This window comes from Stappia sp. MMSF_3263, from assembly GCF_030733745.1.
In the GTDB taxonomy this organism is placed as follows: Bacteria; Pseudomonadota; Alphaproteobacteria; order Rhizobiales; family Stappiaceae; genus Stappia.
In genome coordinates, this window is the sequence record NZ_JASHIK010000004.1 from 1 (window position 1) to 55,816 (window position 55,816).

The window sequence follows — 55,816 nt, forward strand, 5'->3', positions numbered from 1 at the left end:
AGGCGTCCGTCGACGGGGAGGACTGTGGACAGGTCGGGGAGGGAACCTCGATGTCCGCGCAAGACAACTTCAAGAGAGCGTGGAGCGGGAGACGCCGCGACGGTGGCGACCACGTGCAAAAAGACGGTTTGGGAGGACAAATGGCCAATCATTCGGCAAAAGCGGAGATCGTCGACACCGGCAGCCTGATACGGCGCTGGATCGTCTATATTCTGGGTATCTATGTGCTCACCCTGGGCATCAGCCTGGCCATCCGGGCAGGAATCGGCGTCTCGCCGCAAAGCAGCCTGACCAGGACGATGACGTTGATCTACACCCCGCTCAGCCAGGGTGCCTACAGTTTCATCTTCGACCTCATCATGCTGTTCCTGGCCTATCTGGTGTTGCCCAGGAAGTTCAAGATGATCAGTTTTCTGGGGTTGGTGCCGGCGGCGGTGCTGGGAATCTTCCTCGACCTGAACCTGTTCCTGACGGAGTTCGTGAGGCCGGGTGAGTACTATGCCAGGGTCGCATTGCTCGTCTTTGCCGACGCGGCCCTGGCTTTCGGATTGTTCCTGATGATCCGCGCCAATCTCATCCTGATGCCGACCGACCTGTTCGTGAACACGGTCTTCGAGCGGACGGGCTGGAAGTGGGGCAACGTGAAGACCGGTTTCGATTGCGCGCTCCTGGTAACGTCGGTGGCCGTCGGTCTCAGCTTTCTCGGGGATGTCCACTTCATTCGCGAAGGCACGATCATCAACGCGATCCTGGTAGGACAGTATATCAAGCTCTACTTCTTCCTGTTCAAGAAGCTCGACGGGCGAAAACGGGCGGCCGCGCCGGCCGCGTAGTCGACGCTATCGGGAATGCGCATGCCGCATTCCGCCACGGGATCCCGAAACACGGGATCCCGTTTGCGTTTCCGGATCACGGGCACGGGCAGGGCAAACCAAGGGAAGGACGGAGCGCCGGAACCCGGTTCAGCCAAGCTCCAGCGTGGTGATGCCGAAGATCCCGCCGCTGTGAAGCAGGGGCGCCGGACCACGATACATGCGCGCGGTTTCAAAGCCCCTCGCCATGCCGTGTCGCAGGAGGGTGTCGGCGAAACTGCCGCTCGTCTCCGGAACGTCGATATGGATCTCGCAGTTGCACCGGCGGGAGAGTTCCTCCAGCAATGCCTCCGCGCTCTCCTGGTCGGCGGCGAAAAGCGGGCCGATCTTTGCGCCCTCGCGGCATCTGCGAGCAACGCCATAGCCAAGCACCGTTTCGCCGTCCATGTAGACGAGCGCAACGTGAGGCGCGGCCGACCACCCTTGCAGGAAGGCGCGTCTCGATGCCGGAAAGAAACGCCGGTCGAAAGCCTCCAGCGACGGCAGCATGTCGGGAGAGACCGGTTGAATATTCGCGGATCCGTTCGCCGGCGCCGCGATGGTTCCGCTGTAGCGGAACGTCCGGTAGGCGGGCACGAACCCCATGGCACGATAGTTGGCTTGCTGCTCGGGCACGCCGTCGAGACCAAGGGTCCGCCCCGCGAGCCGGGCCATGCCCGCATCCCAGACAGTCTTGCCGAAGCCCTTGCCGCGCATGTCGGGACGACAGATGTACAGACCGATGAAACCGAATGCGCTTCCGTAGGAGACCGCCGAGATGCCGGCAACCATCTCGCCGTCGACGAAGGCACCGAGGAAGCCGTCGGGATCGGCAAGCCGAAAAGCGGTGGCATCCCGCTCTCCGGGATTCCAGCCTTCATCCGCGGCCCAGTCGATGAGCGTCTCGACCTCGGAGGGGGCGAGTGTCCGGATCCGGGCATTCGTCATCACGCGGGAACCTGCGTCACGGGGGCGAAGCCGGCCAGAAGACCGGAATAGCCCTTGCCGGCGGGCAGGGCGTAGGCGCCCCGCTTGCTGGTGGAAAGGCCGAGGGAAACAAGCGCCTCGGCCTGCTTGACGGCCGCGCTTACGCCGTCGATGACAGGCACTCCAAACTCGGACTGGAGCCGGGCTGCAAGGTCTGCCAGGCCCGCGCATCCAAGGATGATCGCCTCCGCCCGATCGGCCTTGAGCGCGCGCGCGATTTCCTCGCGCAGCCTGCTGCCGGCGCCGGATTCGGGCTCCTCGAGGGACAGCACCGGAACACCGACGGCACGCACGCATGCGCGCGAACCCATGCCATAGCGACGCACCAGATCTTCAAGCGGCACGCGCGAGCGCTCCGACAGTGTCACCACGCAGAATCGCTGGGCGACGAAGGAGGCAAGCGCCAGCGCCGCCTCGCAGGGGCCGATGACCGGGATGCCGGCCTGGGCGCGCGCGGCGTCAAGGCCTGTATCGTCGAAACAGCCGATCACGGCAGCATCCGCGCCGTTCGCTTCGCCCTTCCGGATCTCGGCAAGCAACCCCGGGATTGCCAGCGCCTCGTCGTAATATCCTTCGATGGAGGCTGGCCCCATCGTCGAGGTGACGGCTTCGATCGACGTGCCGGGAGCCGCGGCGGCGCGCGCGGCGCCGGCAATCGTCTCCGTCATCGAGGCGGTGGTGTTCGGATTGACGACAAGAACGCGCATTCTCATGTCGTGCCCTGTCCGCGCAGCCGACGACGGCCGATCCAGACAATGGCGCCCAGTGTGAGCAGGATCACGAGAAACGAGAACAGCGTGGTCACGGTTCCCAGGGCGTAGAGCACGGGAGTGGTGACGTTCGTCGTCATGCCGTAGATCTCGAGCGGCAGCGTGTTGTAGGTGCCGGCCGTCATGAGTGTGCGGGCGAACTCGTCGTAGGAGAGCGTGAAGCCGAACAGGCCGACGCCGATCAGCATCGGCGCAATCATCGGCAGAACCACATGACGGAAAGTTTGCCAGGACGTTGCTCCGAGATCTCTGGCGGCTTCCTCGTAGGACGGGGAGAACCGGTTGAACACCGCGAACATGATCAGCACGCCGAAGGGCAATGTCCAGGTCAGATGTGCGCCGAAGGCGGACGTGTACCAGGATGGCCGCAGGCCGATCTGCTGAAACATGACGCCAATCCCGAGCGAAATGATGATCGAGGGAACCACCAGACTGGCGATCGAAAGATAGAACAGCGGTGTTGCGCCGAGAAACTTGCGGCGGAAGGCCAGCCCGGCGAGCAGCGAGACAACGACGGTCACCAGCATCACCATGATGCCGAGCAGGAAAGAGCGACGGAAGGAACTGCCGAAGTCCCCGACCGCCTGTTGTTGCGTCAGATTGTGGAACCAGTGCAGCGAGACGCCGTTGAGCGGAAAGGTCAAACCGCCGCCAGGGCCCTGGAACGAGAGGATCAGGATGGCCGAGAGAGGGCCGTAGAGAAACAGCACGAACAGCGCGAAGAACAACGCCAGGATCCAGAACTCGGCAGTCCGCCTTTCACCGCTCATGTCAAAGCTCCTTGCGGATGTCGACGATGCGCAGGATGCCCGCCACCATCACGAGAACGAGAACAAGCAGCACCACCGCGTTGGCCGCCGCGGCCGGATATTGCAGCAGGGACATCTGGTTGCGCATCATCAGGGCGACCGAGGCGCTCTGGCCGCCGGACATGACCTGCACGGTGATGAAGTCGGCCATCACCAGCGTGACGACGAAGATGGTGCCGATTGCCATGCCCGGTTTCGCCAGGGGCAGGATGACATTCCACAGAACCTGTCGGCCATTGGCACCGGCGTCCCGCGCGGCCTCGATCAGGGACCGGTCGATCCGCATCAGCGTGTTGAAGATCGGCGTCACCATGAACAGCGTGTAGAGATGCACCATCGCCAGCACCACGGCGAAATCGGAATAGAGCAGCCATTCGATCGGTGCGGGTATCAGTCCCGCATCGATCAGTGCCGTGTTGACCAGACCGTTGCGGCCGAGAACCGGTATCCAGGAGATCATCCGGATGATGTTGGAGGTCAGGAATGGCACCGTGCAAACAAGGAAGAGCACCATCTGCATCGTTGTGGTGCGGACGTGGAAGGCCAGGAAATAGGCGACCCAGAAGCCGATGAAGAGGGTCAGCGCCCAAACGATGGCGGCATAGCGCAGCGTGTTGAAATAGGTTCGCCAAGTTACCCGTGACCCCAGCGTCTCGGCGTAATTGGTCAGGACGAGGTCCGGGTAAAGCCGGGCAAAGTCATAGTCCCAGAAACTCACGACCGCGATCATCATGACGGGGGCGAGCAGGAACGCGCCGAGAATGACGGCCAGCGGAACGGCTTGCAGGTGAGCCGACAATCCGGTGACGAGATCGAGCGCGGCCCTTGCCGGCGACCTGCGGCGCCCGCTTGCGGTGATGGTGGCCCCGTCCTGGGCGGTGGCGGTCATCGAAGGCCTCGCTGGATCGTGGATGAAACTGCGGAAACGCCGCCCCGTCCTCTCGGGAAGGGGCGGCGTTGGTGTCAGGCGGCGATGAATTCGTTCCAGCGCCGAACCATGTAGCGGTCCTCGTCCATCACGGAATTCCAGCAGGCGACCTTGCCCATGCGTTCCTCGAACGAGCCGCCGTCGCGCACCGCGCCCGCCTTCTCCATGACCGAGCCGTCCGGCGACAGGATGTCGCCCTGTGCCGGCTTGCCTTCGACCCAGAAGCCCCACTCGTCCTCGGACATGTACTCCTTCGCCGTTTCCATGGCGGCGGAGTAGTAGCCCTGACGGTTGAGATAGGCGCCCACCCAGCCGGACAGGTACCAGTCGATATACTCATAGGCCGCGTCGAGCTTCGCGCCCGACAGGTGCCTGGCCAGGCCGATGCCTCCGCCCCAGGAGCGATAGCCTTCCTTGAGCGGCTGATAGACGCAAGGGATCCCCCGCGCGCGCACGGCGGCGACGGCCGGCGACCACATCGACTGAATGACCACTTCGCCGGAGGCCATCAGGTTGACGCTCTCGTCGAAGCTCTTCCAGAATGCCCGGAACTGACCGTCCTGTTTGGCCTTGATAAGGAAGTCGATCGTCTTGTCGATCTCCTCCTTGGTCATGTTTCCCTTGTCGGCATACGTCACCTCGCCCATCGCCTCCATGATCATGGCGGCATCCATGATGCCGATCGACGGGATGTTGAGGATGGATGCCTTGCCCTTGAAGGCGGGGTCCATGATATCGGCCCAACTGGAGATCTCTCGGCCGACCAGATCCGGGCGAATGCCCAGCGTGTCGGCGTTGTAGATCGTCGGCACCATCGTCATCCATTCGGTCGGCTCGCTGGCGAAGCTCGTGGCCTCCTGCGATTCCACGAAGCCGACCGTATGCGGCGCCGTGCCCTGGGCGATGACGCTGTCCGGGGTCAGCTTGCCGTTGATGAAGAGCGGGACGATCTTGTCGTAGTATTTCAGCCGGCCGGTTTGCATCGGCTGCATCACGCCGGCCGGATAGACCTTCTTGGCGATCCAGTACTCGATGTCGGCAATGTCGTAGGAATCAGGCTGCGTCACCGCGCGCTGGGCCGCGGCATCGGAGTCGGTTGCCGTCATCTCCAGGGTGATGCCGAGGTCTTCCTTGCACTTCTGGGCGATGGCATTGAGGTTCGAAACGCCCGTGCCGAACTGGCGCAGGGTGATCGGGTTCTGTGCCCAGATGGTGGGAAAGCCGGTGATGGCGCCGGCGCCGGCGGCAAGGCCCGCCGTGGCCGCGCCGCTCTTCAAGAGCGTGCGGCGTGAAATGCCGGCACCGGTTCCTGTCGGTTTTGTCATGACGTGTTCCCCTGTCTTATTGATGTGGATGGTTCATGAAGCAAGCCGGCCGAGGACGATGGCGTCCTCGGCTTTCCATGCCAGAGGCACGGCATCGCCAACCGAAAGCGGGTTGGTGAAGTAGGCGGCGTCGTCGATGATCGCCGAGAAGTCCTCGATCCCGGCGGCGTCGACCGACAATCTGACGGACGACCCCCGGTACTCGACATTGCCGACCGTGCCTTTGAAGCCGAGATCGGGATCGGGGCTTTCGACGATCCGCACGCGGTCCGTTCGGATGGCTATATCGACCTCCTCGCCCGGCCGGAAATTGCCGCCCGTGGCGGTGAACGTGCCGCCGTTCCCGACCTGTACCGAGAGCGAACCGTCGTCGGTCTGGCCCACTACCCGGCCCGAGATGACGTTGTGATCCCCCATGAAGCGCGCAACGAAAGCGGTGGCAGGCCGCTCGAACACGGTTCGCGGGGAGGCGGCCTGTTCGATACGGCCGTCATTCATCACCACGATCATGTCGGCCAACGCCATCGCCTCTTCCTGGCTGTGGGTGACATGGACGAAGGTGATGCCGAGGGATGTCTGGAGCTTCTTCAACTCCGCCCGCATCCTGATCTTCAGGAACGGGTCGAGTGCCGACAGCGGCTCGTCGAGAAGCAGGGCTTCGGGGTCGGTGATCAGGGCCCGGGCAAGGGCCACGCGCTGTTGCTGGCCGCCGGAAAGCTGTGCGGGGCGGCGGCCCGCGTAGTCCTCCATCTGCACAAGCGCCAGAAGATCCAGCGCCCTCTTGTGCCGCTGCTCCCTGGAGACGCCCTTCATCTTGAGACTGAAGGCGACATTGTCGAGCACGTCGAGGTGGGGAAACAGCGCGTAGGACTGGAACATCATCGCCGTGCCACGCCGGGCGGGCGGCAGGTCGGTGACGACCGTATTCCCGAGCCGGATGTCTCCGGAGGAGATGCTTTCGTGGCCGGCGATCATGCGCAGCGTCGATGTCTTGCCGCAACCGGACGGACCGAGCAGGCAGCAATAGCTGCCCGCCGGGATCTTCAGGCTGACGGCATGAACGGCCGTCGTCGCGCCGTAGACCTTTGAAACCGAGGCGATGTCGATCGCGGCAGCCTTGCTCATTCAACTTCCCCCAATGCTGAACTTGGGAAAAGCATCATGCGTGCCAGTTTTCGGTACTCCAGATAGAGGTTTGATATCAAACGTCTAAACGACCTGGATCGCTGGTTCTGCCGTGCGAGGGTGCATAAATGATGGGCGATTGCTTCCGATTTAACGCGATGATTGTATGCAATCTTCAGCGTGATTGCGTTTGAAAACCATCTTCCCTGTTGGCGATTTCGGGACTAAACGAACCACATGGAACCGGCTGGGATGAACATTGCACGCGTCGGAAACGACAGGATGGACGGCGCGGAGGATCGCGCGCAGGCGATACACGACCATCTGCGCGATGCCATCGTCGACCGTCGCCTCGCGCCGGGGGCCAAGCTCTCCGAGAGCGAGGTGGGGGCCCTGTTCGACGTCAGCCGCACGGTGGCTCGCTCGGCCCTGCAGATGCTGGCCTTCGAGGGGCTGGTGCGCAGCGAGCGCAATCGAGGCGCCTTTGTCGCCAATCCGTCCCCGGAAGAGGCGCGGCAGGTCTTCGCCTCGCGGCGCCTGATCGAGCCGGCCATCGCGACGGAAGCATGTGCAAGGGTCACGCAAGCCGACATCGAGGCGTTTGCCGAACACCTGCGCGAGGAGGCCCGCCTCCTGTCGGAACGCGGGCCGAATGCGCGCCGCGCCGAGATCAAGGCGTCGGGCGATTTCCATCTTCTGCTGGCCTCGGTCGGCGGCAACGCCATTCTCAAGCGCTTCATGGAAGAGCTGATTGCCCGCTCCTCACTGGTCATCGCGCTTTATGGAAAGTCCGGGGCTTCAAGCTGCGGCCACGGCGAGCACGAGGGCATTCTGGCGGCGTTGAGGGATCGGGATGTCCAACGCCTGAGTGGCCTCGTGCTGCACCATATCGATCATCTGGAGGCCGATCTCGACCTGCGGCCGAAGGACGGGCTGGCGCTCAGGGACGCGTTGCAGATGCCTGGCTGACTGCCGACAGGCAATCTTCAAGGACCGCCTTCGCGGCTTGAACCCTGCCGACCGGGGTCGACAGGGTCCAGCGTTTCATTCCCCGGGATTCAGGCGGTCGCTTCGGCCGTCTTGCCGGCGCGGGCCGCGTTCGCCTCGCCGATGTCCCAGAACAGGCCGGCCATCATCGCCAGCGCTTCGCGGGTCATGGAATGAAGCGCGTGCTCGTTCGGCGCGTGCTGGGAGCAGCCGGGGTAGGAATGCGGCACCCAGACGGTCGGCAGGCCGAGAATGTCGGCGAAGGTCTCGTTCGGCAGCGAGCCGGCGAGGTTCGGCAGGATCGCCGGCTTCTTGCCCGTGGTCGCCTCGATGGAGGTCTTGACGCGCGTGACCCAGGGATGGTCGGGGTCGAGTCGCGTTGCTTGGAAGAAACCCCGGTCGGCGGGAATGATCTCTACCATCCCGAAGCCATGGGTATCGAGGTGACGGCGCAGCGCCGGCAGGATGTCGTCCGGATCGGTGCCGACCACATAGCGCAGCTGGCAATGGGCATGGGCGCGGCCCGAGATGGCGTTGACCGGAGCGGACGGCACGCCGCTGGTCTGGGCGAGAATGGCGAAGCTGTTCCAACCGAAGACGCGCTCGGACGGGGTCAGGCTCTCCTCGCCCCAGTCGGTGTCGACGGAAGGACCGTCGAACCCGCCCACCGGGCAGTCCTTCAGCGCCTCGCGCACGGCCGGCGTCAGGCTTGTCGGGCGCCATTCGGGCACCTGGATCTGGCCGCGGCGGTCGGTGATCGAGGCGAGCGCATGGGCCAGCACCATGGCCGGGTCGCGCAGCAGCCCACCCCAGTTGCCCGAGTGGTGGGCGCCCTCGCGCAGCTCGACGCGCAGGTCGAAATTGACCGCGCCGCGCGAGCCCATGAACAGGGTCGGCCGGTCGGGATGCAGGCGCGGGCCGTCGGAGGCGATCAGCACGTCGGCGGCGAAGGTCTCGCGGTTCTGCGAGAACAGCTCGGCAAGGCCGGGCGAGCCGCATTCCTCACCCATCTCGATGATGATCTTGCAGTTGAAGCCGAGCGAGCCGCGCTCCTCAAGGATCGTCCGCAGCGCCGCGATGTTGATGCAGTGCTGGCCCTTGTTGTCGGCTGTGCCGCGCCCGTAGAGCTTGTCGCCCTCGCGCACCAGGCGGAAGGGATGCAGCCCCTCGCGCCACTGGTCGGTCTGGGCGCGGATGACATCGCCATGGCCGTAGGTGAGCACGGTCTCGAAGGCCGGGTCCTCGATGCGCTCGGCAAAGAGGAAGGGCACGGACGGGTCGACCGGGTTGGTCATGATGCGGCAGGTGAAGCCGAGCCCGGTGAGCTTGGGCTCCATCTCCTCGACGAGGTAGCGCATCAACTCCGCCCGGCGGGACGGGTCCTGGCTCTCGGTCTCAAAGGCGAGCATGCGGGCCAGCTCGGTCTCGTAGCCGCCGTTCGAAAGGAAATTGTCGATGCGCGCGATGGCGCTCTCACGGTTTGCCAAGTCAGGCTCCCTCGGTTTCGGGCACGGCGTCGCCCCATGGCGACATGATCTCCGTGCACCCCATGTTGATGCCGTCCTGCCGCAGGACGCCGGCCGGGCAGGCGAAGGCATACGGGAAGACAGTGCGGCGGGTGGCCGTCACCGGATGGACGGCTGAAAGCGCGGACACGACGGACGGCGGCAGCGTCTCGTCGGCGAGGATCGCCCCGCCGCCGCTGTTGTCGATGCGCGGCTGGTGGAAGGCCCCTTCCAGGGACATGTCGAAGTCCATCAGGAAGGAGGTGAGGTTGAGCACGGCCGGAAGGATCTTGCGGCCGCCGGACGCGCCGATGGCGAAGCGCCGGCCGTCCTTCTCGCCGATGGCCGGGCACACGTTCATCAGACAGGCCTTGTCGGGCGCCAGCGAGTTCGGCTTGCCGGGCTCGGGGTCGAACCACATGATGCCGTTGTTCATCAAGAGGCCGGTCGACGGCGAGACGACGCGCGAGCCGAACACCGCCAGCAGCGTCTGGGTGACGGCGCACATGTTGCCGTGCCGGTCGACGACGCTGAAATGGGTGGTGCAGGACGGCGTGCCGGAGCCTTCCGCCTCGCCCGTGTCGCCCATTTCGCGCAGGCGCCGCTCGTAGCTCGCCGTCAGCGCGCGGGCCATCTCGGAATAGCTGGCGCCGTCCGGCGCGGAGGTCGGCGTGAAGGCGGCCTCCATCATCGCCAGGCATTCGACGAGATTGGCGCCCGCCGTCAACCCGCGCGCCGCATGCACCGTGCCGCCGCGATAGGAAGTCTCCAGTGCCGGGGCGAGCGCCGCCCGGTAGGCGGCAAGGTCGCCCTGCGACAGCGAACCGCCCTTGGCCTGGACATCGGCGGCCATCGCCGCAGCGATGTCGCCCTCGTAGAAGTCGCGCGCGCCGGCCTCGGCGATGCGCCGCAGCGTGCCGGCAAGCCGGCCCTGGTCGAGGCGGATGTTGGGAACCGCGGTCCAGCCGGCGGATTTCGGCCAGATCCCGTCGTCGAGGAACATGGCCGCCGCATCCGGATCCTTGGCGAGCTCGCGCGCCACCGAGGAGATGATCAGCGAGGCGTACCAGTCGACCAGCATGCCTTCGGCCGCAAGGTCGGCCGCCGGCATGACGAGGTCCTTCCACCCCATCCGGCCCCAGGTCGCGTGCGCCAGTTCCATGCCGGCAACGGTGCCGGGAACGGCAATCGCCGTGGCGCCCTGGACGTTGCGGTCCTCGACCACGGACGGCCAGGGGAAGAGGTCGTTCGACTTGCCTTCGCCCGACAGCGGGTAGTCGGCCGGATCGAGGGCGGCGGGCGACCGCATGCCGAAATTGATGCTGTGCGCCTTCTGCTCGTCCTCGCGCCACAGGACCATGGCGCCGCCGCCGGCCGGGCCACTCATCCACGGTTCCAGAACGCCGACGGCGAAGGAGACGGCAACCGCCGCATCCACCGCATCGCCTCCGGCGGCCAAAACGGCCGCGCCGGTCTCTGCGGCCACCCGGTGCTGCGAGGCGACGACGCCGCCGCGGGTCTCGATGACGTGTTTGCGCACGGACTGGGTGCGCGAAAGATTGCTCATGAACGGTTCCTCACCACAGGCGGGACGGCGGGGCGGCGATGGTCAGCGGGCGGGTGCCGCGTGGAGATGGCAGTCGACATGGCCCTGCGGCCCGGCGACATGCGGAGGCGGGGTGGTCTTGCAGATATCCCGGACCTGCGCGCAACGGGGATGGAAATGGCATCCCGGCGGCGGAGCGATCGGGTTGGGATAGCTGGCTCCCAGATGCGTGTCGGGCACCGAAAGGTTCGGGTCGGGCGTGAGCACGGATTCCAGCAGGGCTTGCGTGTAGGGATGGCGGGGTCCGGCGAACAGCTCGGCCGCCGGCGCCTCCTCGACGACGCGGCCCAGATACATGACCGCCACACGCGTTGCCAGGTGCTCGACCACCGCCAGGTTGTGGCTGATGAAGAGATAGGTCAGTCCGAGCTCCTCGCGCAGGTCGCCCAGAAGGTTGAGGATCTGCGATTGCACGGAGACGTCGAGCGCCGATGTCGGTTCGTCGCAGATGACGATCTCCGGGTTCATGACCAGCGCGCGGGCGATGGCCACCCGCTGGCGCTGTCCGCCGGAAAGCTGGTTGGGATAGCCCTTCAGCACCCGTTGCGGCAGGCCGACAAGATCGAGCATGCGCCGCACCGAACCGGCGCGGGACGCGGCATCCCCGATCCGGTGTGCAACGAGCGGCAGGGCGATGATGTCCTCGATGCTTTTGCGCGGGTTGAGGGAGGAATACGGGTCCTGGAAGATGGGCTGGATGCGCCGCGCCTGAAGCTTGCGCTCCCGGGGCGTGATTTCCTTGCCGTCGACCAGAACCTTCCCGGACGTGGGGACCTCGAGGCCGAGTAGGACTTTCGCCAGCGTGGACTTGCCGCAACCGGATTCGCCCACCAGGCCGAGCACATCCTTCTTGTGGATGCGCAGGCTGACACCGCCGAGGGCATGAAGCGGCCGGGGCGCGGAAAAGAGCCCCTGCTTCACCTGATAAGTCTTGGTGACGTTGGCGAGTTCTAGGACGGGGGGAGTTGTCTTGTCGCTCATGCCGATGCGCCCTCCGGGATGTCGTGTATGCATCGATAGGCATGATCCGTTCCCGGACGTCGGACGGGCACGGGAGAGGAACAGGCGTCCTCCGCCACTTCGCAGCGCGAGCGGAAGGCGCAGCCCTCGACCTTGCCGATCAGGGACGGCACGATGCCGGGAATGGACCCCAGATGCTCGCCGGGTTTCGTCTTTCCGGGCACCGGAATGCATCGGAGCAGGCCCCTGGTATAGGGATGGCGCGGGTTCTCGAAGATCTCCCGCGCGCTGCCGTTCTCGACGACCTCGCCCGCATACATGACGACGACCTTGTCGGCGATCCGTGCGACGACGCCCAGATCATGGGTGACCAGGATCATCGCCATGTTCATCTCGCGCTGAAGGTCGGCGAGCAGGCGCAGGATCTGCGCCTGGATCGTCACGTCGAGCGCCGTGGTCGGCTCGTCGGCGATGATCAGTTCGGGTTCGCACATCAGCGCCATGGCGATCATGACGCGCTGGCGCAGGCCTCCCGAAAGCTGATGCGGGTATTGCCCGAGCCGGCTTTCGGCCGCCGTGATGCCGACCTTGCCAAGCAGCTCGATGGCCCGCGCGCGCGCTTCCGCCTTGCTGACGGGCCGGTGCAGCAGGAGCGCCTCCATCAGCTGGTCGCCGATCGTGTAGGCCGGGTTCAGGGACGTCATCGGCTCCTGGAAGATCATCGCCATGCGGTCGCCGCGCAGGGCGCGCATCGCCTTCGGCGTCTGGCGTTGCAGGTCGATGCCGGAGAAGTCGAGCCCGGCCGCCTTGCAGCGCATCTTCTTGGGCAGGAGCCCCATCAGGGCGAGAGAGGTGAGCGATTTGCCGCTGCCGCTCTCGCCGACGATGCAGAGCGTTTCTCCGCGCCGCAGCTCGAAATCGATGCCGCGCACGGCATGCAGCGTGCCCTGCGCCATGGGGACGTCTATGGTCAGGTTCTCGACCTTGAGGATCGGTTCCGTGGTCATGGTCATCCCCTGTTTTCCGGTGCGGTCACGTCGCGCAGGCCGTCGCCGAGAAGGTTGATGGCAAGCACCAGGACGAAGAGCGCGACGCCGGGAATGGCGATCAGCCAGGGCTCGAAGAGCATCATCTGCTTGCCTTCCGAGATCATCAGGCCCCAGGACGGCGTCGGAGGCTGGACGCCAAGTCCCAGGAAGGAGAGGGCGGCCTCCAGAAGGATCGCGTGCGCCATTTCGAGGGTCACCACGACGATCAGGTTGTTGACCACGTTGGGCATGATCTCAAGCAGGATGATGCGCCGTGTCGAACACCCGATCGCCTTGGCGGCATTGACGTATTCCAGGTCGCGCACCTGCAGGACGGAGGAGCGCATGACCACCGCGAAACGGTCCCACAAGAGCAGGCCGAGCACGCAGACGACCACCTGCAGCGAGCCGCCGAGAATCGCAACGACCGCCAGCGCCACCAGCACCACCGGCATGGCCAACCGCACATTGATGAGAAAGGTGACGACCAGGTCGACGCGTCCGCCGAAATAGCCGGCGGCAACCCCCATCGCCGTGCCGATGAGGCCGGAGATCAGGGCCGCGAACAGGCCGATCGACAGCGAGATGCGGGCGCCGTAGAGAAGCCGGGCCAGATAGTCGCGGCCCAGGTGATCGGTGCCCAGCAGGTGTTCGGGATCGCTGCCCTCCATCCAGAAGGGCGGTTTCATTCGCGCCACCAAGTCCTGGGCATAGGGGTCGTGACCGGCGAGCAGCGGTGCGAGAAGCGCGATCAGCACGATCACCGCCAGCACGGCGATGCCGAAGACCAGGCCGTAATGGCCGAAGACGCGCTTGCGCAGGATGGCGGCCGGGCTCGGCGCGCGCAGCTCCTCGGCAACCGTTTCGATTGTACGTGCCATGTCAGCCCACCCGGATGCGCGGATCGAGCCAGGCATTGGCGAGATCCGACAGGAACGTGAACACGATGTAGAAGCAGGAGAAGATCAGGATCAGCGCCTGGACGGTCGGCAGGTCGTTGCGGGAGATGGACTCCCAGGCAAGATATCCCGCGCCGTGCAGGGCGAAGATCGACTCCACGACAATGGAACCGCCGAGCATGAACCCCATCTGCACCGCGGCAAGGCTGACCACCGGCACGACCGCGTTGCGCAGCGCGTGCTTGAACATCACCCGCGTCTCGCTGGCGCCCTTGGCGCGGGCTGTGCGGATATAGTCCGCGTTGAGCACTTCCAGCATGCCGGCGCGCGTCAGGCGCATGATGGCCGGCATGGCGTAATAGCCAAGCACGATCGTCGGCATGATGAAATGTTTCCAGCTGCTGGAACCGGACGGCGGCAGCCAGCCGAGCTGGATCGAGAAGATGACGATCAGCACCAGGCCGAACCAGAAGCTCGGCATCGCCTGCCCCATCACGGACAGGAACAGCGCGCCCCGGTCGATCAGCGAATTGGGACGCATGGCGGCCAGAACGCCGAGCGGGATGGCGGTCACAAGGGCGAAGGAAATGCCGCAAACGCCCAGCAGCATGGTCGTCGACAACCGGTCGGCGATCAGCGTGGAGACCGGCAGCTTGAAATAGTAGCTCTGGCCGAAGTCTCCGGCCAGGGCACCTGTCAGCCAGTCGACATACTGGACCATGAAGGGACGGTCGAACCCGTAGAGCACGCGAATGGCCTCGATGTCGGTGGCGTTCGCGTTTTCGCCCGCGATAGCGGAGGCGGGGTCGCCGGACATGAACAGCAGGCTGAAGCTGAGCAGTGACACCGTCAGCGTCACCAGGACGGCAAGTCCCAGCCGTTTCAAAGTGAAGATAAGCATGTGTGGTTCCGATCGTCAGGCTGCCGGCTTCCTCGTGAAGGAAGGCGCGGCCATCCCCTGGCTGCCTGCCGCGCCCGTGTTTCGGGAGCGGTTAAGCGGTGGCGGACCGGAGACATCCCGCGCCGGTAGCGGCGCGGGATGCTCGCAAGCGGGCTAGTTCCAGCGCACGTGGAAGAAGCGCACCACCTCGTCGGGCGTCGGCGTGTAGGCCGCGTCCTTGGTGAAGACGTAGTTCGCATTGTAGGAGAACAGCGGCACCCAGTAGGCCTCGTCGGCGATCTTCTTGAGCGCCTTCGAGTAGTTCTCCTTGCGCACCGCCGGATCGACGGCGGTGTCGGCGACATCGAGCCAGGCCTTCACCTCGTCATCGCGCGCGAAATCCTCCTTGCCATGCTTGAAGAACTGGCTGGTGATCGCGGACGCGTCATTCACCGAGTAGGAGCCCCAGGTCTGGAAGCTCATGCTGGTCTCGCCCTTGTGGCGCAGGTCGCGCAGGGCCGAGTACTGGAGGTACTTGAGGTTGGCGGTGATGCCGACTTCCGCAAGATAGGCCAGCATCGCCTCGGCATAGCCCCGGTCGCGATAGGCGTAGAGGTCGATGGAGAACCCGTCCGGGTAGCCGGCCTCGGCCAGAAGTGCTTTCGCCTTCTCCGGGTCGTACTCGTAGGTGGTGACGTCCTGCTCGCAGCCGAACTGGCTCGGGAAGCAGGCCGAGTGGACGACCTTCGACTTGCCCTTGAGCAGATTGTCGACGATGGCCTTGCGGTCGATCGCGTGCATGAGGGCCTGGCGAACGGCGCGTTTGGTGATCGGATGGTCGGCGCCGCTGCGGCCGGCGGCGTCCAGTTCGAGATAGCCGATGCGCATCGTGCTTTCGTTGACGACATTCAGCCGGCCCATCGCGGCGAGCTTTTCGGCCTGATCGGCCGGCACGCCCCAGATGAAGTCGAGGCCGCCGCTGAACATCTCGGCCAGCTGCGTGTTGACGTCGGGAATGGTGCGGATGTCGACCGTGCCGATCGTCGCCTTGCCCTTCGGGCCGCCGTGGTAGCCCTCGTATTTCTTCAGGACGAAATGCTTGCCGGGATCGACGCTCTCGACCATGTAGGGGCCGGTGCCCACGGGCTTCAGCGCCATGCCGGCGGGGCCCGCCTCGGCGTAATACTCGTTCGGATAGATCGACACCGGACCGGCGAGGAACTCCAGGGCGGCGGGGAACGGACCGTTCGTCGTGATGCGGACGGTGTACTTGTCGACCTTCTCCGCGTCTTTCATCCAGTTGACGTTGCGCTGGACGACAACGCCGTTCTCCGGGTTTGCAACGAATTTCACCGTGTAGACGACGTCGTCGGCGTCGAATTCCTCGCCATTGTGAAACTTGACGCCTTCGCGGAGCTTCATCTCCAGCGTCGTGTCGTCCACCCATTGCCACGACGTGGCGAGGTTGCCTTCGTACTCGCCGGTTTCCTGGTTGAGATAGAGCAGGCCATCCCAGATCGAACGCTGCAGGATGACGCCCTCGCGGGCCGAGTTGAAGTAGCTGTCGACCGATTCCAGTTCCTTGGTGAAAGCGGCATTGAGCGTGTCACTTGCCTTGTCGGCCAGGGCACTGCTGCCAACCATGGCCAAGGTCAATGCGACGGAACTCATCAGGAGACGTGGGTTCATCTGCTTTTTCAACCGGCGCGGGGACCGGTCCCTCTGGTTGGGTTTTATTATATAATAATACGTCAAACCGTATTATAGTTGAGCGTATGAAGCGCTTTTGCGCGTGTCAAGAATCCAGAATGCCCGTTCGATGGCGCCCTTGCGCAAATCTTCGGCGGAACCGACAGGGAGAGCTCGGGTGGGGAAGGACAAGCAGGACACGTTGTTCGTCGGGTCCCTGGAGAAGGGCATGCGCGTTCTCAATGCGTTCGGCGAGCGCTACACCGTTCTGGGGCTTACCGAAATTGCGGAGTTGACCGGCCTCGACAAGAGCGCTGCCCAGCGGCTGACGAACACGCTCCACAAGATCGGCTACCTGCACAAGGATCCGGATTCGCGCCGCTACAGTCCTTCGGTGAAATTGCTTGAACTCGGCAATGCCTATCAGTGGGCGGACCCTCTGGTTCAGCTGGCCATGCCCAAGATGATCGAACTCGGCAAGCAGCTCGGAGAGCGCGTTAATGTCGCCCGGCTTGCCGGGACCGAGATCGTCTATGTGATCCGCATTCCCACGCAGCTGACGGCATTCGGCGCGATGATCGCGGGTCGGCGCTTGTCCGCTCTCACCACCTCGAGCGGCCGGGCCATGATCGCCCGGCTTGGCGAGGCCGAGCGCAAGGAGGCGATCGCGACCTGGCCGATCACCGCGCTGACGCCGAAGACCACGCTCGATCGGGCGAAGATCGCCGAGGAAATCGAGAAGGCGGTTGCTTGCGGCTACGGCCTGACCCAGAGCGAGAACATCATGAACGAAATCGGCATCGCGGCGCCGATCACGACCGCTGACGGGCGCCCGGTGGCAACGGTCCAATGCTCGATCTCGAGCCTGAAATGGTCGCTGGAAAGAGTGCGCGAGGAAATCGCGCCGCACCTGATCGAAGTGGCGAACTCCATCCATCTTCCGGCACAGGGCAAGGCCTGACATCGCGCCGCTGGCCGCTCGGCCGTCAGGCCGGTTCGATGCCGTAGAGGTTGCGCGCCGCGAGCGTGTCGGAGAATTCTGGCCATGTGCCGCGTTCGGCCACGGTCCGGTCGTAGTCGATGCGGTCTTCATGCTGGGTATGCGGCCAGTCGCTGCCCCAAACCACATGATCGGCGGGCAGCACGTCAAGCAGGGCCTTGGCGTGAGGCGCGATCTCGACGAGACTGCGATAGGCGCCTGAAAACTTGACATAGAGCCGATCGACTGCGGTCGCGGCAGAGCGCGTGCGCAGCCAGGAAGGCGGGGCGGGCTCCTGCTTGTCCGGCAGGCCGAAGTGGTCGACCACGACCGTCAGTCCGCGATCGAGCAGCGGGGCGACGACCAGGGGCAGCCTGGGGCTTTCCAGCTGGATCTCGACATGCAGCCCGCGCCTGCGCAGATGCTCCAGATGCCGGTCGACAATTGTCGCCCCGAAGTCGGGAAGGGCCGCGCCTCGTACGAGGTTCCAGCGAATGCCGCGCACGCCCAGGGCGGCGAGCCGGTCCAATTCCGCCTCCGATACGTCGAAGGGCACGACGGCAACGCCGGCGAACCGGCGCCTGTCCAGTTTCGAAAGCGCGGCACACAGCTCGGCATTGTCGAAACCCAGAAAGCTGACCTGGACAAGCACCCCGCCCTCAATGCCGTGGCGGGCCCCGTGCGCCAGCCAGTCCGAAAGCGGCGCCGTACCGGCGGGAGCGTAACGCGCGCCACTGGCCGCGGTCAGCGTCTCATAGACATGGGCATGGCAGTCGAATCGGATCATGTGATGTCCTCGTGATAATTCATATATATGACTGGTTGACTGAATGGGTCAATATCGCTAATGAAGAATGCAGGGAGGATGAAACGATGACTGCCAGAATTCCGAGCGCGGACGAGCGGCTGCCGGCCTATGCAAGGCTGCGCGACGCGCTTGCCTCGCGCATTGCCAGCGGAGAGTGGGGTGGCAGTGATCCCATCCCGTCCGAGGCGCGGCTGGCGCACGAATACGGCATTTCTGTCGGCACGGTACGCAAGGCGGTCGACGGGTTGGTGGCGGAAGGCCTGCTTGAACGGCGCCAGGGATCGGGCACTTATCTGCGCCGGCCTTCCTTCGACGCGACGCTCTTTCGCTTCTTCCAGGTCCGAGGTGCCGACGGGGCGCCGGCCTCCATCCCGACCAGCGAGTTGATCCTGCGCGCCCGCACCGAGGCGCCGAAGGAAGCGGCGCTGGCGTTGGGCACGAGCGATGTCATCGGCATCATTCGTCTGCGCAGCCTGTCGGACCAGCCGGTTCTTTTCGAGGAACTTTATATCCGCGCCGACCGCTTTTCCGGCTTCGAAAGCCTGCCGGACAGCGTCTTCGGACCGTTGCTTTATCCGCTCTATTTCGAGCGCTTCGGCGTGCTGGTGAAGCGAGCGACCGATGACCTTTCCTTCGGGCGTGCCGACGTGCAGGTCGCCGCCCGCCTGAAGCTGAAACCCGGCGACCCGCTGGCGATCATCAAGCGCACTGCCTTCGACGTCGACGGCACGCCGGTCGAGTGGCGTGTCGCCCGTGGCAGTGCCGCGCAATTCCACTACCGCAGCGAAATCGGCTGACGAAAAACTGCCCAGGGAGAGAAGCAGATGAAAATCACGAAGATCATTGTCGCAACCGCCATGCTTGCAGGCGTCGCCATGCCGGCGCTGGCCGACTACCCCGAACGTCCCATCGAGCTGACCATCCCGGCCGGCGCGGGCGGGGGAACCGACACCAGTGCCCGCAAGCTGGCGCTGCTGCTGGAGGAAAAGCTCGGCACCTCCATCGCCGTCCTGAATGTCGGCGGCGGCGGCGGGTCGGTCGGCGCCTCGCAGTTCATGCAGGTCAGGCCCGACGGTTATTCGTTGTTCGCCACGTGGAACAGCCCGCTGACCACAGTTCCCCAAGTGCAGGACGTCGCCTATGGGCTGGACAGTTTCACCCCGATCGCCTCGACCTCCGAGACGGCCTACACGCTCTGCGTCCACCCGGACTTCCCGGCGGCAACGGGCGAGGAGTTTCTGGCCGAACTGGCGGCCAATCCCGACAAGTACACCTACGGCAATGACGGCATCGGCGGCACCATGCAGCTGGCGGCCGAGCGCATCTTCCAGGCGCGCGGCATCAAGGCCATTGCGATTCCATTCGGCGGCGCCGGTGAGACCTTGCAGAACTTCCTCGGCAAGCATGTCGATATCTATGGCGGTTCGATTTCTCCGGTCCTGCCATATGTCGAGGCGAAGGAGGCAAAATGCCTTCTGGTAACGTCTGCCGCCGCCGTGCCGGCGCTGCCGCAGGCCGCGGGGCTGGAAAGCCTCGGCCTGGGAGACAAGGAAACCCTCCTGTGGCGCGCCATCCTCGGCCCGAAGGGGCTCGACCAGGCGATTGTCGACAAGCTGGCCGACGTGATCGAGGAAGCCGTCAACGATCCTTCCTATGTGGAGTTCCTCGCCTCCAAGGGAGAGGTGCCCAATGTTGTGAAGGGATCGGATCTGGGTGCGCGCCTCCAGGCTGAATTCGATGCGCTCGCCATCGTCTCCAGGAATCTGGGCCTGGGCAAATAGGATGGAGCGGGGTCAGGACATGGCCCTTGGCCTGCTGTTTGCCGTCCTTGGGCTGGGAGCCGCCTGGCAGGCGGCTTCCTACTCCGGCGCCGGGGGGCACTACCCCATGGTATTGGGGCTGTTCCTGACCCTGTGCGGCTCCCTCGTCATCTTGCGGGCGGCACGCGCACCGGTGGGCGCCGCCCGTCGCCTCGTCGATGCGCCGGCAAACATGGCGAGGGCACTTGCGGCGAGTATCGCCTATGTCGGCCTCATCGTGCCGCTCGGCTTCTACACGGCATCCGCCCTGCTTATGCTGTGTCTGCCGCTTCTGCTCGGCTTCCGGCGACCGCTTTACACGCTGGTCGTCGGCGCGAGCTTCATTGTCCTTGTCTGGCTGGTCTTCTCGGTGGTGCTTGAAAAACCGCTGCCTGCGGAGCTGTGGTCGGCGTCGCGGTTTGGGGGAGACTGATGGATTTCTTCACCAACGCGGTGCTGGCCGTGATGACTGCCGGTCCGCTCGCGGCAATGCTTGGCTCGACCCTGCTCGGCGTGTTGATCGGCGCCCTGCCCGGGCTCAATCCGGTCATGGCCATCGCGCTGCTGCTGCCGCTCACCTACTCCATGGATCCACTGGTGGCGTTGGCGATGGTCGCCGGCATCTACAACGGGTCGATGTATGGCGGCGCGATTCCGGCGATCCTGCTGCGCATTCCCGGCACGCCCGCCTCCATCGCGACCACGTTCGACGGCTTTCCCATGGCCGACAGGGGCGAGGCGTCCAAGGCGCTGAAGATCGCCTGCTGGTCGTCGGCCATAGGTGGCATCGCGAGTGCCCTGGCGCTTATGACCATCGGTCCCGTACTGGCGCGCGTCACCCTGTTCTTCGGCCCGGCCGAGTATTTCTGGATCGCGATGTTCGGCATGGCCTCCGTCGGCGTCATGGTCGGCAGCGATCCGGTCAAGGGTGTCATGGCGGCCGCTCTCGGTCTCCTGATAGGCACCATGGGCATCGATTCGCTGTCCGGCCAGGCCCGTTTCACCTTCGGCCAGACCTGGCTGCTTGGCGGACTGGACCTGATTGTTGTTCTGGTCGGGCTCTACGCCTTGCCGCCGGTGCTGCAGCTTGCCGAGAAATGCGACCTGAAGGGTCTGTCGGCATCCGAGCTGAAGCTTGCCGGCGTTCCGTTTGCCCCGGGTGAGATCAGGCGGCTTGTCCCGACCTGGCTTCGCTCGTCGCTGGTCGGAATTGCCGTCGGCATCCTGCCGGGGGCGGGCGGCAACATCGCCGCGTTCCTCAGCTACAACGCCGCGAAGAACGCTTCGGACGATCCGGACAGTTTCGGCAAGGGCAACCCGCAAGGAGTCGCCGCCGCCGAATGCGGAAACAATGCGGACAACGCCGCCTCCATGATACCGGCGCTGACGCTGGGCATCCCGGGCAATGTCGTGGCCGCTCTGGTCTTGAGTGCGCTGATGATCCACGGGCTGCAGCCCGGGCCGCAGCTCTTCCATCAGAACCCGGTGCTGGTTGGCGGCTTCATGATCGAGATGCTGCTGACGTCGGTGTTGATCTTCCTGGTCGGCGGCGCGGCGGCAACCCGCGTCTTCGCCCAGATCCAGCGGCTTCCCGGCGTGCTTCTGGTGCCCGCGATCCTGGTCCTGATGTGCGTCGGCGTCTATGTCATCAACGGCCGGCCGGTCGATCTGTGGGTGATGCTGGCGGCGGGAACGGCCGGTTACTTCCTCGAAAAGCTCAATGTGCCGCTGGCGCCGATCATTCTCGGGATGATCCTCGGCCCGATGGCCGAGCAAAGCGTTCGCCGCGCCCTTCTGCTCAGCCGCGGAGATCCCCTGGAGCTCCTGACACGCCCGATCTCGGCGACCCTCGCCATCGCGACGCTCGGCATGATCCTCTGGCCGCTGGTCAAGGCGTTCCGGCGACGGCGCGGCTGAAGCCCGTCGCGACTGGCCGCACGATGTTCACAAGGCGGTTCAGTCGCCCGTCAGCCTGCCGTCTCGCAGGCGCGGAAAATAGTCGTCCTTGCCGATCTGCCCGCCTTTCAGGATGAGCTCGACAGGTGCGGCGTCCGGCGCCGTGCCATGACCAAGGCAGACCGGTGAGCCGGGGCTGTCCGGGATCGGGTGGCGCAGTGTCAGGGCCTGGATGTCGAGCGCGGCGAGCGCGTGGCTCGACGTGTCTCCGCCGGCGATCGCGATGCGCCCGAGCCGGTGGCGCGACATCAGTTCCCCGAGCATTGCGCCGAGCGCATGCCCCGCCGCGTCGTCATTGCCGGTCCCGCCCGGGTCTCCTTCGCCGGGCATCCGCTCGGGCGGGCCGAGCGCGGTATGGATGATGGGGCTCAGTCCGGCCTCAAGCACATGCGATGCCTCCTCTACAGCCGTGTCGCAGGCGGCTTCGCGACCCTGACCCGTGACCAGCGCGGCATGATCGACGGGGATGCTGCGAAACCCGTTGGCGCAGGCGGTCTCGATCTGCCTTGCGGTGGTGGGAGAGCAACTCCCCGAGACGACGGCCATGCGCCCGCACGGGGTGAGCGGATCGAAGGTCCGCCGGCCGACATCCAGTCCCTCTGCGCGCCATGCCTCGACAAGCGCGTATTCAACACCCGAAGAGCCGAAAACCAGTGGGCCGCTTTCCGGTTGCCGGCGTGTCAGCGCGGCGCCCGCGCGGCGCTGGCTGGCCTCGTCGTGGACATCGATCAGCACGATGTGCGCTTCCTCGCCTTCCTTCGGCGAAAGGACCGGGCCGACCGGGCTGTCGAGACGCGAGGACAAACCCGTCTGCGCGGCGAGGTGAACCAGCAGGTCGGCTTCCAGCATCGGCGTTGCTGGATGGCATGACATGACCGGATGGCGGTCGATGCGATGGACCTCGTCGCGGTAGCCGGCGAAAAGCTGGCCGAGGAATGTGTAGCGGCGCAGCTGGGGGGCGCCGACGACGAGGGGAACCTGCGCTTGTGCGAACGTCCGCAGTCCGATCTCGATCGCCCGGCCGATGGATCCGCGTTGCGGCGCGCTGTCGAAGGTTGAGCAGACCTTGTAGTGGCAAACGCGGGCGCCGAGCGACTTCAGCCAGGCGAATGCGGCGGGCAGTTCTCTGTCCATCCAGTCCGGCGAGCGGCTGCGGCTGGTGCCGGCAAGGCCGACGGCCCGGCAGTGGGCGAAGCGCGCCAGCAGTTCCGCGTCGGGCAGGCGGGTGAAAAGAACCGTCTCGATGCCGTGCGAGGACAGGGCTTCCATGACGTCCGTCGAGCCGGTGAAATCGTCGCCATAGTAGGAGAGGAGCGGTGCGGCCGGCATCAGCGCTTGTCCTTGAAAAGGGCGAGCGCCGCGGCGAGTTCCGGATGGCTCCTGGCATGCTCGTCGATGGCGATGCCGGCCATGGCGGCCTCGGCCGCCTGTCGCAGGCTGGCGACGCCGCCCGCAACGCCGAGCGGATGGCCCATGATGCCGCCGCCGGCGCAATAGAGAAAATCGGGGGTCCCGAGGGTCCGGTAGGTCGGCTCCACCTGCGCGGCCGTCTGGCCGGAGGAAAAGACGGGGAGGCAGGAAAACGGGGCCTGCGGTCCGAACAGTGGCGCGCCCACGGAACGGGCCGAGGCCATGACCGAGGCATCGCTTTCGGAGAACTTGTTGGCCAGCCCGTTCACATGCAGGTGGTCGGCGCCCGCAATGCGCCAGAACTTCTGCCAGGCCTCATAGGAGATGCCGATGTCGGGGGAGCGGGAGAACAGTCCCCAGCCATTGCGATGGCAATGCAGCGGCAGGCTGGCGTGCCGCCGGATCGCGCCCAGTCCCGCAAGGCCGACCGAATGCAGGCTCACCATGACGCATGTACCGCCCGCGGCGACGACATGATCGGCGCGGCGTTTCATCTCGTCGATCTCGCCGGTGATGTTGAAGGCGACCATGGCCTTGCGTCCGGTGCGCTGGGCATGGCCGTTGACCACGCGCATCACCGCATCGACCCTGGCCTCGAACGGGCAGTTGGGTCCGTCGGCCTGCAACTCGTCATCCTTGATGAAGTCGATGCCGTCTGCCACCAGTTCGTCGACGACCGCGGCCGTCTCGTTCGGCGACAGTCCGACGCTCGGCTTGATGATGGTGCCGATCATCGGCCGGTCATGGACGCCGGCGAGGCGCCGTGTGCCCGCGACGCCGAAGGCCGGGCCGGCATAGGCGCGGGCGAAGCTTTCGGGAAAGGTCACGTCCAGCAGCCGGAGGGCGGAAACCTCCGCCAGTTCGAAGAGGTTTCCGGCAACGGTGGCGAGCGCGTTGGTCAGCGAGGTTCCGAAATTGTCGACCGGCCAGGACAGCAGCAGCTCGCCGCGCCGGAAGACGGAGCCGGGGATGCGGCAGGGTAGGGAAGGCGCCGGCGAACTGCCGGTCTCCACGATCTCCTCGACCCGTGCGCCGGCGCGTTCGCGCAAGGTATCGGTCTCTCCGGGAAGACGCATGAACGTCCCGCAGGACTGCTCGCCGGCGATTGTCTCGGCCACCTGGGCAAGCGGCACGGGACTTTCGACATCGTAGCGGGCGTAAAGGCGTTCCATCGGGGTCTCGCTTTGCAGGCGGGTGTCGGTCATCCGCAGGCGCATCCTTGCGCGCGGCGGCGGATGCTTCCAGTGCGGATAGTGTTATCATCTCATCATACCAGTTGACAACATGACGGTGGACCGGTTTGATCGCCCCGAACAGGAGAGCGACAATGAAGATTGCACTGCTTGGAGCCGGTGGGAAAATGGGCGTCCGCCTTGCCACCAACCTGAAGGGGTCCCCCTACGAGGTTGCGCATGTGGAGATTGGCGAGGTCGGCCGCGCGCGCCTGCACGCGGCGCTCGGGGTGGAGTGTGTGGAGACCGACGAGGCGCTTGCCGGCGCGGGCGCCGTGATCCTTGCCGTGCCCGACACGGCGATCCAGGTGGTCGCGGCCTCGGTGGTGCCGAAGCTTGCTCCCGGCACCATCGTCATGGCGCTCGACGCGGCCGCGCCCTTTGCCGGTCATTTCCCCGAGCGCGCGGATGTCACCTATTTCGTTTCCCATCCCTGCCACCCGCCGATCTTCAACGACGAGACCGAGCTTGCCGGCCGCCGCGACCATTTCGGCGGCGTCGCGGCGCGGCAGTCCATCGTCAGCGCCCTGATGCAGGGGCCGGAAGAGCATTTCGGGATCGGCGAGGCGATTGCCCGCACGATCTACGGACCGATCCTGCGCTCGCACCGCGTCACGGTCGAGCAGATGGCCCTGCTTGAGCCCGGCCTGTCGGAAACGGTCTGCGCGACCCTGCTCGTCGTCATGAAGGACGCGATGGACGAGGTCGTGCGCCGCGGCGTCGATCCGGTCGCCGCCCGGGATTTCCTGCTCGGCCATCTCAACATTCTGGGCGCGGTGGTGATGGGCGAGATCGACGGGGCCTTCTCGGATGCCTGCAACAAGGCGATCGTCAACGGCAAACCCCGTTTGATGCGCGACGACTGGCTCGGCGTGTTCGAGCCGCAGGAGATCGCCGAAAGCATCCGGGCCATCACCTGAGGCGCCGGGTTCCGCATGCCGCGTGGATATGGCAGGGGCTTGATGCCGTTGCTATAGGTGGTGCGGGATCCGGGCAAAGGAAGGCGCCATGCGCAAGCTGAACACAATCGACGGCGAGGGAGACAGGATCGTCCGGCGCAAGCTCTCGGAGCAGGTCCTGGAGCGGTTGCTCGACATGATCACGCGCCGCGAGATCGCACCTGGCGAACTGATGCCTTCCGAACGGGACCTGATGGATCGTTTCGGCGTTGGCCGCCCGGCGGTGCGCGAGGCGCTGCAGTCTCTCGACACGATGGGCTTGATCAGCATTTCCCATGGCGAGCGGGCCCGCGTCAGCGCGCTCACGGCCGATACGGTGATCCGCCAGATTGACGGCGTTGCCCAGTTGCTGCTTTCCGCCTCGCCAGACAACCTGGAGCACCTGAAACAGGCGCGGCGGTTCTTCGAGACGGGCATGGTGCGGCTCGCCGCCGCCAATGCGACGTCCGGCGACATCGCGGAACTGCGCGCTCTGGTCGACCGTCAGCGCGAAAGCCTGGGCGACGCCGACGCGTTCATCGCCGCCGACATCGCCTTCCATCGGCGCATCGCCGCGCTTTCGGGAAATCCGATCTTTGCCGCCATCAGCGGCGCGATGCTGAACTGGCTGTTCAACTATCACGCGGAGATGCTGCTGTGGTCGGGCGCCGAGCACAAGACGCTGGCCGAACACGCCACCATCGTCGACCGGCTTGCGACGGGCGATGGCTTGGGGGCGGCGGCCGCGATGGAGGACCATCTGGACCGGACCGACACGCTCTATCGGCACAGGGACTGATACGCGGCGCGCAAAACTTGTAAACAGAATTGACTCATTCAGGCGCGTCGCACATTCTCTCGCCATATGGCGGTGCCTGTCGGCATCGCCCCAGGCTCCCCATACGAGAGTATCCGCCATGCTTGACAGGACTTCCGTCACCGCCTTCGGTCATGTGATCGACGGCCAGGTCACCGATCGCGCCACGACGGAGGGGATCGATGTTCTCGATCCTTCCACCGGTCGCGTCTTCGCCCGTCTGCCGCGCGGCCGCGCGGCCGATGTCGACAGGGCTGTCGCCGCCGCGCGTGCGGCCTTCGAGGGGGCCTGGGGCGCCATGTCGGCGCTGGAGCGCGGCCGCATCCTGATGCGCCTGTCGGCCCTGATCCTCGAACATGCGGCCGAACTTGCCGAACTTGAGTGCCTCGACACCGGCAAGCCGATGACCCAGGCGCGCAACGACATCGCCGCCACGGCCCGCTATTTCGAATATTACGGCTCCGCCGCCGACAAGCATCACGGCGAGACGATCCCTTACACCAAGGGCATGACGGTGATGGCGCTGCGGGTGCCCCATGGTGTCACCGGCCACATCATCCCGTGGAACTACCCAGCTCAGATCTTCGGCCGCTCGGTCGGCGGCGCACTGGCGGCCGGGAATGCCTGCGTGGTCAAGCCGGCGGAGGATGCCTGCCTGACACCGCTGCGGATGGCCGAACTGGCGCTTGAGGCAGGCCTTCCCGCCGGTGCGCTCAACGTCGTCTGCGGCTTCGGCATGGAGGCGGGCGCCGCGCTCGCCGGGCACACGGGCATCAACCACATCTCCTTCACCGGCTCGCCGCAGACCGGCACGGCCGTGGCGCAGGCGGCCGCCGGCAACCATGTTCCCGTGACGCTGGAGCTCGGCGGAAAATCGCCGCAGATCCTCTTTGCCGATGCCGATCTGGACGAGGCGCTGCCGGTCGTCGTCAATGCCATCGTCCAGAATGCCGGCCAGACCTGTGCTGCTGGCAGCCGCGTCCTGATCGAGCGATCGATCTATGGCGAGGTGATGAAACGCCTTGCCGAACGCTTCGCCGCGCTGAAGGTCGGCCCGGGCATCGACGATCCGGACTGCGGTCCCATCGTCAGCGCCCGCCAGCTGCGCCGGGTCACCGAGCTGGTCGATGCGGCTCTTGCCGATGGTGCGAAGGTGGTGGCGCGCGCCCGGATGGATGCGGCCGCCCCCGAAGGCGGTTTCTACTACCCGCCAATGCTGCTCGACGGCGCCGCGCCGGAGAGCAGGCTGGCGCAGGACGAGATCTTCGGTCCCGTCCTTGCCGCTTTCCCGTTCGAGGACGAGGCCGAGGCGGTCCGTCTTGCCAATGCAACGCCTTACGGACTGACGGCGTCGGTCTGGACACGGGACGGCGGCCGGCAGATGCGCTGCGCGAACGCGATCGAGGCCGGTCAGGTCTTCATCAACAATTACGGCGCGGGCGGGGGGATCGAACTGCCCTTCGGCGGCATGAAGCGCTCTGGCTACGGGCGCGAAAAGGCCTTCGAGGGCATGGTCAGCTTCACCACCATCAAGACGGTTGTGCTGAAGCACGGCTGACGGTGCCGGACGACCTGGGGGGCGGCCGTCAGGGCCGTCTTCCCCGGGGGCGGCAAGGCCCGGGTGTCAGAAGTCCGGCTGGCTGGTCAGCATGCGCGTGCGGGCATGCTCGATATGGTTGCGCATCGCCCGTTTTGCCTTGTTGGCGGCGCCGGCCTCGATGTGGCGGAAGATCTCTTCATGCTCCGCCTGCACCGCCTCGGCCCGCACGAGCGGCTGGAACTTCACCAGGAAGCGCATCAGGGTCACCGAGCGGGTGACGTCGTATTCCAGCGATTTCAGGGTGCTGACGATGCGCGGGTTGCAGGTGGCGATCGCCACCGCCTCATGAAACGCATAGTCGTGATAGTGCATGATGGCGTTCTTGTGCAGCGCCTCGGAGAACCGGTCGAGAGCTCCGCGCAGGCGCTCGATATCGGCCGGCCCGCGCCGCCTGGCGGCGAGATAGGCGGCTTCCGGCTCGATCAGCAGCCGCAGTTCGATGCCGTTGAGCAGGTCGCCGATGCGTTGCAGCGCCTCGCGGTCGCTGTCTCCCGCGACATCCGCTCCCTGGGCGCCCATGGCGTTCTGGACGAAGTTTCCCGACCCGCGCACGGAGGTGATCAGCCCGTCCTCGCGCAGTTTGTCGAGCGCCTCGCGCAGCACCGGGCGTGATACGTCGAACTCGCCCGCGAGCGTGTTTTCCGACGGCAGCTTGGTGCCGGCGGTGATCATCCCCGTCACGATCGCATGAAACAGGTTCTCGTAGACCCGGTCGGCGAGCCGCTCGGCCTTGCTCTGCTGGAGGTCGGCGAAGGCGAAGTCCGTCGACCGCGGTGATGGCGCGATCTTGTCCATGCCTCGTTTTATTGGCGAAAGCTCTCGCTGGGTCAATATCGCCACCTGCCTTGCGGTTCGCCGGGGTGCCGCCGCGCCTGTCCGGGCGAGCGGTCATCGGGAGGATTATATTATAATCATCATACCAGTTAGGTAGAAGTTGTAAAACGTATTGACTGGATGGCCGTTCGCATACACACTCCGCGGCCGGTGCAGGAGACACCAGGGAGGATATCGCTATGTTTCGTTTCCGCAGTTTTGCAGCCGTCTCGGCCGTCGCCGCCTCGTTCGCGCTCGGTGGCGCCGCCTCGGCCCAGACCGTTTTGAACTTCGCGCATTCCACTGCGCAGAACTCCCACTACAGCATGGGCGTGCAGGCCTTCGCCAAGACGCTCTCCGAGCTCAGCAATGGCAAGTTCGAGATCCGCGAGCAGGCCGCCGGCGCGCTTGGCGGCGAGCGTGACGTGATCGAGGGACTGCAGATCGGCTCCGTCGAGCTCACCATTTCCTCGACCGGTCCGCTCGGCAACTTCGTCCCCGAGGCTCTGGTTCTCGACCTGCCGTTCCTGTTCAAGGACTATGACGCGGCCCGCTCGATCCTTGATGGCGAGATCGGCCAGGAGCTTCTCGCCAAGGTCAGCGAGAACAATCTCGTCGCCCTTGCGTGGTCCGAGAACGGCTTCCGCCATGTCACCAACTCCAGGGGGCCGATCAACACGCCCGCCGATCTCGAGGGCCTGAAGATCCGCACGATGGAAAACCAGGTGCACATGGAAGCCTTCCGCGCGGCCGGCGCCTCGCCGACGCCGATGGCGTTCCCGGAGGTCTTCGCGGCCCTCCAGCAGCACGTGATCGACGGCCAGGAAAACCCCATCCCGGTCATCACCGCGTCGAAGTTCTGGGAAGTGCAGGACAACCTGACGCTGACCGGCCATGTCTACTCGCCGGCGATCATCCTTGCCGCGCCGAGCCTCTGGGATGGTCTCTCCGACGAGGAGAAGGGCTGGTTCCGTGAGGCCGCCACCGCCGCCGTCGCTGCCACCCGCGCCAAGGTCGAGGCGGACGAGGCCAATGGTGTCGCGCTCCTGCGCGAGAACGGCATGAAGGTGATCGAGAAGGTCGACCAGGCCGCGTTTCAGAAGGCGGTCAGCCCGGCCTACGAGACGTTTGTCTCCAAGTATGGCGACGAGATGCTGAAGCGCATTCAGGCCGCCCAGTAACGAGGCCGCCTCACGGCATCCCCGGGGTGGCCGCGTGCGGCCGCCCCGGCAGGAGTTCGATCAATGCAGTGGTTCCTTGCCCTCGAGCGCCGGGTCACCCGTGTCGCTCTCGAATTGTCCATTGTCGCGCTGGCGGCGATCGTCGTCCTCACCTTCTACCAGGTCGTGACCCGTTTCGTTTTCGGGCATCCCAGCGCCTGGTCCGAGGTCGCCGCCCGGTCGGTGATGATGTGGATGGTGTTCATGGGGCTCGCGGCCGCCTTCCGGCAAGGCGCGATGATCGCCGTCGACTTCCTGATCGATGTCGGGCCGAAACCGCTGCGGCGTGTCCTTCTGGTCGTCATCGCCATTGCCTCGCTCGCCTTCCTCGCCCTGCTCGTCTGGTACGGCACCGCCATGGCCATGCGCGTGCAGCGGCAGAACCTTGCAGGCCTCGAGATCAGCATCGCCTGGGTCTACGCGGCCCTGCCCGTGGGCGCGGCCTTCGCCGTTCCCGGCGTGATCGCGCGGTTGTTCGCCAGTCTTGCCGAGGAGGCGAATGCCCGGCCCGGCGAGATCAAGGATGTGGAGGGCCAGGTATGAACGCGGCCCTTGCCTTTTCGCTCCTGATCCTGTTTGCGGCGGCGATCCCGATCGGCGTTTCGCTGGTGCTCGCCAGTGCCTTCGGCATCAGCATGTTTTCCACCGTCCCGCTGTTGCTTGCCGTGCAGCGCATTTTCGCGAGCATCGATTCCTTTCCCCTGCTTGCCGTTCCGCTCTTCATCCTGTCCGGCAACCTGATGGCGGCGGCCGGCATCTCCGAGCGCCTGGTGGAACTCGCCAAGTCGCTCGTCGGCGGCATCCAGGGCGGGCTTGCCTGCACCTGCGTCGTCACCTGCATGATCTTTGCTTCGGTCTCCGGTTCCTCGGTCGCGACCACATTCGCCATCGGCGTCATCCTCATTCCGGCGATGGTCCGCCACGGCTATCCCGTCGGCACGGCGGCGGCGATCCAGGCCTCCTCGGCCGAGCTCGGCGTGCTCATTCCGCCCTCGATCCCGCTGATCCTCTATGGTGTGGCGACGGAGACCTCCATCGGGCAGCTGTTCCTCGCCGGCATCGGGCCGGGCATCCTGGTTGCCGCGGCGCTCTTCCTCTACCTGCTCATCCTGTGCCGGGTGAAGGGCTACGGAACCATGGACGGCGATGAGCGCAAGCCGTTTGTCGAAGCGCTGGTCCATTCCTTCTGGGCGCTGCTCATGCCGGTTGTCGTGCTTGGCGGCATCTATGGCGGCGTCTTCACCCCCACCGAGGCCTCGTCCATCGCCGTGGTCTACGCGCTGTTTGTCGGCGTGTTCGTCTACCGCTCGCTGACGCTGGAGAAAATCTACGCCTCGCTGCGCACCTCGGCGGTCTCCAGCACGGTGATCATGATCATCATCGCCGGCGCCGGGCTGTTCTCGTTCCTCGTGACCCGTTCCGGCCTGCCGGCGATCATCGCGGAATGGGTGCAGCAGGTCTTCACCGACAAGTACAGCTTCCTGATCGCGGTGAATGTCTTCCTGTTCATCGTCGGCATGTTCGTCGAGACATCGGCCGCGATTCTGGTTCTGGCGCCGCTGCTCGCCCCGATCGCCATCGCCTATGGCGTCGATCCGGTGCATTTCGGCCTGATCATCGTCGTCAACCTGGCGCTTGGCATGTTCACGCCGCCGGTCGGGGTCAATCTCTTCGCCGCCTGCGCGGTGGCGAAGATATCCATCCAGAAGATCATCCCGGCTCTGGTTCCGATGGTCCTGGTGGTGATGGGCTGCGTGCTTCTGGTCACCTATGTGCCGTTCATCTCGCTCGGTCTGGTCGAGCTTTTCTACAGGTAGCGGCCCCGCCGCTCCGGTTCTGGAGACACACATGAAACTGAAGGACAAGGTCGCCATCGTCACGGGCGCGGGCGGGGGCTATGGCGAGGGCATCGCCCGCTACTTCGCCGAGGAGGGGGCCAGGGTCGTTGTTGCCGACATTCGCGGCGATGCGGCGCAAAAGGTTGCCGGCGACATCGGCGCTGCCGCCGTGGCCTGCACGGCCGACGTCACCAGCGGCGAGTCCACCAAGGCGATGGTGCAGACCGCGCTCGACGCCTTCGGCAGGCTCGACATCCTCGTCAACAATGCCGGCACCACCCACAAGAACCAGTCGATGCTGACCGTCGACGAGGCGACCTTCGACAAGGTCTATGCGGTCAACGTCAAATCCCTCTATCACGCGGCCGTCCACGGTGTGCCGGCACTGGAAAAGGCCGGCGGCGGTGTCATCATCAACATCGCCTCGACCGCCGGTGTCAGGCCGCGTCCGGGCCTGACCTGGTACAACGGGTCGAAAGGCGCGGCGATCGCCATCACCCGCTCCATGGCGGTGGAGCTGGCGGATCGCGGGATCCGTGTCTGCGGCATCAACCCGGTGATGGGCGAAACCGGTCTTACCGACCAGTTCCTGCCCGGCGACGACACGCCGGAGACGCGGGCGAAGGTCATTGCGGGTATTCCGCTCGGACGCCTGTCGCGCCCGCTCGACATTGCCAAGGCCTGCGGTTTCCTGGCCTCCGACGAGGCGGAGTTCATCACCGGCGTGCTGCTTGAGGTCGACGGCGGGCGCTGCATCTGACGACCTGCCCGCAAGGGTTGACGCGGCTGCGTCGTCGCCTGCGACATCCGGCCGTGGCTCGATCGCAAGACAGACAGGGCCGGCGTGCCCGGGAGTTCGAGAATGACGACATGCCTGATCATTGGCGGAGCCGGCATGCTGGGCCAGGGCCTGGCGCGGTCGCTGGCGAAGGGCGGCAGGCTCAAGGGCGCGCCGCTTTCCCGCCTCGCGCTGTACGACGTGGTGCCGGCCGCCCCGCCGCAGGGCGGGGCCCCCGCCGAGATCTCGACCGGTGACCTGGGTGCGCCCGGCGAGGCCGAGCGGCTGGTCGCCGCGCGCCCCGACGTCATCTATCACCTGGCGGCGATCGTCTCCGGCGAGGCCGAGCGGGACTTCGACAAGGGTTACCGGATCAATCTGGACGGTACCCGGCTGTTGTTCGAGGCGATCCGGGCCGAGCACCAGCGCTCCGGCTATTGCCCGCGTGTCGTGTTCACCTCCTCTCTGGCCGTTTTCGGCACCCCGCTTCCCGAGGTCATCGGCGACGACCATGTGGTCACGCCCCTGTCGAGCTACGGCACCCAGAAGGCCATCGGCGAACTGCTGCTTGCCGACTACTCGCGCCGCGGTTTCTTCGACGGCATCGGCCTGCGCCTGCCGACCATCGTCATCCGCCCGGGCAAGCCGAACGCCGCCGCCTCCAGCTTCTTCTCCTCCATCCTGCGCGAGCCGCTGGCGGGCAAGGAGGCGGTGCTGCCGGTCGGCACCGAGGTATGCCACTGGCTGGCGAGCCCGCGCGCGGCGGTGGGCTATCTCGTCCATGCCGGCGATATCGACACCGCCGCCATGGGCGGCCGTCGCAACATCACCCTGCCCGGCGTCTCGGTGACCGTCGGCGAGCAGATCGAGGCGCTGCGCAAGGTGGCGGGCGAGGAGGCGGTCGCCCTGATCCGCCACCAGCCCGATCCGGCGATCGAGGCGATCATCTCCACCTGGCCGAAGGCCTTCGACACGCGCCGCGCGCTCGATCTCGGCTTTGCCGGCGATGCCTCCATCGAGGCGATTATTACCGCCTATCTTGAGGATCAGGCGGAGGCCCGGGCATGACCGGCGCGCCGGTTGCCCTGATCGGCCTCGGTGCCATGGGCTTCGGCATGGGCGAGTCCCTGCTGCGCGCGGGTCTCGACGTCTGCGGCATCGACCGCGATCCAGACCGCATGGCGGCTTTCGCGGAAAAGGGCGGGCGCATCGCCACCGACGGGGCCGCGATCCGCGCAGCGCTTTCCAGCGCAAGTGCCGCGATCCTTGTCGTGGTCAACGCCGCCCAGACGGAAGAGGTCCTGTTCGGTCCGGAAGGTATTGCCGGGCAGCTCCCGGAAGGCGCGGTCGTGGTTTCCTGCGCCACTTTCGCGCCCGAGCACGCGATTGATTTCGAGGCGCGCCTCGCCGAGCGGGGATTGCTCTACCTCGATGCGCCGATTTCCGGCGGAGCGGCGAAGGCGGCGGCGGGCCGACTGTCGATCATGGCCTCCGGCACGGCGGATGCCTTCGCCGCTGCCCGGCCCGCGCTCGATGCGATGGCCGAGACGGTCTTCGAGCTCGGCGACCGCGCCGGTCCCGGCTCGGCCATGAAGATCGTCAACCAGCTGCTCGCCGGCGTGCATATTGCCGCGACGGCCGAGGCCCTGACCTTCGGCGTCGGCCAGGGGATCGAGGTCGCCCGCATGGTCGATGTTATCTCGCGCTGCGCCGGCACCTCCTGGATGTTTGAGAACCGCGGTCCCTTCATCGCGGCGGGAGACTACCGTCCGCATTCGGCGGTCGAGATTTTCGTCAAGGATCTTGGCATCGTCGCCGAGGCGGCGGAAAAGGGGGTCCTGTCCGTGCCCATGGCGCAGGCCGCGCTGGCCCGCTTCAACGCCGCGCGCGATGCGGGCCTGGGACGCGAGGGAGATGTTGCCGTCGCCAAGATCTATGCGCGCGAAGGCAGGCTCGCGCTGCCAGGCGTGCCGGAGAACGATGAGGGAAGCGGAGGCTGACCATGCTGCTTGGATGCATCGGCGACGATCTGACGGGTTCGTCGGACCTTGCCAACACCCTGGTCAAGGGCGGCATGACCGTCACGCAATATTGCGGCCTGCCGCAACGGCCGGCGGCTTCCGATGTCGAGGCGGGCGTTGTCGCGCTGAAGACCCGCAGTCTGCCGGCGGACGAGGCGGTCGCCCAGTCGCTGGCCGCGTTCGAGTGGCTGCGCGCGCAAGGATGCCGGCAGTTCCTCTTCAAGTACTGCTCGACCTTCGATTCCACTCCGGAAGGCAATATCGGTCCGGTCATCGATGCGTTGATGGACCGGTTGGAAACGGATCTGGCAATTGTCTGCCCCGTCTTCCCGGCCACCGGCCGGACCCTTTACCAGGGACATCTTTTCGTCGGGGATCGCCTGCTCAGTGAATCCGGCATGGAAGATCACCCGCTGACGCCGATGACCGATCCGGACATCCGCCGCTGGCTCGGCCATCAGACGCGGCGCCGGGTCGGCCATGTGGCGCATGCGACGGTTGCCGCCGGTGCCGAGGCGATCTCCGCCGCATTGGCGGCGGAAGCCGGCAAGGGCGCCGCGCCCCTGGTCGTCGACGCGATATCCGACAGCGATCTCGTCGCCATCGGAACGGCTGCGAGCGACCTTCCCCTGATCACCGGCGGATCCGGCATCGCGCTGGGGCTTCCCGGCAATTTTCGCCGTGCCGGCCTGCTGCGCGAGGGGGCAACCGCGTTCGAGGGGGTCGATGGTCCGGGCGCAATCCTGTCCGGCTCCTGTTCGCGCGCGACCCGTGCCCAGGTCGAGCATCATCGCCGCAATCACCCCTCGCTGGAACTGCGCGCCGATGACGTGATGGAAGGGCGGGTCGTGGCCGCCGATATCGTCGATTTCGTGCTGTCCGCTTCGGAAAATACGCCGATGGTCTATTCGACGGCGGATCCTGAAGAAGTCCGCCGCGCCCAGGGCGTCTATGGCGGCATGGTGCTGGCCGAGGCGATCGAGGAGTTCTTCGCCGAGCTTACCGGTGCCCTCGTGGCTGGCGGGATCCGGCGTCTGGTTTCCGCTGGCGGAGAGACCTCCGGCGCGGTCATTCGCGGCATCGGGTGCGAGGCCTTGCGCATCGGTCCGGAGATCGACCCGGGCGTTCCGGCCTTGCGTGTCGAGGGCGCCGAACTGGCGCTGGCGCTCAAGTCGGGCAATTTCGGCGCCTTCGATTTCTTCGAACGCGCAATGGCGGCGCTCGCCGACAAGGAAGTGTCGCCGGCATGAGCGAGGAAACGCGCCTGCGCGAACTCGTCTGCGATCTGTCACGCTCGATCTTCGATCGCGGCCTGACCGGCGGTGCCTCGGGCAATGTCTCGGTGCGGCTTCCCGATGGCGGCCTTTTGGTCAGTCCGACCGGGGTCTCGCTTGGCCGGCTGGATCCCGCCCGGCTGTCGCATTTCGATGCGAGCGGACAGCATATGGGCGGGGACAAGCCCACCAAGGAAATGCCGTTGCACGCGGCTTTCTACGAGACGCGCGGGGCGAAGGCCGGCGCCGTCGTCCATCTCCATTCGACCCATTCCGTGGCGCTCTCCATGCTGCCGGAGACCGACCCGGACAATGTGTTGCCGCCGCTGACGCCTTACTCGATCATGCGGCTGGGAAAGGTCAAGCTGCTGCCCTTCTTCCGCCCCGGCGATGCGGCGATGGGCGAGGCGATCCGCGGACTTGCCGGCCGGCGCAGCGCCGTGCTGCTCGCCAATCACGGCCCGGTCGTTGCGGCGAAGGATCTCGAGGCCGCCGTCTACGCGATGGAGGAGCTCGAGGAGACGGCGCGCCTGGCATTGCTGACGCGCGGGCTCAATCCGAAAATGCTCACGGATGCGCAGGTGCGCGGTATTGTCGATCACTTCGACGTGGAATGGGACTGACCGACATGACCGCCAGAACATCGCCATCCGCGCAATTGCTGCTCTCCGCCAATCTCGGGTTCCTCTGGACGGAGCTGCCGCTGCCGGATGCGGTGCGCGCCGCCGCCCGCGCCGGCTTCGATGCCGTCGAGCTGCACTGGCCGTATTCCGTTCCTGCCCCGGAGTTGCGCGCGGCGGTCGAGGAGACCGGCCTTCCCGTGCTCGGTCTCAACATGTCGCGCGGCGATCCTGACAAAGGCGAGTTCGGTCTTGCCGCGCTGCCGGGCCGCGAGGCGGATGCGCTCGCCGCCTTCGAGCAGGCGCTCGGCTATGCCCGCCGCATCGATGCCGGCAACATACATGTCATGGCCGGGCTTGCCGAAGGCGATGCGGCGCGCCGGACGTTCGTTGCCAACCTGCGCCGGTTCCGCGATCTTGCCGCTCCATACGGGGTGACGCTCTTGCTCGAACCGATCAACAGCCGCGACGTGCCCGGCTATTTCCTCAGCGATTGCGAGGCGGCGGCGGCGATCATTTCCGACTGCGGCGGTGACGGCATCCGCATCATGTATGACTGCTACCACATGCAGATCATGCGCGGGGACCTGCTCAGGCAGGCTGCCCGGATGATGGACCTGATCGGCCATATCCAGTTCGCCGCCGTGCCCGACCGGGCCGAGCCGGACCATGGCGAGGTCGATTATGGCTGGCTGCTGCCGGCCTTGCGCGATGCGGGCTATAGCGGCTGCTTCGGCGCTGAGTACAAGCCGCGCGCCACGACCGACGACGGGCTTGGATGGATCGGGCGCATCGCGCCGCGCGGCTGATCCGGCGTCAGCTTCAAACCTGACCCTAGAACAGGCGAACGTCCCGGGCCATGAGTTTCCACTGGTCGATGCGCTGTCGCCCGCCGTCGTCTTGCAGGCCGGCCACGCCGTCGACGACGAGATTGAGCGCGGAGACGATGCCGACGGTCGATTCCAGGAACAGCCCGCTGCGCGACGGCGCGTGCAGAACCGCATCGGCGACGTCCTTTGCCCAGTGGCAGTACTCGTCGGTGACGACCACGCAGCGCCGGCCCTGGTCCCGGGCAATCCGCGCCAGATCCTGAGATTCCCTTGCATAGGGGACGACATCGATCAGCAGGAGACAGGTGTCCTCGGGGCGGTCTCCGCCTTCCCCGGACGGTAGTAGCCATTCCGCCAGCATGCTGTCATGGGCTGAAAGATAGCGCACGTTCGGGCGGGCGATCGCCAGGCGGCGGGCGCAGTCCTCGGCGATGCCGCGCACCGACTGGAACCCGGTGACATAGACGCCTTGCGCCTCCGCCAGGCGCTTGGCCAATTCGCGGAACGCGTTGCTGCCGGCCTGCTGGAAGATGCTGTGCAACGCGTCGATTTCCGCGCCCAGAACCCGTTCCAGCCGGTCGTTCATGGCCGGAGCCTCGCCGCCCGCCATTGGCCGCGCACCGGCCGACAGCGAATACTGTTCGCGCATCATCGCCTTGAGCCCGCGCATGCCGTCGCAGCCGAGCCGGCGCAGCAGCCGCCCGACGGTCACTTCGCTGACACCGACCTTGGCGGCGAGCGTCCGGCCTGTTTCCAGCGCTAGTTTGTCGATGTTGAGCAGCATGAACTGCGCCAGGCGCGCCTCCTGCGTCGGCAGGCCTGGCAGGGCGGCATCTATCTTCTCCGCAAGTTCCGAGAAACTCACGGTCGGATAGGAGGCGAAACCTTCGCTCATGACGGCGCTCCGTGACAGAAAAATAACATTTGCAGAATTTGTAATTTAAATGGCACCATCTATTCGTCAAATAAAAAATAATGGAGCCCAAGGAAAACCGGGCACTCCACCGCCATCCAGAGAGGAGCTTAAGAATGAAGCTCGCATCAATCGTAGAAATGAAGCCGTCGATCCGGTCGATCGGTACCGTCGTCGCAATGTCCGGCGTCATCGTGGCGCTTGCAACGGGCGCCGCTACAGCTGAGGGAAAGCTCAGTCTTTACAACTGGGGAGATTACATCAACCCCAAGGTGCTCGAGAAATTCAGCGAGGAGTTCGACGTCGACGTCAGTCTCGACACATACGGAACGAACGAGGAGATGCTGGCCAAGATCCAGGCCGGCGCCAGCGGCTACGACGTCGTTTTTCCTTCGGTCCACATGCATGACATCATGCAGCAACTGGGACTTCTGGCGAAGACGGGTATCGGCTCTCATCCGGACTTCAAGAATATCGATCCGCAGTTCGTTCGTTCGCAGAAGGACCCGAACGCCGAATACTGTCTGCCCTATGCCTGGGGCTCCGTCGGCATCGTCTACAACCGCAAGAAGGCGGAAGGCATCGAGAGCTGGGCGGACTTCTTCGCCCTTGCCGAGAAGGGCGAGAAGATCATCATGCTCGACGACCTGCGCGAAACGCTGGGCGTCGGCCTGATCATGAACGGCCATTCGGTCAATTCTCGCGATGAGGCGGAGGTCAGCCAGGCGGCCGACTATATCGTCGAGCGTCTCGGCAATATCAGCGCCTTCACCTATGACAGCATCCCGCTGGTGCAGTCGGGCGACGTCGCGGCCGCGCATTGGTATGTCGGCGCCAACATCTTCGCCCAGGAGATGCCGGACGTCCTGAAATACATCATCCCCAAGGAAGGTGCGACCATGTACCAGGAGGACATGTGCGTGCTCGCCTCGGCGCCCAACAAGGAAAACGCGATCCGGTTCATGGAGTTCTACCTGCGTCCGGAAATCGCGGCGCTCAACGTCTCGCAGCAGTTGAACGGCACGCCGAACCGGCCTGCACTCGATCTCATCCCGAAGGGGATCCGCGAGAACGAGAGCATCTACCCACCGCAGGACGTGATGGACAAGCTCGAGATCTTCGAGGACTTGGGACAGGATCTGAAGCTCTACAATCGCGAATGGACGCGGGTGAAAACCGCCCGGTAGCCCCGCGTTCCGTGCGGCCCGGCGGCAGTCCACTTTGGATGCCGCCGGGCCGGTCCACCTGGCTTCATTCCGGATTTCCCATGGCCCCGCTTCTCGAGATCAGAAACGCCACGCGCCACTTCGCCACGCAGGGCGGCGCGCCCGTGACGGCCCTTGACGGTCTTTCGCTCACCGTCGCCGACAACGAGTTCGTCACCCTTCTGGGTCCCTCCGGTTGCGGCAAGACCACCTTGCTGCGCGCCATCAGCGGTTTCGAGGATCTCGATTCCGGCGACATCCTGATCGAGGGAACCTCCATCCTCGACCGCCCCGCGCACGCGCGTCCGGTCAACACCGTCTTCCAGAACTACGCCCTGTTTCCGCACATGAACGTCGCCCGCAATGTCGGCTACTCCCTCGAGGTCGCCGGTGTCTCGGGAGCTGAGCGCGCAAGGCGCGTTGCCGAGGCGCTGGAACTGGTCGGTCTCGGTGGTTACGGCGAACGTTCGGTGCGGCAATTGTCGGGCGGCCAGCAGCAGCGCGTTGCGCTCGCCCGCGCCATCGTCGCCCGCCCGCGCCTCCTGCTGCTTGACGAGCCGCTCTCCGCGCTCGACCGGAACCTCCGGCAGAGGATGCAGGAGGAGCTGAAGCAGCTCCAGCACGGGCTTGGCATCTCCTTCGTCTTCGTCACCCATGACCAGGAAGAGGCGCTGACCATGTCGGACCGGATCGTCGTGCTCGACGGCGGCCGGATCCAGCAGCTCGGCCCGCCCGAGGACATCTACTTCCGTCCGGAAAACGCCTTCGTCGCCCGCTTCGTCGGCGAGAGCAATCTGGTGACGGCCCATGTCCTGTCCCGTTCGGGCGAGGAGGGCTTGCTGGAAGTTGCCGGCGGCGCCCGGCTGGTGCTGTCCGGGGACCGGGTCGTGCCCGGGATCGACGCAACGCTTCTGTTTCGTCCTGAAAGCGTCTCCGTTGCATCCGGCCCGGAAGCGGCCGCGTCCGAACCCGGTGCCGCCGGCCTGTCGCTTGCCGGAAGGCTCACGCAGTCCTCCTTCACCGGGTCGGACTACCGCCTGGAAATCGATGTGCCGGGCGTCGGCCCGCTCAAGGCGACCGTACGCCATCTGGCGCAATCCTCCTCCGGCGGTCTTGCCCCGGGCGAGCCCGTGGCGCTGCATGTGCCCTCGGCCGCGATCCATGTTCTCGCCGGACCGCCGGCATGAGCGCGCGCAAGCCGATAGAACTGCGCCAGAAGAGCGTCCTTGCCGGCCTGCTGGCGGCGCCGACGCTGTTCCTGGCCGTCTTTTTCGCCGGCCCGCTCGGCCTCATGTTCATCTACAGCTGGCTCGAGCCGGGCCTTTACGGCGGCGTCGAGTGGACCTTCTATGACCTCAGCTATGGCCGGATCTTCGGCTGGGCCGACACCCGCTACGAGAAATTCGACCCGGTCTATCTGGAAATCTTCCTGCGCTCCGTGGTGCTTGCCCTGCAGACCTCGTTCTTCTGCCTGCTCATCTGCTATCCGGCCGCCTTCTGGGTCAGCCGGCTCGGGGAGCGGGCCAAGAGCCTCTGCCTGTTCCTGATCACGTTGCCCTTTTTCGTCAGCCTCGTGGTCAGGCTTTTCGCCTGGGTGCTGCTGCTCAGGCCGACCGGGCTGATCAACCAGTTCCTGATCGGGCTCGGGCTCATCGACACGCCGCTGGAAATCATCTTCACCGAGACTGCGGTCGTGATCGGCATGGTCTATGTGTTCATCCCCTTTATGTTCCTGCCGCTCTATGCCAGCGTCGAGAAGCTCGACGCCAGCCTGATCGAGGCATCCGGCGATCTCGGCGCGACCCGGCTGCAGACCTTCCGCAAGGTGGTCCTGCCGCTCACCCTGCCGGGCATCATCGGCGGCTCGATCATCGTCTTCATTCCAAGCCTTGGAAACTTCATCGTCCCCTCGCTGCTCGGCGGGGCAAAGGTGGTGATGACCGGAAACCTGATCGAGCAGCAGTTCCTGTCGGCCCGCAACTGGCCCTTCGGCGCGGCGCTGGGCATGACGGTGATGGCCTCGGTGCTGTTGCTGCTCGTGGTCTATGTGCGCCTTCTGGGGCGCGACGAGATGCCGGCCGCCCGCATCCGGTCAAGCGAAGGAGGGTGAGAATGTTCAGGAAAAGGATCGGGCTTCTCGCCGTTTACGGCATTGCCTTCTTCGCCTTCATCTACGCGCCGATTTTCCTCGTCGTCGTCTATTCATTCAATGCCAATCCGGTCAACATGATGATCTGGAGCGGGTTCACCCTTGACTGGTACCGCACCATCTTCGGCTTCTCCGCGGCCACGACCGAACTGTCTCTTTATGTGGAATCGACCGACCAGCTCCTGCGCGCGGTCCGCAACAGCCTGATCGTCGCCCTGACGACGACGCTGGTCTCCACCGTTCTGGGCACGTCGGTGGCCCTGGCGGTGGCGCGGTTCCGTTTCCGGCTGAAGGCCTTCTACCGGGCGCTGATGTTCCTGCCGATGATCATGCCGGACATCGTGCTCGGCATCGCGTTGCTGATCTTCTTCGTCAGCTTCGGCATGAGCCTTGGTCTCGTCAGCATCATCATCGGCCATTGCACCTTCCTGACAAGCTATGTCTTCATCGTGGTCAGCGCGCGTCTGGCCGGCATGGACATGTCGCTGGAGGAAGCCTCGGCCGACCTTGGCGCCAATGGCTGGGTCACGTTTCGGAAGGTGACGTTGCCGCTGATCCTGCCCGGTGTGATCGGCGGCGCGCTGCTCGCCTTCATCATCTCGATGGACGACCTCGTCATCACCTACTTCATCTCCGGCGTCGATTCGACCACGCTGCCCGTCTTCATCTACGGCATGCTGCGGCGGGGAATTAAGCCGGAAATCAATGCGATCGCGACCGTGATGCTGCTCTTCTCCTTCCTGGTCGCCTCGCTCGGCCTCTATTTCAGAGCGCGAGGAAGATAACTCCATGACGGTCCCTCCCGTTCGCTCGAAGCCGCGCGCGCGCGGCCTCGGCCTCGACGTTCCAGGCATCTGCGGCCCGGCCAACGCGATCACCGACGTGCCCGGCGTTCTCGTCGGCTACGAGACGCTGGTGCGCGATGCGGCGCTCGGCGGCAGGCCGGTGCGCACCGGCGTCACCGCCATCCTGCCGCGCGGCTTCGACCCGCATCCGAGCCCGGTCTGGGCCGGCCAGTTCACGCTCAACGGCAATGGCGAGATGACCGGCAGCCACTGGATACGCGACGGCGGTCATTTTCTCGGGCCCGTCCTCGTCACCAACACCCATTCGGTCGGCATCGCCCACCATGCGGCGACGCGCTGGATCCTGTCCCAGTATGCCGAGGCGTTCGAGGAGCATCACCTCTGGGCGATGCCGGTCGTCGCCGAGACCTATGACGGGGCGCTGAACGACATCAACGGCCAGCATCTTGGCGAGGCCGAGGTGCTGGCCGCCATTCGCGCCGCCCGGCCGGGCCCGATCGCCGAGGGCAATGTCGGCGGCGGCGCCGGCATGGTCTGCTACGAATTCAAGGGCGGCACCGGCACCGCCTCGCGGGTGATCGAGGTCGACGGCGAGCGCTTTACTCTTGGCGTTCTCGTCCAGGCCAATCACGGGCTCAGGCCCTGGCTCAACGTGCTCGGGGTGCCGGTCGGGCGGCATCTCGACCGGGACCGGATGAAGGATATGCCGGCCGAGCGCGGCTCGATCATCGCCGTCATCGCGACCGATCTGCCTTTGTCGCCCTCGCAGCTTGAGCGCCTCGCGCGGCGAGCTGGCCTTGGCATCGGACGCGGCGGCACGCCGGGGGGCAACAATTCCGGCGATATCTTCCTTGCCTTCAGCACGGCCAACCGGATGGACCTGCCGCAGCTCTCGGGCGCCTGGCGCGACATGCGCACGCTCAACGACGAAAGGCTCGATCCGGTCTACATGGCCGTCGTCGAGGGGGTCGACGAGGCGGTGCTGAACGCCTTGCTGGCGGCCGAGGACGCACCGACGGCCAAGCCCGCCGGCCATGTCTGCCGCGCGCTGCGCGCCGACGAACTGCTCGAGGTGATGGCCCGCTACGGCCGCGCCGGCTGATCCTTCGCGCCGCCGCGTGCCCGGTCAGAAGCTTGGCGGCGTGCAGGCGCTGACGACGATGCAGTCCTGCGGCCCGACGGCGCGGAACCGGTGCGGCGTCGCGCTGTCGAAGGCATAGGCATCGCCCGGGCCGAGGATCTTGCGCTCGTCGCCGACGGTGACCTCCAGCCGGCCGGAGATGACGATCCCGCCTTCCTCCCCGTCATGCGATAGCGGTGCCCGGCCCGTGTCGGCGCCCGGCGCGTAGCGTTCATGCAGGATCTGCAGCCTGCGGCCGAAGAGATTGCCGCCCACCTGCCGGTAGGAAATCCGCCCCTTGCCGATTTCCGTCAGCTCCTCGGCGGCGAAGAACACCTGCCGCTCCGGCTTCGGCTCGAAGGCGAAGAAATCCGACAGGCTGACCGGCACGCCGTCGAGCACCCGCTTCAACGCGCCGACAGAAGGGTTCATGCGTCCCGCCTCGATCAGTGAGATCGTCGCGTTGGTGACGCCGGCCTGTTTCGCCAGCGCCCGCTGCGACAATCCGTGGGCGAGGCGCAGGGCGCGCAGGCGCCTGCCGAGGTCGAGACCCGTGTCGGTGTCGTTTGACATGTTCACGATCCTTAACGAGGCGAGATTGCACATATATAAATCAATATCTTGCAAAACGTAAGAAACAGACTTTTGAAGGATGCAAAATCGGAGCACTCTGTCGGGAGCAAGGGAGAGCCGACATGGACGCACTCGACACTGAAATTCCGGCGCGCAGCAACCGCAGCCTCGATGCCTACTGGATGCCGTTTACCGCCAACCGCCAGTTCAAGTCCGAGCCGCGCATGCTCGCCGGCGCGCAGGGCCTCTACTACACCAGCGACGACGGCCGCGAGATCCTCGACGGCACTGCCGGCCTGTGGTGCTGCAACGCCGGCCACGGTCATCGCGAGATCGCCGACGCGGTGCATCGCCAGCTGCTGGAGATGGATTATGCGCCGTCCTTCCAGATGGGTCATCCGCTGGCCTTCGACTTCGCCGAACGGCTCAAGGAACTGGCGCCCGACGGCTTCAACCATGTCTTCTTCACCGGCTCCGGTTCCGAATCGGTCGACACCGCGCTGAAGATCGCGCTGGCCTGGCACCGGGCCCGCGGCGAGGGCACCCGCACCCGCCTGATCGGCCGCGAGCGCGGCTATCATGGTGTCGGCTTCGGTGGCATCTCGGTCGGCGGCCTGGTCAACAACCGCCGTCATTTCGGTACGCTGCTGACAGGTGTCGACCATCTGCCGCACACCCATGCGCCGGAGCACAACGCCTTCTCGCGCGGCGAACCGGAATGGGGCGCGCATCTTGCCGACGAACTCGAGCGGATCGTCGCCCTGCATGGCGCGGAGACCATCGCGGCGGTCATCGTCGAGCCGGTGGCCGGCTCCACCGGCGTGCTCATCCCGCCGAAGGGCTATCTGAAGCGCCTGCGCGAGATCTGCGACCGGCACGGCATCCTGCTGATCTTCGACGAGGTCATCACCGGCTTCGGCCGTCTCGGCACGCCCTTCGCCTCGCAGTTCTTCGACGTCATGCCGGACCTGTTCACCACGGCCAAGGGGCTGACCAACGGCGTCGTGCCGATGGGCGCGGTCTTTGCCACGGATCGCATCCACGATGCCTTCATGCAGGGACCGGAAGCGACGATCGAGCTGTTCCACGGCTACACTTATTCCGGCCATCCGATCGCCTGCGCCGCCGGCCTTGCCGTGCTCGACATCTATGCCCGCGACGGGCTGCTGACGCGGGCCGCGGAGATTGCTCCGGTGTGGGAAGAGGCGGTGCACAGCCTGAAGGGCGAGCCGCATGTGACCGACATCCGCAATCTCGGCCTGATCGGCGGCATCGAGCTTGCGCCGCGCGCTGACGCGCCGGGTGCCCGCGGCTATGACGTGTTCAAGGCCTGTTTCGAGGCCGGCTGCATGGTCCGCGTCACCGGCGACATCATCGCCATGTCGCCGCCGCTCACCGTCGGCGAGGCGGAGATCACCCGTCTCATCGACACGCTGCGCAAGGTCCTGCGCCAGACCGCCTGAGACCGGACAGTTTGAGTGAAGTGCCGCCCCGGCCGCTCAGGCGGGTCCGGGGCGGTTCGCGGCGTGCCTCCCGGTTCCGGCAAGGCGTTCCCGTTCGAGCGCATTTCTTGATGTTCGCCCGGATTGCCCCGATAACGGGGCGCCTGCCCGCTCGTCGCCACTGTCCTTGCCTCCCGGCAAGCCGGCGCCGTTGCCGGCCATCCGAGGAGCCTTGCGCCGCATGTCAGCGTTTTTCGAGGAACTGGACTATCGCCCGACGCCGATCGGCGCGCTCTCCCTGCGCCGGCGCCGGGAGCTGTCGCTGGGGCAGGACGTGTTCGAGATCAAGCTCGGCGAGGAATTCCTCATGTCGAGCCTGTTCACCGCGTCCGAAATCGCGCTGGCCCGGCTTGGCGTCGCGGCGGCTGAAGGCGAGGCGCTCGATGTCGTGGTTGGCGGTCTCGGCCTTGGCTACACCGCCCGCGCCGTGCTGGACAGCGACACGGTGGCGACGCTGACGGTGGTCGAATTCCTGCAGGCGGTGATCGACTGGCACGAGGAAGGCCTGCTGCCGCTCGGGCCGGAGCTGGTCGCCGATCCGCGCTGCCGCTTCCTGCAGGGCGATTTCTTCGCCCTTGCCGCCGGCGACGAGGGGCTGGACCCTGGAGCACCGGGCCGCCGGTTCGATGCGATCCTTGTCGATATCGACCATTCCCCGGACTGGCTTCTCGATGACCGCAGCACCGGTTTCTACCGGCCCGAAGGCCTGCAGGCGATGGCCCGCTGGCTGAAACCCGGTGGTGTCTTCGGCCTTTGGTCCGATGCGCAGCCGGATGCCGGCTTCACGCAGCGGCTGGCATCGGTCTTCGCCAGCGCCTGGGCCGAACCGGTCACGTTCCACAATCCGCTGCAGGACCGACCCTTCACCCAGACGGTCTATCTGGCGCGAACCGCCGCGGAAGGGGACGCCGTCTGACACGGCCCGGGGCGGGAGAGCCAATCTCCTGTCGCGACATCCCGTGGGTGTCTGAAGATTCATGTTTGTGAATCAATGGCCTGCGGAGCGCAGTGGTCGGCGGGAAGACTCTGATTGCATTTGTTCCCTTTTTGTTCTTTCATTTGGGCATGCAATACACCCTGCCTTTTGCAGCCGAGAACCCGCTCTTGCGGATCCACGGACTGCTGCTTGACCGCTTCGGTCCGGTGCCCGCGTGCCACCGGCTCGATCCTGTCGACATGCTTGTCTTCGCGATGCTGAGCGGCAGGACGCGGGACGAGATCGCGATGCGCACCTTTGTCGACCTGAAGGCGTGGCTGGAGAACTGGGAGCAGCTTGCCGGGATGAACCCGGCCGCCGTCGAACCGTTGATCGCGGATGTGACCTTCGCCGAGAGGAAGGCCTGCCATCTCCCGGCCGCGCTGCAAGAGATCATCCGGCGGCGGGGGGCTCTCGATCTCGGATTTCTTGCCGCCTGGCCGGTGGATGAGGCGCGCCACTGGCTGGAACGGCTGACCGGCGTCGGCGCGAAGACCAGCATGGCGGTTCTCAACCTGAGCAGCCTGCACCTGCGCGTGCTGATGGTCGACACGGCGCATAACCGGGTTGCCCGGCGTCTCGGTCTCGTTCCGCAAAAGGCGGACATCGCCCGCACCGCGCGGCTGCTCAACCGGTGTCTTCCCTTCTGCTGGACCGCCGATGACACGGAAGATCACCATGTCCTGATGCAGCGGCTCGGGCGGGTTCTTTGCGTTCATGCCCGGCCATGCTGTGCCGACTGTCCGTTGCTGGCGACATGCCGGACCGCTGCGGCATCGGCTCCGCGGAGGCTGTCATGAGTCGAAACGAGGCGGTCACGGCCCTGCGTGCCCGCGTCGCCGGCTGGCAGCGGCGCGAGGCGTCGCCCTGGCCTGTCGTCGGGCTCGGCCTGGAAGAGGCCGGGGACCGTCCGGCCGCCGGAGGGCTTGCGAGCGGTGCCCTGCATGAGGTGCTGCCGGAAGCGCCTGCGGACTTTGCCGCTGCGGCGGGCTTTGCCCTCGCCATCTCCTCGCGCATCCTGCGGGTGCGGGAGGGGCATGTCCTGTGGGTATGTCCGGGCGTGCGGGGCAGGCAGGCCGCAAGCCTTTACCCTGTGGGCCTTGCCGGGTTCGGCATCGATCCGGGTCGTGTCGTCCGTGTCGAGGCGTCAAGGCCGCGCGATCTCCTGTGGAGCCTGGAGGAGGCCTTGTCCCACGCTTCGCTGGCGGCCGTCATCGGCATCCTGGCGGATGGTGACCGGTCCTATGACTTCACGGCAAGTCGGCGCCTGTCCATGCGTGCCGCGCAAAGCGGTGCGACGGCGCTGCTGCTGGGCAGTCGCAGCGGTCTCGACATGGCGACGGCGTCGCAGACACGCTGGTCGGTCGCCTCCGGGCCAAGTGCTCCGGCGCAGTACACCGGTCAGGCGGTGCCCGGGCTCGGTCCGCCGCGCTGGCAGGTTCGCCTGGTAAAGTCCCGGGCGGATTCCCTTGGTCTTTGGGAACTCGAGTGGAACCATGAAACGCTATCTTTCCGTCTGGCTTCCCCGCTGGCCGGTCGAGCGCCGCTTCGCCATGCGCCCGGCCTTGTTCGCGAACCGGCAGGAGGACACTGGACCGCGGCCTGAGGTTCGCGGCCCCCTGGCACTGTCGATGACGGTGCAGGGGGCAGTCCGCGTCACTGCGGTCAATGACGCCGCGGCGGAACTGGGACTGGCGGCGGGCATGTCGCTTGCCGATGCCCGGGCCATTCATCCCGCCCTTGCGGTCGCGCAGGCGGACGAGGCGGGCGATGCCGCGGCCTTGCGCGCCCTTGCCCTGTGGTGCCAGCGCTACAGCCCGCTGACCCGTGTCGATCCGCCGGACGGTCTTTGCATCGACATCACCGGCTGCGCTCACCTCTTCGGCGGTGAAGAGGCCCTGATGGAGGATCTCGCCCGCCGGCTGCGGGCCTTCGGGCTTTCCGCGCGCCTCGCCATCGCCCCGACCATCGGCGCCGCCTGGGCGATGGCGCGCCATGGCGAGACGGTGGCGGAGAGCGTGGAGCCCGGACAGACCGGCGCGCGTCTTGCCGCGCTTCCCGTTGCCGGGTTGCGGATCGAGGCGGCGACCGTTCAGGCGCTGGGGCGGCTTGGCCTCGACCGCATCGGCCTTGTCGCGGGCAAGCCGCGCGCGCCTCTTGCAGGCCGCTTCGGCGCGATGCTTGTCCGGCGCCTCGATCAGGCGCTGGGCCGCGAGACGGAGCGCTTTGATCCTCTTTCGCCGCCGCCCGTCCATCTCGCGACGCTCCGCTTTGCCGAGCCGGTCATCACCCTTGAGGCGATAGCGCAGGTGGCGGAGCGGCTGGTCGAGGAACTCGCCGCGACCCTGGGCGCGGCCGGAAAGGCGGCCCGGCGCCTGGAATTGGCGCTGTTCCGGGTCGACGGCTGGCGGGAGGCGCTTGAACTGCGCATCAGCCGGCCGAGCAATGATCCGCGCCATCTGACAAGGCTCCTGGGGGAGCGGCTCGACAGGATCCGCGATCATGCGGGCTTCGGCTTCGAGGTCGCCGTCCTTGCCGCCTTCGACGTGGAAAATGCCGAAGCGGTCCAGTCCGCGCTGGTCGCCGGCGGCGGTGTCGAGGCGGATCCGGACGGGTTTGCCCGGTTGCTCGACCGCTTCGTCAACCGCCTCGGCCCAGCCAGCGTCACCCGGTTCGCGCCGAACGAAAGCTATATGCCCGAACGCGCGGTCCGTCCGGTCTCGGTGCTTGCCCGGTTGCCGGCGCATGACTGGCACGCGCATTGTCGTGCCCTGCAAGGCGCGGCCGGGTCGGCGAGGCCGTCGCTGTTGCTGGAGCGGCCCGAGCCGGTCGAGGTGCTTGTCGAGATGCCCGACAAGCCGCCGGCCCGCTTCGAGTGGCGACGCGTCTCGCATCGTGTCGCCCGCGCCGACGGGCCGGAACGGATCGCGCCCGAATGGTGGAAGGGAGGCAAGGAAAACCGGTCCACCCGGGATTACTACCGGATCGAGGATGTGGAGGGGCGGCGCTTCTGGCTGTTCCGCGAAGGTCTCTACGACCGGGACGGGGACAGTCCGCGCTGGTTCATGCACGGGCTGTTCGCATGATGCCGTCTTCCCATCCGCACGCCTCTCCCGCCTATGCTGAACTGGCGGTGACCAGCAATTTCAGCTTCCTGCGCGGCGCCTCCCATGCGGCCGAACTGGTCGAGACGGCGGCCCGGCTCGGGCTTGCCGCCATCGGCATTGCCGACCGCAACACCCTTGCCGGTGTCGTGCGCGCCCATGTGGCGGCCCGGGAGCATCCCGTCCGCCTGCTGGTGGGCGCGCGGCTGGTGCTGCGCGACGGGTTCGAGGTGATTGTCTACCCGAGCGACCGCGCCGCCTATGGCCGGCTCGGCAAGCTGCTGACGACAGGCAACCGGCGCGCACCCAAGGGAGAGTGTTATCTCGACTTCGACGACCTTGCCCTGCTTGGCGGCGGGCAGCATCTGCTTGCCATGCCCCCCGACATGCCAGGCGCGGCGTTCGAGCAACGGCTGACGCAGCTCGCCGAGGCGTTTCCCGGCATGGTCTCGCTTGCGCTCTCGCCGCGTTACCGCGGCTTGGATCGCGCCGGTTTCGAGCATCTCGCATGGCTTGCGGAAAGATGCGGCGCGCCTCTTCTGGCCACCAATGACGTGCTCTACCACACGCCCGGCCGCCGCCCCTTGCAGGACGTGCTCACCTGCATTCGCGAACACGTGACCATTGACGCGGCCGGCTTCCGCCTGGAGCGCAATGCCGAACGCCATCTGAAGACACCTGCCGAGATGGTCCGCCTTCTGTCCGGTTACGAGAAGGCAATTGCCCGCAGCGTCGAGATCGCGGAGGCCTGCCGTTTCAGCCTCGACGAACTGTCGCCCTGTTATCCCGACGAGCCGTCGGGCGAAAGCGCCACGCCGCAGGAGGAACTCGAGCGGCTCACCTGGCGCGGTGCGGCGGAACGGTTTCCAGGTGGTGTCGGCGACACGGTCAGGGCAACGATCGAGCGTGAGCTTCGCCTGATCGGCGAACTCGGTTACGCCTCCTATTTCCTCACCGTCCAGGACATCGTCCGCTTCGCCCGTGCCCAGCAACCGCCGATCCTCTGCCAAGGGCGGGGCTCGTCGGCCAATTCCGTCGTCTGCTTCTGCCTCGGCATCACCTCGGTCGATCCGACCGAGATCGATCTTCTGTTCGAGCGTTTCATCTCCGCCGCTCGCGGCGAACCGCCAGACATCGATGTGGATTTCGAGCATGAACGGCGCGAGGAGGTGATCCAGTACATCTACGCCAAATACGGGCGTGACCGGGCCGGGCTCGCGGCGACCGTCATCCGCTACCGGGCGCGCAGCGCGGTCAATGACGTGGGCAAGGTGATGGGCCTGTCGGCGGATGTCGTGATGGCGATGTCGGGGTTGATCTGGGGCTGGTCCGGCAAGGTTCCCGATGCGAACGAGATCCGCCAGGCCGGCCTCGATCCGTGCGATCCCCGGCTGGTGCAGACGTTCCGCCTCGTCCGGCAGCTGATCGACTTTCCGCGTCATCTCTCCCAGCATGTCGGCGGTTTCGTCATCACCCGCGAGCCGCTCGATGAGGTGGTGCCGGTCGCCAATGCGGCGATGCAGGACCGCACCGTGGTCGAGTGGGACAAGGACGATCTCGACGCGCTCGGCATCCTCAAGGTCGACGTGCTGGCGCTCGGCATGCTGACCTGCCTGCGCAAGAGCTTCGACCTTCTGCGCGGCGGCTATGGCGTCGACTTGGGTCTCGCCACCGTGCCGCGCGAGGACCCGGCCACCTACAAGATGATCCGGAAGGCCGACACGGTCGGCATCTTCCAGATCGAGAGTCGCGCCCAGATGTCGATGCTGCCGCGCCTCAGGCCGGAAAATTTCTACGACCTCGTCATCCAGATCGCCATCGTCCGCCCCGGCCCGATCCAGGGCGACATGGTCAATCCCTATCTGCGCCGCCGTAGCGGGCTGGAGAAGGTCGATTATCCTTCGCCTGAACTGCGGGCGGTACTGGAAAAGACCATGGGCGTGCCGCTTTTTCAGGAACAGGCGATGAAGATCGCCATTGTCGCGGCGGGCTTTTCCCATGACAAGGCCGACCGGCTGCGCCGGGCCATGGCCTCCTTCCGCAACATCGGCACGATCGAGCAGTTCCGCGAAGAATTCGTCGCCGGCATGATCGCCAACAGATACGAGCCGGACTTCGCCGCCCGCTGCTTCGAGCAGATCAGGGGATTCAGCGACTACGGCTTTCCCGAAAGCCACTCCGCCAGTTTCGCATTGCTCGCCTATGCCTCCTCCTGGCTCAAGTGCCACTATCCGGACGTCTTCGCCTGTGCGCTGCTCAACGCCCAGCCGATGGGCTTTTACTCCGTCTCCTCCATCGTGCGCGATTTCCGCGCCCATGGCGGCACGGTGCTTCCGGTGGACGTCAATCACAGCGGCTGGGACCATGCACTGGAGCCGCTGGACGCTCCGTCGGCCCCGACCGCATCGGGCGGCAATGCTTTCGCGCTGCGGTTGGGCCTGCGCCAGGTCGATGGTCTTGGGGAGGAAGCGGGCCGCCGGCTGGAGGCGGCCTGCAACCGCCCGTTCGCCGATATCGGCGATCTCTATGCACGGGCCCGGCTCGACAACCGCGCCCTCACCGCCCTTGCCAATGCGGATGCGTTCCGATCGCTCGGCCTGGACCGGCGCCAGGCCCTTTGGGAGGCGAAGGGGCTTGCCGGGCGGGTCGGTCGGGGGGCGGGGCAGGAGCAACTGCCGCTTTTCGCCGATCCTTCCGGTATCTCTTCCCTGATGCGGGACGAGGCGAAGGTCGATCTGCCTCGGATGCGCCCGGGCGAGCATGTGGTGGAGGACTACGCGACGCTGCACCTGTCCCTGAAGGCGCACCCCTTCTCGTTCCTGCGCGGGGATCTCGCCAAAAGCCGGACGCTGAAGGCTGTGGAGCTGGACAAGGCGGGCAACGGCCGGTGGGTGCGGGTGGCCGGCCTCGTGCTGGTGCGCCAGCGTCCCGCGACGGCAAAGAATGTCACCTTCCTGACGCTTGAGGACGAGACCGGCATTGCCAATGTCGTGATCTGGAGCCGGATTTTCGAGCAGAGCCGGCGCATCGTCATGGGTGCGCGCGCGATCGCCGTCGAAGGCCCGGTCCAGCAGGAAAGCGGGGTCATCCACGTGGTGGCGCGGCGGCTTCACGACCTGACGCCGGCATTGATGGACGCCATGTCGGCGGGGAGCGGGGGCGAAGACAAGGCGCCCGCAACGGGTGTGTCAGGCCAGCCGAGCCTCTGGCGCCATCCGCGCGACACCCGCGTGCTGCCCAAGGGGCGGAACTTTCAGTGAGCTTCCGCCGGGCAGGCATCCGTTCCGGCCCTTGCCCTTGCCGCCGGGGAGCGGCACGGTGTGGCATCGGCCGCCAGGAGAGGAGCACGGACATGACAGGCGTGATCATTCATCTGTTGCTGTGGATCTGCGCGCTTGGCTGCGCGCTGATCGCGGGGCTCTACTTCGCCTTTTCCACCTTCATCATGACGGCGCTGGGGCGCATCCCGGCGCCGGCCGGCATCGCCGCGATGCAGGCGATCAACGCCGTCATCCAGCGTTCGCTCTTCATGCCGTTGTTCTTCGGGACGACGCTCGCCGCCCTTGCCCTTGCGGCTCTCGCCTTGTGGCGCTGGGCGGACGCCGGCAGCGCGATGATGCTTGCCGGGGGGCTTGTCTATTTCGCCGGCATGTTCGTGTGCACCATCGTCTTCAACGTGCCGCTCAACAACCGGCTCGACGCGGCCGATCCGCAAAGCGAGGCCGCGCAGGAGACATGGACCCGCTACCTGCGTGACTGGACCAGGTGGAACCATGTGCGCACCCTCGCATCGACCCTGGCCGCGGGCCTCTTCGTTCTTGCCCTTGTGCCGCGCTAGCAGGATTTTTTCGCGTGCATGTCACATCCGGCGACCTTGTCTCGTCATGATGTCGGAACCCAAAAAGGAGACGGTACCATGACTGCACAACTTGATCCCTTCGCCGCTGCCCCGACCTTGATGAAGAAGTGGTTCGGCTTTTCGCAGGACGCCGCCGGCAGCCTTGAGCCGAGCCTGATCGAACTCGTGAAGATCCGTGCCTCGCTGATCAACGGCTGCGCCAACTGCATCAACATGCACACCGCCGAGGCGCGCGCCCAGGGCGAGAGCGAGCAGCGCATCTACCTGCTTGCGGCCTGGCGCGAGGCGCCGTGCTATACCGAGCGCGAACGCGCGGCGCTGGCCTGGACCGACGCGCTGACGAAGCTTTCGCAAGGCCATACGCAGGAGGCGGCCCGTGCCGATCTCACGGCCCATTTCACCCAGGAGGAACAGGTGAAACTCACGCTGATGATCAACGTCATCAACGGCTGGAACCGGTTGGCGGTCGGCTTCGACCTGTGGGTCGAAACTCCGGCGCAGGCTGTCGCCTGATGACGACGGCAGGATCGGATGACGCGGCGGCGAGTTTCGCGCCGCTGCGTCCCCGGCTCGTGCGCGTCGCCTACCGCATGCTCGGTTCGGTGACCGACGCCGAGGATGCCGTGCAGGAGGCCTTCATCCGCTGGATGAAGACCGAACGGGGTGAAATACGCGAGCCCGAGGCATTCCTGCGCCGGGTTGTGACGCGGCTCTGCCTCGACCAGCTCAAGTCCGCAAGGCGTCAGCGCGAGACCTATATCGGCCCCTGGCTTCCCGATCCCGTCCTTGACGAGGAAGAGGAAGACGATGTCACCCTGCCCCTGATGCTGGCGCTGGAGCGGCTGTCGCCGCTCGAGCGCGCCGCCTTCCTGCTGCATGACGTGTTCGGGCTCGATTTCGACGAGGTCGCCGCCACGATCAAGCGCGAGCCGGCGGCCTGCCGGCAACTCGCGGCCCGGGCTCGCGGCCATGTCCGGCAGGAACGCCCCCGGTTCAAGCTCGAGAAAGAGCGGGGCCTGGAGCTTGCCGAGGCCTTCTTCGCCGCCTCGCGCAGCGGCGACATGACCGCTCTCGGCGCGATGCTGGCGGCGGATGTCAGCATCCATTCGGATGGCGGTGGCAAGCGTCCGGCGGCGCTTCGCCCGATCATTGGCCTGGAAGGCGTCCTGAAGCTGCACGCCTATCTGGCAACGCTCTTCATCGAGAACGGTTCGCGGCTGGTGCGCGCCGGCTTCATCAACGGACTGCCGGGCTTTGTCACGCTCGAGGCGGACGGGGAGTTCCAGACGACCGCGCTCGACATCGAGGACGGCAAGGTCGCGGCCATCTATGTGATGCGCAATCCGGGCAAGCTCCGGCACCTGCGACAGACCCTCGACCCGGTGGCCAATTGATCGTGAGTTGATCGCCGACGGGCGGCGGGGCGCCTCAACCGGCCGCATCCAGTGCGGGCGGAGTTGACATGTCCGCCCGGCCATGGCTAGAAGCGCGGCAGGTACCGGGTACCTGCCGCCTGCGGACACATGTCACGGTGAAACCCGGCAATGCGACGTCTCTCGCCCTCGAAGCATTTCGTTGGTGGGCAATGCGGGCTCCCATCTCTTGCGAAATGCCTCTTTCGAGGAGTGAGCGATGCCTGCCGGATCCCCTCTGGAAAACCGATTCCTGACCGCACCTACGGGCCGTCTCTTCATCGCAAACGCGGTGCCGATGGTCTTCGTCATGGCGATGAGCGGTCTTTTGAATGTGGTCGACGCGGTCTTTCTCGGCCATTTCGTCGGGGCCGATGCGGTCGCCGCCGTCAGTGTGGTCTTTCCCCCGATCATGGTGACGATCGCGCTCTCGGCGCTCGTCGGCGGTGGCATGTCGAGCCTGTTTGCCCGCCACCTTGGCGCAGGCGCCCTTTGCGAGGCCGGCGCGGTCTTCGCGCAGGCACACGGGTTGGCGATTGCCGCCGCCCTGGGACTGATCGGGCTTTTCCTCCTGGGCGGCGACGCGCTCGTGCGCCAGCTTGCCGGATCCGACGGGACGGTGGCCGGGATGGCGCATGCCTACCTGCTGATCATGATCTGTGCGACGCCGGTCCAGTTTCTGCTCGGCCTGCATGCCGATGCCTGGCGCAATGAAGGGCGGGCATCGCTGGTGGCGCTGATGTCGGTGGGCGTGACGCTCGCCAATGCTGCCTTCAACTACGGCCTCATCGTCAAGGCGGGGCTCGGCGTTGCCGGGTCTGCCTGGGGCACCGTCCTGGCGCAGTTGCTTGCGCTTGCGTTGCTGGTGGGATTGCGCCTGCACGGGCAGGGCCGCGTTCCCCTGTCGGCGTTGTG

Annotated in this window: 53 protein-coding genes (1 of these 53 cut by a window edge); 34 read left to right on the top strand and 19 right to left on the bottom strand. The window is 66.0% G+C overall.

Annotated elements, in window-relative coordinates; translation table 11 throughout:
• Positions 1–140 precede the first annotated feature (140 nt).
• Positions 141–833, top strand: a complete 693-nt coding sequence (locus RBB46_RS05920) for a YitT family protein (RefSeq protein ID WP_306027979.1) — start codon at positions 141–143, stop codon at positions 831–833.
• Between the two features lie 129 nt (positions 834–962).
• On the opposite strand, the gene RBB46_RS05925 is transcribed toward RBB46_RS05920, so the two are convergent.
• The 6 genes from RBB46_RS05925 to RBB46_RS05950 form a co-directional block, all read right to left on the bottom strand.
• Entirely contained in the window at positions 963–1,799 is an 837-nt protein-coding gene (locus tag RBB46_RS05925; RefSeq protein ID WP_306027980.1) for a GNAT family N-acetyltransferase, read from the bottom strand.
• Positions 1,799–2,545 carry an aspartate/glutamate racemase family protein gene (locus tag RBB46_RS05930; RefSeq protein WP_306028220.1) on the bottom strand — a complete coding sequence of 249 codons (747 nt, stop codon included), beginning with the start codon at positions 2,543–2,545 and terminating at the stop codon, positions 1,799–1,801. The genes RBB46_RS05925 and RBB46_RS05930 overlap by 1 nt, the downstream gene beginning before the upstream one ends.
• A 2-nt stretch (positions 2,546–2,547) precedes the next feature.
• A complete protein-coding gene (locus tag RBB46_RS05935; RefSeq protein WP_306027981.1) occupies positions 2,548–3,378 on the bottom strand; it encodes an ABC transporter permease in 831 nt (276 codons plus the stop codon).
• A 1-nt stretch (position 3,379) separates the two neighbouring features.
• Positions 3,380–4,306, bottom strand: coding sequence for an ABC transporter permease (locus RBB46_RS05940; protein ID WP_306027982.1), 927 nt, complete (start codon positions 4,304–4,306; stop codon positions 3,380–3,382).
• Positions 4,307–4,380: 74 nt separating this feature from the next.
• Positions 4,381–5,670 carry a PotD/PotF family extracellular solute-binding protein gene (locus RBB46_RS05945; protein WP_306027983.1) on the bottom strand — a complete coding sequence of 430 codons (1,290 nt, stop codon included), beginning with the start codon at positions 5,668–5,670 and terminating at the stop codon, positions 4,381–4,383.
• A 33-nt stretch (positions 5,671–5,703) separates the two neighbouring features.
• A complete protein-coding gene (locus tag RBB46_RS05950; RefSeq protein ID WP_306027984.1) occupies positions 5,704–6,795 on the bottom strand; it encodes an ABC transporter ATP-binding protein in 1,092 nt (363 codons plus the stop codon).
• Positions 6,796–7,047: 252 nt separating this feature from the next.
• Between RBB46_RS05950 and RBB46_RS05955 the strand changes: the two genes are divergently transcribed.
• Entirely contained in the window at positions 7,048–7,764 is a 717-nt protein-coding gene (locus tag RBB46_RS05955; protein WP_306027985.1) for a GntR family transcriptional regulator, read from the top strand.
• Between the two features lie 89 nt (positions 7,765–7,853).
• On the opposite strand, the gene RBB46_RS05960 is transcribed toward RBB46_RS05955, so the two are convergent.
• The 7 genes from RBB46_RS05960 to RBB46_RS05990 all read right to left on the bottom strand — a co-directional run bounded on the left by RBB46_RS05960 (position 7,854) and on the right by RBB46_RS05990 (position 16,349).
• Positions 7,854–9,269, bottom strand: a complete 1,416-nt coding sequence (locus tag RBB46_RS05960) for a M20 family metallopeptidase (protein WP_306027986.1) — start codon at positions 9,267–9,269, stop codon at positions 7,854–7,856.
• 1 nt (position 9,270) lies between these two features.
• A complete protein-coding gene (locus tag RBB46_RS05965; protein ID WP_306027987.1) occupies positions 9,271–10,854 on the bottom strand; it encodes a gamma-glutamyltransferase in 1,584 nt (527 codons plus the stop codon).
• A 42-nt stretch (positions 10,855–10,896) separates the two neighbouring features.
• The gene (locus RBB46_RS05970; RefSeq protein ID WP_306027988.1) at positions 10,897–11,874 is read right to left on the bottom strand and encodes an ABC transporter ATP-binding protein; all 978 of its coding nucleotides are present in this window, start codon (positions 11,872–11,874) and stop codon (positions 10,897–10,899) included.
• Positions 11,871–12,866 carry an ABC transporter ATP-binding protein gene (locus RBB46_RS05975; RefSeq protein ID WP_306027989.1) on the bottom strand — a complete coding sequence of 332 codons (996 nt, stop codon included), beginning with the start codon at positions 12,864–12,866 and terminating at the stop codon, positions 11,871–11,873. The genes RBB46_RS05970 and RBB46_RS05975 overlap by 4 nt, the downstream gene beginning before the upstream one ends.
• Entirely contained in the window at positions 12,863–13,762 is a 900-nt protein-coding gene (locus tag RBB46_RS05980; protein WP_306027990.1) for an ABC transporter permease, read from the bottom strand. Before RBB46_RS05980 ends, RBB46_RS05975 begins: the two co-directional genes overlap by 4 nt.
• A 1-nt stretch (position 13,763) precedes the next feature.
• On the bottom strand, positions 13,764–14,681 hold the full coding sequence (locus RBB46_RS05985) for an ABC transporter permease (protein ID WP_306027991.1): 918 nt from the start codon (positions 14,679–14,681) through the stop codon (positions 13,764–13,766).
• 153 nt (positions 14,682–14,834) lie between these two features.
• Positions 14,835–16,349, bottom strand: a complete 1,515-nt coding sequence (locus RBB46_RS05990) for an ABC transporter substrate-binding protein (protein ID WP_306027992.1) — start codon at positions 16,347–16,349, stop codon at positions 14,835–14,837.
• A 178-nt stretch (positions 16,350–16,527) separates the two neighbouring features.
• Between RBB46_RS05990 and RBB46_RS05995 the strand changes: the two genes are divergently transcribed.
• Positions 16,528–17,310 (top strand): IclR family transcriptional regulator, encoded by a 783-nt coding sequence (locus tag RBB46_RS05995; protein ID WP_306027993.1) that lies wholly within the window; start codon positions 16,528–16,530, stop codon positions 17,308–17,310.
• Between the two features lie 25 nt (positions 17,311–17,335).
• On the opposite strand, the gene RBB46_RS06000 is transcribed toward RBB46_RS05995, so the two are convergent.
• A complete protein-coding gene (locus RBB46_RS06000; protein WP_306027994.1) occupies positions 17,336–18,115 on the bottom strand; it encodes an amidohydrolase in 780 nt (259 codons plus the stop codon).
• Between the two features lie 86 nt (positions 18,116–18,201).
• Between RBB46_RS06000 and RBB46_RS06005 the strand changes: the two genes are divergently transcribed.
• From RBB46_RS06005 to RBB46_RS06020, 4 genes are read left to right on the top strand one after another with little or no spacing between them, the layout of a single operon-like run.
• Positions 18,202–18,933, top strand: a complete 732-nt coding sequence (locus RBB46_RS06005) for a GntR family transcriptional regulator (RefSeq protein ID WP_306027995.1) — start codon at positions 18,202–18,204, stop codon at positions 18,931–18,933.
• Positions 18,934–18,960: 27 nt separating this feature from the next.
• Positions 18,961–19,917, top strand: coding sequence for a tripartite tricarboxylate transporter substrate binding protein (locus RBB46_RS06010; protein WP_306027996.1), 957 nt, complete (start codon positions 18,961–18,963; stop codon positions 19,915–19,917).
• A 19-nt stretch (positions 19,918–19,936) separates the two neighbouring features.
• Positions 19,937–20,368, top strand: coding sequence for a tripartite tricarboxylate transporter TctB family protein (locus tag RBB46_RS06015; RefSeq protein WP_306027997.1), 432 nt, complete (start codon positions 19,937–19,939; stop codon positions 20,366–20,368).
• Positions 20,368–21,852 carry a tripartite tricarboxylate transporter permease gene (locus RBB46_RS06020; protein ID WP_306027998.1) on the top strand — a complete coding sequence of 495 codons (1,485 nt, stop codon included), beginning with the start codon at positions 20,368–20,370 and terminating at the stop codon, positions 21,850–21,852. Before RBB46_RS06015 ends, RBB46_RS06020 begins: the two co-directional genes overlap by 1 nt.
• 39 nt (positions 21,853–21,891) lie before the next feature.
• Here RBB46_RS06020 and RBB46_RS06025 read toward each other — a convergent pair whose 3' ends face one another.
• Both RBB46_RS06025 and RBB46_RS06030 read right to left on the bottom strand, forming a co-directional pair.
• Positions 21,892–23,220, bottom strand: coding sequence for a four-carbon acid sugar kinase family protein (locus RBB46_RS06025; protein WP_306027999.1), 1,329 nt, complete (start codon positions 23,218–23,220; stop codon positions 21,892–21,894).
• A complete protein-coding gene (locus RBB46_RS06030; RefSeq protein WP_306028221.1) occupies positions 23,220–24,473 on the bottom strand; it encodes a ribulose-bisphosphate carboxylase large subunit family protein in 1,254 nt (417 codons plus the stop codon). Before RBB46_RS06030 ends, RBB46_RS06025 begins: the two co-directional genes overlap by 1 nt.
• Before the next feature lie 155 nt (positions 24,474–24,628).
• Here RBB46_RS06030 and RBB46_RS06035 point away from each other — a divergent pair, with 155 nt between their 5' ends.
• From RBB46_RS06035 to RBB46_RS06045, 3 genes are all read left to right on the top strand, one after another.
• A complete protein-coding gene (locus RBB46_RS06035; RefSeq protein WP_306028000.1) occupies positions 24,629–25,453 on the top strand; it encodes a phosphogluconate dehydrogenase C-terminal domain-containing protein in 825 nt (274 codons plus the stop codon).
• A gap of 88 nt (positions 25,454–25,541) precedes the next feature.
• Complete coding sequence (locus RBB46_RS06040) at positions 25,542–26,270, top strand: transcriptional regulator NanR (protein ID WP_306028001.1); 729 nt, start codon at positions 25,542–25,544, stop codon at positions 26,268–26,270.
• Positions 26,271–26,388: 118 nt separating this feature from the next.
• Positions 26,389–27,846 (top strand): aldehyde dehydrogenase family protein, encoded by a 1,458-nt coding sequence (locus tag RBB46_RS06045; protein ID WP_306028002.1) that lies wholly within the window; start codon positions 26,389–26,391, stop codon positions 27,844–27,846.
• Positions 27,847–27,912: 66 nt separating this feature from the next.
• Here the strand turns inward: RBB46_RS06045 and RBB46_RS06050 are convergent, their stop codons facing one another.
• The gene (locus RBB46_RS06050; RefSeq protein WP_306028003.1) at positions 27,913–28,683 is read right to left on the bottom strand and encodes a FadR/GntR family transcriptional regulator; all 771 of its coding nucleotides are present in this window, start codon (positions 28,681–28,683) and stop codon (positions 27,913–27,915) included.
• Between the two features lie 218 nt (positions 28,684–28,901).
• On the opposite strand from RBB46_RS06050, the gene RBB46_RS06055 reads away from it, so the two are divergent.
• The 9 genes from RBB46_RS06055 to RBB46_RS06095 all read left to right on the top strand — a co-directional run bounded on the left by RBB46_RS06055 (position 28,902) and on the right by RBB46_RS06095 (position 37,261).
• On the top strand, positions 28,902–29,882 hold the full coding sequence (locus tag RBB46_RS06055; RefSeq protein WP_306028004.1) for a TRAP transporter substrate-binding protein: 981 nt from the start codon (positions 28,902–28,904) through the stop codon (positions 29,880–29,882).
• 63 nt (positions 29,883–29,945) lie between these two features.
• Complete coding sequence (locus RBB46_RS06060; RefSeq protein WP_306028005.1) at positions 29,946–30,464, top strand: TRAP transporter small permease; 519 nt, start codon at positions 29,946–29,948, stop codon at positions 30,462–30,464.
• Entirely contained in the window at positions 30,461–31,738 is a 1,278-nt protein-coding gene (locus tag RBB46_RS06065) for a TRAP transporter large permease (protein WP_306028006.1), read from the top strand. The genes RBB46_RS06060 and RBB46_RS06065 overlap by 4 nt, the downstream gene beginning before the upstream one ends.
• A gap of 31 nt (positions 31,739–31,769) precedes the next feature.
• Positions 31,770–32,519 (top strand): glucose 1-dehydrogenase, encoded by a 750-nt coding sequence (locus RBB46_RS06070; protein WP_306028007.1) that lies wholly within the window; start codon positions 31,770–31,772, stop codon positions 32,517–32,519.
• Between the two features lie 102 nt (positions 32,520–32,621).
• Complete coding sequence (gene denD / locus RBB46_RS06075) at positions 32,622–33,605, top strand: D-erythronate dehydrogenase (RefSeq protein ID WP_306028008.1); 984 nt, start codon at positions 32,622–32,624, stop codon at positions 33,603–33,605.
• Complete coding sequence (gene ltnD, locus RBB46_RS06080) at positions 33,602–34,537, top strand: L-threonate dehydrogenase (RefSeq protein WP_306028009.1); 936 nt, start codon at positions 33,602–33,604, stop codon at positions 34,535–34,537. The genes denD and ltnD overlap by 4 nt, the downstream gene beginning before the upstream one ends.
• A gap of 2 nt (positions 34,538–34,539) precedes the next feature.
• Entirely contained in the window at positions 34,540–35,808 is a 1,269-nt protein-coding gene (gene otnK, locus RBB46_RS06085) for a 3-oxo-tetronate kinase (RefSeq protein ID WP_306028010.1), read from the top strand.
• Positions 35,805–36,455: an aldolase gene (locus RBB46_RS06090; RefSeq protein WP_306028011.1), complete on the top strand. Its 651-nt coding sequence runs from the start codon at positions 35,805–35,807 to the stop codon at positions 36,453–36,455. The genes otnK and RBB46_RS06090 overlap by 4 nt, the downstream gene beginning before the upstream one ends.
• Before the next feature lie 5 nt (positions 36,456–36,460).
• Positions 36,461–37,261, top strand: a complete 801-nt coding sequence (locus RBB46_RS06095; protein WP_306028012.1) for a hydroxypyruvate isomerase family protein — start codon at positions 36,461–36,463, stop codon at positions 37,259–37,261.
• Between the two features lie 25 nt (positions 37,262–37,286).
• Here RBB46_RS06095 and RBB46_RS06100 read toward each other — a convergent pair whose 3' ends face one another.
• Complete coding sequence (locus tag RBB46_RS06100) at positions 37,287–38,177, bottom strand: MurR/RpiR family transcriptional regulator (protein ID WP_306028013.1); 891 nt, start codon at positions 38,175–38,177, stop codon at positions 37,287–37,289.
• Between the two features lie 134 nt (positions 38,178–38,311).
• Between RBB46_RS06100 and RBB46_RS06105 the strand changes: the two genes are divergently transcribed.
• From RBB46_RS06105 to RBB46_RS06125, 5 genes are all read left to right on the top strand, one after another.
• Entirely contained in the window at positions 38,312–39,382 is a 1,071-nt protein-coding gene (locus RBB46_RS06105; RefSeq protein WP_306028014.1) for a PotD/PotF family extracellular solute-binding protein, read from the top strand.
• 80 nt (positions 39,383–39,462) lie between these two features.
• On the top strand, positions 39,463–40,587 hold the full coding sequence (locus tag RBB46_RS06110; protein ID WP_306028015.1) for an ABC transporter ATP-binding protein: 1,125 nt from the start codon (positions 39,463–39,465) through the stop codon (positions 40,585–40,587).
• Positions 40,584–41,510: an ABC transporter permease gene (locus RBB46_RS06115; protein WP_306028016.1), complete on the top strand. Its 927-nt coding sequence runs from the start codon at positions 40,584–40,586 to the stop codon at positions 41,508–41,510. The genes RBB46_RS06110 and RBB46_RS06115 overlap by 4 nt, the downstream gene beginning before the upstream one ends.
• Positions 41,511–41,512: 2 nt before the next feature.
• Positions 41,513–42,334, top strand: a complete 822-nt coding sequence (locus tag RBB46_RS06120) for an ABC transporter permease (protein WP_306028017.1) — start codon at positions 41,513–41,515, stop codon at positions 42,332–42,334.
• A 4-nt stretch (positions 42,335–42,338) separates the two neighbouring features.
• Positions 42,339–43,457, top strand: coding sequence for a P1 family peptidase (locus RBB46_RS06125; protein ID WP_306028018.1), 1,119 nt, complete (start codon positions 42,339–42,341; stop codon positions 43,455–43,457).
• A gap of 24 nt (positions 43,458–43,481) precedes the next feature.
• On the opposite strand, the gene RBB46_RS06130 is transcribed toward RBB46_RS06125, so the two are convergent.
• Positions 43,482–44,048 (bottom strand): cupin domain-containing protein, encoded by a 567-nt coding sequence (locus tag RBB46_RS06130; protein ID WP_306028019.1) that lies wholly within the window; start codon positions 44,046–44,048, stop codon positions 43,482–43,484.
• A gap of 122 nt (positions 44,049–44,170) precedes the next feature.
• Here RBB46_RS06130 and RBB46_RS06135 point away from each other — a divergent pair, with 122 nt between their 5' ends.
• From RBB46_RS06135 to RBB46_RS06180, 10 genes are all read left to right on the top strand, one after another.
• Positions 44,171–45,511 carry an aspartate aminotransferase family protein gene (locus tag RBB46_RS06135; RefSeq protein ID WP_306028020.1) on the top strand — a complete coding sequence of 447 codons (1,341 nt, stop codon included), beginning with the start codon at positions 44,171–44,173 and terminating at the stop codon, positions 45,509–45,511.
• Positions 45,512–45,731: 220 nt separating this feature from the next.
• Positions 45,732–46,466 (top strand): spermidine synthase, encoded by a 735-nt coding sequence (locus tag RBB46_RS06140; RefSeq protein ID WP_306028021.1) that lies wholly within the window; start codon positions 45,732–45,734, stop codon positions 46,464–46,466.
• 149 nt (positions 46,467–46,615) lie between these two features.
• A complete protein-coding gene (gene nth / locus RBB46_RS06145) occupies positions 46,616–47,326 on the top strand; it encodes an endonuclease III (RefSeq protein WP_306028022.1) in 711 nt (236 codons plus the stop codon).
• A complete protein-coding gene (locus RBB46_RS06150) occupies positions 47,323–48,132 on the top strand; it encodes an ImuA family protein (protein ID WP_306028023.1) in 810 nt (269 codons plus the stop codon). Before nth ends, RBB46_RS06150 begins: the two co-directional genes overlap by 4 nt.
• Entirely contained in the window at positions 48,023–49,612 is a 1,590-nt protein-coding gene (locus RBB46_RS06155; RefSeq protein WP_306028024.1) for a DNA polymerase Y family protein, read from the top strand. Before RBB46_RS06150 ends, RBB46_RS06155 begins: the two co-directional genes overlap by 110 nt.
• Positions 49,609–52,890, top strand: coding sequence for an error-prone DNA polymerase (locus RBB46_RS06160; RefSeq protein ID WP_306028025.1), 3,282 nt, complete (start codon positions 49,609–49,611; stop codon positions 52,888–52,890). Before RBB46_RS06155 ends, RBB46_RS06160 begins: the two co-directional genes overlap by 4 nt.
• 92 nt (positions 52,891–52,982) lie before the next feature.
• Complete coding sequence (locus tag RBB46_RS06165) at positions 52,983–53,468, top strand: DUF1772 domain-containing protein (protein ID WP_306028026.1); 486 nt, start codon at positions 52,983–52,985, stop codon at positions 53,466–53,468.
• A 78-nt stretch (positions 53,469–53,546) separates the two neighbouring features.
• A complete protein-coding gene (locus RBB46_RS06170) occupies positions 53,547–54,002 on the top strand; it encodes a carboxymuconolactone decarboxylase family protein (RefSeq protein ID WP_306028027.1) in 456 nt (151 codons plus the stop codon).
• On the top strand, positions 54,002–54,883 hold the full coding sequence (locus tag RBB46_RS06175; protein ID WP_306028028.1) for a sigma-70 family RNA polymerase sigma factor: 882 nt from the start codon (positions 54,002–54,004) through the stop codon (positions 54,881–54,883). Before RBB46_RS06170 ends, RBB46_RS06175 begins: the two co-directional genes overlap by 1 nt.
• A 238-nt stretch (positions 54,884–55,121) precedes the next feature.
• Positions 55,122–55,816 carry the 5' end (the start) of an MATE family efflux transporter gene (locus RBB46_RS06180; protein ID WP_306028029.1) on the top strand. 703 nt of this gene lie beyond the right edge of the window, so 695 of the gene's 1,398 nt are visible here — the first part of the coding sequence; its start codon is at positions 55,122–55,124; its stop codon lies off the right edge, out of view.

Bases quoted from the DNA above. Each gene is read 5' to 3' on its own strand.
- RBB46_RS05920 (WP_306027979.1), top strand. From the start codon at position 141: ATGGCCAATCATTCGGCAAAAGCGGAGATCGTCGACACCGGCAGCCTG.
- RBB46_RS05925 (WP_306027980.1), bottom strand. From the start codon at position 1,799: ATGACGAATGCCCGGATCCGGACACTCGCCCCCTCCGAGGTCGAGACG.
- RBB46_RS05930 (WP_306028220.1), bottom strand. From the start codon at position 2,545: ATGCGCGTTCTTGTCGTCAATCCGAACACCACCGCCTCGATGACGGAG.
- RBB46_RS05935 (WP_306027981.1), bottom strand. From the start codon at position 3,378: ATGAGCGGTGAAAGGCGGACTGCCGAGTTCTGGATCCTGGCGTTGTTC.
- RBB46_RS05940 (WP_306027982.1), bottom strand. From the start codon at position 4,306: ATGACCGCCACCGCCCAGGACGGGGCCACCATCACCGCAAGCGGGCGC.
- RBB46_RS05945 (WP_306027983.1), bottom strand. From the start codon at position 5,670: ATGACAAAACCGACAGGAACCGGTGCCGGCATTTCACGCCGCACGCTC.
- RBB46_RS05950 (WP_306027984.1), bottom strand. From the start codon at position 6,795: ATGAGCAAGGCTGCCGCGATCGACATCGCCTCGGTTTCAAAGGTCTAC.
- RBB46_RS05955 (WP_306027985.1), top strand. From the start codon at position 7,048: ATGAACATTGCACGCGTCGGAAACGACAGGATGGACGGCGCGGAGGAT.
- RBB46_RS05965 (WP_306027987.1), bottom strand. From the start codon at position 10,854: ATGAGCAATCTTTCGCGCACCCAGTCCGTGCGCAAACACGTCATCGAG.
- RBB46_RS05970 (WP_306027988.1), bottom strand. From the start codon at position 11,874: ATGAGCGACAAGACAACTCCCCCCGTCCTAGAACTCGCCAACGTCACC.
- RBB46_RS05975 (WP_306027989.1), bottom strand. From the start codon at position 12,866: ATGACCATGACCACGGAACCGATCCTCAAGGTCGAGAACCTGACCATA.
- RBB46_RS05980 (WP_306027990.1), bottom strand. From the start codon at position 13,762: ATGGCACGTACAATCGAAACGGTTGCCGAGGAGCTGCGCGCGCCGAGC.
- RBB46_RS05985 (WP_306027991.1), bottom strand. From the start codon at position 14,681: ATGCTTATCTTCACTTTGAAACGGCTGGGACTTGCCGTCCTGGTGACG.
- RBB46_RS05990 (WP_306027992.1), bottom strand. From the start codon at position 16,349: ATGAACCCACGTCTCCTGATGAGTTCCGTCGCATTGACCTTGGCCATG.
- RBB46_RS06000 (WP_306027994.1), bottom strand. From the start codon at position 18,115: ATGATCCGATTCGACTGCCATGCCCATGTCTATGAGACGCTGACCGCG.
- RBB46_RS06005 (WP_306027995.1), top strand. From the start codon at position 18,202: ATGACTGCCAGAATTCCGAGCGCGGACGAGCGGCTGCCGGCCTATGCA.
- RBB46_RS06010 (WP_306027996.1), top strand. From the start codon at position 18,961: ATGAAAATCACGAAGATCATTGTCGCAACCGCCATGCTTGCAGGCGTC.
- RBB46_RS06015 (WP_306027997.1), top strand. From the start codon at position 19,937: ATGGCCCTTGGCCTGCTGTTTGCCGTCCTTGGGCTGGGAGCCGCCTGG.
- RBB46_RS06020 (WP_306027998.1), top strand. From the start codon at position 20,368: ATGGATTTCTTCACCAACGCGGTGCTGGCCGTGATGACTGCCGGTCCG.
- RBB46_RS06025 (WP_306027999.1), bottom strand. From the start codon at position 23,220: ATGCCGGCCGCACCGCTCCTCTCCTACTATGGCGACGATTTCACCGGC.
- RBB46_RS06030 (WP_306028221.1), bottom strand. From the start codon at position 24,473: ATGGAACGCCTTTACGCCCGCTACGATGTCGAAAGTCCCGTGCCGCTT.
- RBB46_RS06035 (WP_306028000.1), top strand. From the start codon at position 24,629: ATGAAGATTGCACTGCTTGGAGCCGGTGGGAAAATGGGCGTCCGCCTT.
- RBB46_RS06040 (WP_306028001.1), top strand. From the start codon at position 25,542: ATGCGCAAGCTGAACACAATCGACGGCGAGGGAGACAGGATCGTCCGG.
- RBB46_RS06045 (WP_306028002.1), top strand. From the start codon at position 26,389: ATGCTTGACAGGACTTCCGTCACCGCCTTCGGTCATGTGATCGACGGC.
- RBB46_RS06050 (WP_306028003.1), bottom strand. From the start codon at position 28,683: ATGGACAAGATCGCGCCATCACCGCGGTCGACGGACTTCGCCTTCGCC.
- RBB46_RS06055 (WP_306028004.1), top strand. From the start codon at position 28,902: ATGTTTCGTTTCCGCAGTTTTGCAGCCGTCTCGGCCGTCGCCGCCTCG.
- RBB46_RS06060 (WP_306028005.1), top strand. From the start codon at position 29,946: ATGCAGTGGTTCCTTGCCCTCGAGCGCCGGGTCACCCGTGTCGCTCTC.
- RBB46_RS06065 (WP_306028006.1), top strand. From the start codon at position 30,461: ATGAACGCGGCCCTTGCCTTTTCGCTCCTGATCCTGTTTGCGGCGGCG.
- RBB46_RS06070 (WP_306028007.1), top strand. From the start codon at position 31,770: ATGAAACTGAAGGACAAGGTCGCCATCGTCACGGGCGCGGGCGGGGGC.
- denD (WP_306028008.1), top strand. From the start codon at position 32,622: ATGACGACATGCCTGATCATTGGCGGAGCCGGCATGCTGGGCCAGGGC.
- ltnD (WP_306028009.1), top strand. From the start codon at position 33,602: ATGACCGGCGCGCCGGTTGCCCTGATCGGCCTCGGTGCCATGGGCTTC.
- otnK (WP_306028010.1), top strand. From the start codon at position 34,540: ATGCTGCTTGGATGCATCGGCGACGATCTGACGGGTTCGTCGGACCTT.
- RBB46_RS06090 (WP_306028011.1), top strand. From the start codon at position 35,805: ATGAGCGAGGAAACGCGCCTGCGCGAACTCGTCTGCGATCTGTCACGC.
- RBB46_RS06095 (WP_306028012.1), top strand. From the start codon at position 36,461: ATGACCGCCAGAACATCGCCATCCGCGCAATTGCTGCTCTCCGCCAAT.
- RBB46_RS06100 (WP_306028013.1), bottom strand. From the start codon at position 38,177: ATGAGCGAAGGTTTCGCCTCCTATCCGACCGTGAGTTTCTCGGAACTT.
- RBB46_RS06105 (WP_306028014.1), top strand. From the start codon at position 38,312: ATGAAGCTCGCATCAATCGTAGAAATGAAGCCGTCGATCCGGTCGATC.
- RBB46_RS06110 (WP_306028015.1), top strand. From the start codon at position 39,463: ATGGCCCCGCTTCTCGAGATCAGAAACGCCACGCGCCACTTCGCCACG.
- RBB46_RS06115 (WP_306028016.1), top strand. From the start codon at position 40,584: ATGAGCGCGCGCAAGCCGATAGAACTGCGCCAGAAGAGCGTCCTTGCC.
- RBB46_RS06120 (WP_306028017.1), top strand. From the start codon at position 41,513: ATGTTCAGGAAAAGGATCGGGCTTCTCGCCGTTTACGGCATTGCCTTC.
- RBB46_RS06125 (WP_306028018.1), top strand. From the start codon at position 42,339: ATGACGGTCCCTCCCGTTCGCTCGAAGCCGCGCGCGCGCGGCCTCGGC.
- RBB46_RS06130 (WP_306028019.1), bottom strand. From the start codon at position 44,048: ATGTCAAACGACACCGACACGGGTCTCGACCTCGGCAGGCGCCTGCGC.
- RBB46_RS06135 (WP_306028020.1), top strand. From the start codon at position 44,171: ATGGACGCACTCGACACTGAAATTCCGGCGCGCAGCAACCGCAGCCTC.
- RBB46_RS06140 (WP_306028021.1), top strand. From the start codon at position 45,732: ATGTCAGCGTTTTTCGAGGAACTGGACTATCGCCCGACGCCGATCGGC.
- nth (WP_306028022.1), top strand. From the start codon at position 46,616: ATGCAATACACCCTGCCTTTTGCAGCCGAGAACCCGCTCTTGCGGATC.
- RBB46_RS06150 (WP_306028023.1), top strand. From the start codon at position 47,323: ATGAGTCGAAACGAGGCGGTCACGGCCCTGCGTGCCCGCGTCGCCGGC.
- RBB46_RS06155 (WP_306028024.1), top strand. From the start codon at position 48,023: ATGAAACGCTATCTTTCCGTCTGGCTTCCCCGCTGGCCGGTCGAGCGC.
- RBB46_RS06160 (WP_306028025.1), top strand. From the start codon at position 49,609: ATGATGCCGTCTTCCCATCCGCACGCCTCTCCCGCCTATGCTGAACTG.
- RBB46_RS06165 (WP_306028026.1), top strand. From the start codon at position 52,983: ATGACAGGCGTGATCATTCATCTGTTGCTGTGGATCTGCGCGCTTGGC.
- RBB46_RS06170 (WP_306028027.1), top strand. From the start codon at position 53,547: ATGACTGCACAACTTGATCCCTTCGCCGCTGCCCCGACCTTGATGAAG.
- RBB46_RS06175 (WP_306028028.1), top strand. From the start codon at position 54,002: ATGACGACGGCAGGATCGGATGACGCGGCGGCGAGTTTCGCGCCGCTG.